Here is a 52,116-nt window from a genome sequence, read left to right as displayed (position 1 = left end):
AAGGCCGTCTGAAAACTTTTCAGACGGCCTTTAATCTGGTTAACGCCATTAAACGCAAGCATCCCTTATAATCCGCTTGTTTTTATCCTTCAAATGAAAGACGCGCCATGATCAAACCCCTTATCCTCAGCCTCGCTGCCGCAACTGCTTTGGCCGCCTGCTCCGCTTCTGAAAAACAAGAATCTCCTAAGGTCGGCGTGGCCAATCCGGCTTCTGAATTCTGCGTCAAACAAGGCGGAAAATCCGAAATCAAAAAAGACAAAGACGGTGGCGAATACGGCGTGTGCCACTTGCCTGACGGTAAAGTCGTTGAAGAATGGGAATATTTCCGTCAACACAACAAATAATTGCTAAACCATATAAAAGGCCGTCTGAACCCAAGTTTCAGACGGCCTTTTTCTTTTAAACAGCGATTATTTTACTTCCAGTTTGGTCACGCCACCCATATATGGTTGCAACGCAGCAGGAACATTAATGCTGCCGTCGGCGTTTTGATGGTTTTCCAATACTGCCACCAAAGTACGGCCGACTGCCAAGCCTGAGCCGTTCAAAGTATGCACCAAACGGTTTTTACCGTTTTCATCTTTGAAACGCGCTTTCATGCGGCGTGCTTGGAAATCTTCGCAGTTGGAGCAGCTGGAAATCTCACGGTAGGTGTTTTGCGCAGGAACCCAAACTTCCAAGTCGTAGGTTTTGGTTGCACCGAAACCCATATCGCCGGTGCACAAAGTAATCACGCGGTATGGCAGTTCCAACGCTTTCAAAATATTTTCAGCGTGTCCGACCATTTCTTCCAGCGCTTCGTATGATTTTTCCGGATGAACGATTTGCACCATTTCCACTTTGTCGAATTGATGCTGGCGAATCAAACCGCGCACGTCTTTGCCGTATGCGCCCGCTTCGGAACGGAAACATGGGGAATGCGCAGTCAATTTCAACGGCAAATCGCTGCCTGCCACGATGCTGTCGGCAACGGTATTGGTCAGCGTTACCTCGGCGGTCGGAATCAGATATTGCGTTTTCTTGCTCTCGTCGCCACCGCGGGTAACATGGAACAAATCTTCTGCAAATTTAGGCAGTTGGCCTGTGCCCTGCAAAGTGGTGTCATCCACAATATAAGGCGTGTAATGCTCGGTATAGCCGTGTTGCAGCGTGTGCGTGTCCAGCATGAACTGAGCCAAAGCGCGATGCAGACGGGCGATTTGGCCTTTCATCACGGTAAAGCGCGCGCCGGAAAGTTTCGCACCACCTTCAAAATCCAAACCCAAAGGCTCGCCCAAATCAACATGGTCTTTGATTTCAAAGTCAAATTCGCGCGGCGTGCCGACTTTGCGGACTTCAACGTTTTCAGTTTCATCTTTACCGGCAGGTACGCTTTCATGCGGCAGGTTCGGAATGGTCAACAACCATGCGTCCAATTCTTTCTGAACAGCATCCAAATCAGCGGCAGCCTGCTCCAAATCCACTTTGATTTGAGCAACCTGATCCATTGCAGCTTGAGCCTCTTCGTGTTTACCTTGGCCTTTCAACGCACCGATCTGTTTGGAAATACTGTTGCGCGAAGCCTGCAACTCTTCTGTTTTCACTTGAACGGCTTTGCGTTGCTCTTCCAAAGCGTTGAAACGCGCGATATCAAACTCGTAACCGCGGGCGGCCAAACGTTCGGCAACTGCGGCGGTATTGCTGCGGAGCAATTGGATGTCTAACATTGTTTTCTCTCGTTAAGATTCAGAATGGCATTATTGTAAACCAATTTAAAGATATTTTCACAGCGACAGGCGTCTGAAAACAAAAAACGCCCCTGCAAAAAGCAGGAGCGTTTTTTAAGAATTTTGGCACGCCCACGAGTATAACTATCGGCACACAAAATACTTACTGGTAATTCAAATGTTGTTTCAATTGAGCTTCCTCAAGCCATTGTAAAGCCTGATGACGGTCCAGTTCTTCTCGCTCTACATTGCTATCACTACCCGCCAGGCAATGCTGACAAACGATACTACAATCAGCTGGGCAATTCAAACGGTCTAAAGCGCGACTTATGATACCGTTGATGTCATCTACAGCAGATAAAACGAAACCGGCGCCCCCTTCGGCTTTGTCGTAAATCTGAATCAAACAGCGAACGGCACCTGTTTCCAAATCTCTATCTGCCCGCACGGCATAGCCCATTTCAGTAGTTTCTATACCCAAAAAAGTAGCAATTTCATCGCGTACAGCAACGGCAATTGTGCGGGCGGTAGTTTTATCCCCACTACCTAGCCATACCTTAGTTTGTGGATTTTTCAGGGCAATCTCCAATACATCGGTTGAGATCTGATGGCCCAGATGGATATTGATCTGAACATTACTATTAGGACAATCTTTACTGTTACTGCTAAGATCCAAACCGCCACCCAAGGTTTTATGATACTCACCCAAAAATACATTAGGCAGTTCACCTGTTTCAGTCATGGAATCAGCCCTACCACATCTCATGCAAACAGCAAAACCTTTTTCATGCTTGCCACTAGAGCGAAACAGTACTCTACCGTCACTACCATATTTAATTTCACCGCACTCATGTTTTAGAAAGGCTACAGTTTCACCATTCAATTGTACTCTAGGAGGCTGAATAGGAACGAATGTTTGGTAGGAAACATCGTTGCTACTGTCTTCAAAAAAGTCAGTCAGAAAACCTGTTGGGGTTAGTACCGTACATTGTTCATCAAAAGGAATACTTTCACCGCAGTAAGAACATTGGATATCACTACAGCTATATTTGTAACGCGTTACGCCAGATTTACCGCAGTTTTTACAGCGCCACGCAGTATCAAAGCGTTGGTCTTCGTTTTTACCTCGTTCATCCGATTTTACCCGTAGATTGATGCCAGCAGAATGGTATACGCGCCCATCTAATACAACATCCGAACCAGGTGCGTATTCACGCAGTGCAATATCCAAACTGCGGCTTGGGTTTTCTTTGCGGATGAACAGATTATCGTCTCGCTTCTCTCGTTCACGGCGTAAGTCTTCCATTTTACGGATCTTCATTTCTACTATGCCAGTAGGGAAACCATAACCAGGTAAAAATGCGTTTACCGCCAGATAGCCAAGCAGGTTCTCATTTTCATGTAGTTGTTTCTCGCGATTTAAGGCTTTCTTGTATAAATCGTTGTCAGTTTGCTTAATTTTATGGTTGATACTATGGAAATCAGCCTGCCAATTCCCTGCTAATTCCAGCAGCCGTTGTTTAGCACTTGCTTTGATACGTGTTAATGGTACTCCTTCCAAAGCAGTGCCTACCGCCAGCTCACCCAAAGTTTGGTTAATAGTAGAGCATTCTGGTGAGTTCATCCAGTCGCAAAACTGCTCCCAAACAGATTGGGTTGGGTTGAAAAACCATGCAGTATTCAGCTTAGTACAGTCTTTGCCTGTATCGCTTCGCTTGGCAAGGAATGCTGCCAACAAGAGCGAATGCATATGGCGGCTGACGATTTTTTTAGAACTTAACGATACTTTCGGCGCGGCAATGGCCGTAGTGAATGCCCATTTCGGATTGGCAAATACGCGGCGGTTGTGCGGATCGTTTTTACACAATGTATAAGCCACCGCCGCTGATTCGCTACGACGCCCTGCACGGCCGGCACGTTGCAGGTAATTGGCAGGATGTGGTGGTACATTATTCATTACCACTGCTGCCATACCGCCAATATCCACGCCCATTTCCATGGTAGTAGAGCAGCTCAATACATTAATTTTCCCTTCTTTGAACATCTGTTCGTATCTGTTTAATTGTGTAGATTCAATTTGTGCTGAATGTTCCGCCGCACGATAGTAGAAACCTCCTTCTACGATTTTATCGTTCAAATTGCTCCACAAACCTTCTTGGCGCAAGTGGCCTACATCTTTATCTTCCTTCAGCAAACGACGCATTTGGCTACGACGAGGTTCGGCAGTGGCATCCTGTTTGAAACGATAATAATCTGGAATCTCAGTTTTGCTGCAAAACAGTTTTTCAGACGGCATTTCCTGCCAGTTACCAGGCAAATAAGGAGACACACCGCGCAAAGTAGTGTCGATCAGGCGGTGACTTTGCGGACACAGCCACATTTCTTTTTCAGGTAACTTAAACGCTATTGCTGAAAGCGGCATTTTCCAAGCATCATTATCGGGATGTAGGATATTGCTATCAGTAGTCAATTGTTTCCACGCAGTTTGCAGCCACGAATTAATTTTGTGTTTAGCCAAAGGGTTTTGAATATCAAGACCTGTAACCGCCTGCAAAATTTTGACTGCTCGAGGTTGTCGGCCTTTATCTCGAACTTTCGGCCAAGCTCGTTTGCGCGAAGTTTGCTTTTCTCTGGTATCGGGCGGCAGCAGGGATTTTCCCGAAAAGCGTTTGCCTAACCATCGTTTTTTCTGCTCATCTAAATTGGTAAAGGAATTTTCACGGACATGAAAATCCAAAATCATTTTTAAAAATGCTTTCCAATCATCCAAATCCAGCGGTTTGCTTGGATTGTCTGCCTGATTTAAAACACGTGTCTCTACCCAACCATCAGGCACTGTGCTGATTTTATCCAGACTAGGATAACAAATCATTGTCAAACCTAAAGTTTCCAAACTATTGGCATTTCTTGGGCGGCGGATAAATTCGCGTGCCAGTAGCAACTCTGCCAGCTTTTCTGCTCCGTTGCCACTAGGATCATTAAACATGCTGGGATTGGTCTCTCGATTGTAAGGCAGTAAATCTTGCGTCATTTCATCTTTGTAGCGCAGTGTACGGTACATATCATCCCAAGTGAGGTAGGCTTTTTTGTCACTTTTTTGTGCTTTACTTTTTGCTGCTTCCAACAACATTTCCGCCAAAGTGGGGTCGGTTTGTTTCAATTGTTCAATTTTTGCTACCATTTCAGGCATTAGGACGTTATTAACAGGTTTTTCAGTTTCCTGCACCAATACATCAAACACCATACCACGCAATTTAGAATATTCCGCTTCCTGCTGCATTTTTACCGCCATTCTCGCTGTGCCTTGACGGCTGTCAGTAAAAGTAATTAATCGCCGTCCACGAGCGGGTAACGATTGCGGATCATTTTCAGCATCACTACAAAATTCTAATACAGTCGGAACAGCGTTAGTTACATAAAATGGTGCACCTAAATATTGTCCACGATAAAACGGCATTCTTCGGTTTTCTTTGCCGCAGGCGGAACAGCAGGCATGCGAGGAGCAATCCAAAGCCAACTCAAAAGTTTTACCTTGCTGCACACCTATTTGCGCAGTTTCTTTATCGATTTTTTGTACCATATAGTCTTCAGACTGCATACTGACTGGGGCTGCAAGCACTTTATTGCGGGATATGAATTGTAGACCATCTGAAATTGGGTTTACATCATCACCACTGTCTTCTTCATCATTAGCTGCAGGCTCAGGATTGAGTGCAAACTCATCGGTGATATAGGTATCGCACTGCTGCAAAATACCGTTATACTCCTGCGCCATCAAGTGCGGGGTACCGCAATCTTGGCACAACACTAATTCGTACACAGGAGCGCCACAATCACATTTAGTTCTGCGGTTAAGATAAACCTGCCCAAATAGCCAGTCTTTAAGGTAACCTTCTTTTTTGCTGCAATGACGGTCAGCACACGCCCATAACCCGTGCAGCATTGATTGAAATATATGCAAACGCAGTTTTAAAAATGGTTCAGCATTTTCAGACGGTTTTGTCTGAGTCATAACATCCAGCCAGCCTAAAACTTCACGCTGCTGTTTATCAAGGCTATCAGAAAGCAAATATGCTTGCGTTGCCTGTATCAATTGGTTCAGCGTGTAAGGTTGGGTATTGGCTGTCAGACAATTACGCAGGGTAGTGGCCATTACACTTTGACAAAGGGCTGCAAAGCGTTCTGCTTCGTCCTTAATAGATGTGATATCTGCGAGGCTCTGTCTACCATCGGCAACACTAATTGGCAGAAAGTCGCGGCTTCCAGAAACTACTAGAACCTGTTCCTTGGGTACCCCAGCTAAATCAGCAAGATAGCAGCGAAGTTCGTCTGCTGCTTTGTCGGAAGCAATGGTGGCAGATGTAGCAACAAAGCGTATATCCTCGGGCTTTTTGCCGAACGCGTGTACTACACGGCGTAATAACAGTGCAATTTCTGCCGCCTGCGATCCGATATAACTATGTGCCTCGTCTAATACTATCCAGCGCAATGAACCTGTTTGGCGAGATTTTTCCAAAATAGGGGCATCTACTTGGCGCACCAGCATATATTCCAACATAGTGGCATTAGTAAGTAGGATAGGCGGAGGTTCTTTGCGTAGCAATTCCCGCGACAAGATTTGGTTGGGCTGGTCTTTGTCACGTGGATCAGTACATGGTTTGGTGTTGCCGTTGTAGAGGCAAAAGCGGATTTTGTTACCGAAGGGCTTCGTCCATGCGTCCAAGCGTTCCTTTTGCGAATTGATTAAGGCGTTGAGCGGATAAAGAAACAGAGCCTGAACGCCAACCAGCGCTGTGTTTTCCTGCGTTTGTCGGCGTATCAGGTCTTCCAATATCGGAATCATGAAGCATTCGGTTTTGCCAGAACCCGTGCCGCTGGTAATGATGGCAGACTGGGGTGTATCGGCCAAAAGATGCCGCCATGCTTGCAATTGGTGGATGTAAGGGCGGGCAGTTTTGGGGAAATCATAATTGTCGGCTTTGGCTAACACATCGGTAAGTTTTGCAGAAAACAGGTTTTGCTCTACCAAATCGGCAAAGGTGCAGTCCGCACTTTCCCAGCCGAAAGTCTGTTCGACGACGGGATCGGCAAGAAAGCAGTTTTCGTTACCCAATTCGTTGTTGATCAGTTGGCGCAGGTGGCCGCGCAATTTATCATCCGTAATATCCAATACACCGATGGTGGCTTCCTTGATGCGGTTCAGGCTCTGCTCTATCAGGCCGGACAGGGTTTGCATGGGGTCGGTATTCATTGTTATTCACTCATCAAATGGCAGCTCAGGGTGGCGCAGACGTAATCGAACCATTCTGCGTCCAAAGCATAAATACGGTAAAAAGCATCGGCAAACTGCGCGGCTGTCATTTCAGACGGCCTGATGTCGTTAGGATGCGCCTTGCCGGTTTTAACACAGGCGGTAAAAACGGGGAGCCAGACGGCAGCACGGTCAAAATGAATTTTAGATAGGCGGCGTACTTGGTCGAAAAATGAGCCTTGTTGTTTGTCTAACCATTGTTGCAATCCGTCTGAAAGCGTTTCGGGAATCCGTAAGTTTTCATTTTGACGCAATGCATTGTAATGGCGGTTATAACGTGAATCGTGCTTCTTGTCGAAAATTTCCCCAAGCGTGTTTTCCACCACTATCATTTCTATTTCTGAAAGAAATCCTTTAAATACATGATTGCGTAAAATCTCGTCATGGCACAACACACTTGTAGGAATACAGTTTTCAGACAAGAGGAAATCATCGGGCTTCAAGCCTGTAGCTGCAATTTTGGTACGAATGTATGGTTTGTACGCACTTATGGCAGCAAACCAATCTTGTAGAGCCAACCACTCCCATACCACAGCCAATTCATTACGCATCCGCTCGCAAAATACACCATCCAACCTTAAGCGTAATACCGCTAAAGCTAAGGCTTTGGGCTGTTGTACCAAGGCTTTCCATGTTTCAAATACTGACAGTGGCAGATGAGAAAAATGCTGCTTCAGGCTCTCAAAATACAGCCAACCAGAATGCTCAGGATTACCCACCATTTCCGTAATGATACGGCTAATAGCTTCGGGATTGTGGTCCGGATGGAAAGCGCGTGCAGCAATATGCAGGGAATTATGTTGAAATGGTTCGATAAATTTTTCACTGCTATTGTCAAATATATCTGGACGGAATTGAACTGGTGATTCAGGCGCAGGGTAAATCAACCACAATCCTTCATCATATTGTTCGGACGACAGTTGATAATGCCCATTTATCCTCATTGCGCTTTCAAGCAGCCTTTGTGCACCTTTTTCAGGTGCATCCAAGCGCATGATGTTTACTACTGCTTCTCGGCAAGTTAATTCGTCTTCTGCCTGCCGTTTGATGACGAAACTTTTTCGTAATGCATCTGTCACTGCCAGAATACCGAAACGGTAAAACTGATTATTCCACATAACTAGACCATTATAACGAGACAGGATAAGCCGTATCAAAGGGTTCTCTGAGCCCACATGGCACACAGTAATTTCTACCTGGGCATCTTGACTACTGCTGCACGATAAGAGCTGCAAAAGTTGCGGTTTCCATTGATCTAAGAAAAACTGCTGCACCGAACCATCTGCTGACAAACGTTCGCTGATCGAAATGGGACGACCATGTACATTATCCGATAATTTGAATACCAGCCTCATATCGGTCGATGCGGAGGAATATACCATTATCCACTTGCCTAGCAGCTGATTGACATTCAGACGGTAATCATCAATTCTACCTTTTTCATCATATAGATACGCACCATCAAACGGTAGAGATAGTCTTAATCGTGCAGCTTGAAGAGGGTTACTTCCAACTGCAAGAATAATATGAGATGGATAATTACCGTCCTCAGCTTGGCAGATAAATCCAAATCGGGAATGGATTTGTGTGATATCTAGATGCTTGGCAAAGACATCTATGAAAACCTTTTTGGAAGTATCAACATTTAAAATAGCGGGATCTTTGCCGCTTGCTGCTTGCCAAGTATAGGAAAAATCTTCAGGCAGGACAGTAATTTTACGCCGCAACAAACAAATTGTGCCCTTATAGAAAGCCACCTGAAATGTACCATAATAGCTCGGGCAGATATTTGATTGAACCTCGCCGTTGATTTTGATGTGCGTCGGAGATAAGTCAGGAGGCGTTAGCAGAGTAGGAAAACCACGATACACAGGTAAACCATCAGTATTTTGGCAGTGATAAAACAGTCTCCCGTGCAAAATACTCTGTTCTGTCAGACTAGCTTGTACAACAACTATTTCTCGCCCATCCGCATGACAAGCAGTCAATCCGTCCGAACACTTAAACCACTGCTCGCCCAAACAGGAAACATTTTCATCTTCAGACAACCTAAAACCGTCTGGTAGATGAATCAAAATATCTCTATCTTTACTGCGCGTGTATTCATTAGTGGAGAACAGTTGCCAACGTTGATATTGATCAGGGCGAAACACTAGCGGTGCATCTTCATCAAATCCAGTATCTCCAAACAACTTGGTATAAATCAGCCGCCCGCTAGCAAACACTCGCACAGACAAAGGCAGACTAGGTTTCTCTCGGATAAAATCAAGCTGTTTCCCAAAAGGAAGTTTGAATGTTAGCTCTCCGCCTGTATCACTAAGAGAAGCAAATGCTGTTGCTCCCATTTGGGCAACTGGCTCTTCTCCTTCAAAAATTTGCCATTGTAAAACCGTTTTACCCTGATAATTCTGAATAGGGAAACTAAATTTTTCAGGTAACCCGATTTTAGCATGCAAGCACCAACTTTCCTCCTTTACATAATGCCGACAGGAGAACTCTTGCTTTTCCACTTTTTGACGTTCGTCTGCTGCATTACCCAACCAGCGGTTGATAACTGCATCCACCTGATTACCATCCAAAGCAAAAGGAAACTCACTGCGCCAACCACTATCTGCCTGATCCAGGTATTCGACCAAATTGCGTTTATTCTTCAAGTCAAACCGTTCAGTGAGCTTGACTAGCGCTCTGACTGTATCAGCAAATAGAACAACAGCCGCAGTATCACGAAATACTTGTGCCAGTCTATACACTCTTTCAGCAATATATCCTTCTAAAGGGCGGAAAGTTTCCATACTCTCCTGATATTTTTTCAAGCCATAATCAATAATATTACGAATAACATTATCATCAGCTGCAAGCATTTTCAGTGGTAATCCACCTTCAGCAACTAATGTACCAAGATAACGCGTACTTTTAGCAGCGTCATATTTCCATTCTCGCCGCCAATATGCCAACCCTTTTTTCAAATATTTGTAACGTTGCTGCTCATTATCAAATTGCGTACCTATTGCATTATCGAAAAATGCCCAACTCCATTCACCACCCGAATACTCGCGTCGATAAGTTTCACTAACTGCCAGACAGTAACAGGCACACCATTCGTCCTGATAAGAAGAACCCGATATCAAAAAAGGCTTACGATAAAACAGCGCACACAGTTCACGATATTCATTTTCATTAACTGCATAAGTATACAGTGGCCTACCATTCGGAATAGGATTAAGTGGATCACGATTAAAAAAGAAATGTGATAACCAACTCTTAAACGGGTTCGTAAGATTTTTCATAATAAAAATCGGCAGTTGACTTAAAACGAAATTATATCAGCATATAAAAACCATTTGGATTTTAAGTGCAGTACCTAGACTAATCTTACAAACCTAATATTGAAATAGCATATCATACGCCTACAACCTAAAAACTTCCAGATAGGCTTATTAAACACACACTTCCTCAATGGATTTCATAGAGGGGAAATTAATCTATTCTTTTTTCAGTGCTTTCAACATGATTTTCGTTTTCATGATTTCTTCCTCTATTCATCTTCTAAGTTTAATCATCAATGAGACACTCTTTTGCCTTTTCTGAATGATGGGACCCATCTACCAGTCACCGATACATTATTTTTAGTTAATGTAGAACACCCAAAAATGTCGAATAGGCCGAGTATTTTGCTTCTAGTCCACGTTTACAATAGAGTTTAAAGATGTACAAACAGTACCATAGTGGCAAAAAAATAAACCCTTACTATTTTTTAGTAAGGGTTTATTCAAAATATGGCACGCCCACGGGGATTCGAACCCCGGTTGCCGCCGTGAAAGGGCAGTGTCCTAGGCCTCTAGACGATGGGCGCGTAACCGAAGCGCGAACTATACAGAAACCCTTTTCTTCTGTCAACGCCTTTACTGCATTTTTAAAGATGCTGCCGATTTCCGTATGTTATTTTCCCTGTATAATGCCGGTTTTAATAAAAAGGAAAACTCACCATGTGGTTTAAGCAAATCAGTTTTTATCCGCTCAACAAAGACAAGTTGCCCGAATTGGAAGTCCTTGCCGACAAATTGGCGCAATCCGAATTTGCCCATTGTCAAGGTTTGGACTGGTTTAGCGAAGGCTTTGCCACGCCGGTTTCCTTTTTGCCCGAGCTGGTTTTCCCTGCCGATTACACTTGGCGCGTTGCTCTGAAAAAAGAAGAAAAAGTCCTGCCTGCCGGCGTGATCCGCGATATTTTGGATGAAAAGGTTTTGGAAATCCAAAACAACGAAGCGCGCAATGTCGGCCGCAAGGAAAAACAAGAGCTGAAAGAGCAGATTACCGACGACCTGCTGCCCCGTGCCTTTACGCGCAGCAGTCGCACACAGGCGATTTTCGACACGCGCCACGGGTATCTTTTGGTCAACAATGCCGCATCTGCCAAAGCGGAAAACATCCTGACCAAGCTGCGCGAAGCGTTGGGCGGTTTAGAAGCCTCGCTGCCCAACACCAAACAATCGCCCTCTTCCCTGATGACCAGCTGGCTGCTGCAAGGCCACTGCGAAGGCGGTTTTGAATTGGACAGCGATTGCGAACTCAAAGGCGTAGGCGATGTTGTTCCGGTCGTCAAAGTTTCCAAACAAGACCTGACCGCCGACGAAGTGGTACAACACGTCAAAAACGGCAAAACCGTTACCCAGCTGGGCTTGGTATGGCGCGAACAAATCGCGTTCATCCTCACCCAAGACTTTACCCTCAAACGCATCCAGTATCTGGACGTTTTGCAAGAAGAAGCCGAAAGCAACGGCGACGATGCCGCCAGCCTCGCCTTTGCCTCGCAAATCCTGATGACCGAAGCCATCAGCACCATGTTGGAAGAACTGGTTTCTTATTTGGGCGGTTGGCAAGAATAATTTTTCAGACGGCCTTTTGATTGGGAAATATCAAAGGCCGTCTGAAATATAAAGAGAAGTATCAGAAAGGATGTCATGATGTTGGGCGCAGTCATTGGCGATATTGCCGGATCACGATTCGAGTTTGACAACTACCGTCACACCAATTTTGATATTTTCAGCCCCGACAGCGACTTCACCGATGATACGATTTGCACTGCTGCCATTGCCGATTGGGTTTTACAAGGCTGCAACGATAATTTAGCCTCTATTTTACAAGGCTGGTGTAGGGCATATCCCTGCCCTAAAGGCGCATATGGCGGCCGCTTCTCACAATGGATAGAATGGAAAGATCCAGAACCTTATAATAGCTGGGGCAACGGCTCGGCCATGCGTGTTTCTGCCGTTGGCTGGGCATTTGCCACATTGGAAGAAACCCTGCATTTTGCCGAACAATCCGCCGCCGTAACGCACAACCACCCGGAAGGCATTAAAGGCGCGCAAGCCGTAGCCGCCGCCATCTTTTGGGCGCGTACCGGCATGGGCAAAGCGCAAATCAAAGAAAACATTACACGACAATTCGGCTACGACTTGAGCCAAAGTTGCGACCAAATCCGCCCGCATTATCATTTCAACGAAAGCTGTCAAGACACCGTACCTCAAGCAGTTACCGCCTTTCTTGAAAGCGATGATTTTGAACACGCCATCCGACTGGCGGTTTCCCTGGGCGGAGACAGCGATACCTTGGCGGCCATTACCGGCAGCATTGCCGAAGCCTACTACGGTATCCCTGCATCCATGCGCGAACACGCTTTAGCCATATTGCCACGCCGCATTGCTGAAACCCTGCTGACTTTTGAATCCCAATATCAGGCCATCTGAAACCGCCTGCAAAAAGGAATGAATAATGAAATACCTCGCCCTACTCCCTATCGCCTTCATGCTGGGTACGCCTGCCATTGCCGAAACCATCAATCCTTATCAGGAAAAAGGTTGCGTTTACGATGGCGATGTCGGCAAAGACAGCAAACCATCCGGCAAAGGCACATGGAAATGCCAAGACGGCCGCAGCTATGTCGGCACCTTTAAAAACGGCAAATTTGACGGCAAAGGCGTATATACCGTTTCCAGCAACAGCGAAACCTTTATCGAACCTTTCTCCTCCAACAGCGCCAAATTACGCAATATGACGCTGGAGGGTGTGTTCAAAAAAGGCAGGGCGCACGGAAACTTTACCGCCTCTCAAAACGGCACACCCGTCTTCATCATGAAATGCGAAGACGGTATGATTAAAGAAGTCAAACTGGCTAAGAAATCTGCTTCTAAAACCAAATAAACAGCCTTTCAGACGGCCTTATCCAGCTTTTAGGCCGTCTGAAACATCAATTGACAAGCCTGTCTAAAGGCTGTCGTGTTGATTTCAAAGAATTCCCAAACAACCCTTACCCCAGGACAACCACCATGAGCATTAAATCCGACAAATGGATACGCCGCATGGCCGAAGAACACGGCATGATTGAGCCGTTCGAGCCCAACCAAATCAAAGAGGCCAACGGCCAGCGCATCATTTCCTACGGCACATCCAGCTACGGCTACGACATCCGCTGTGCCAATGAATTTAAAATCTTTACCAATATCAACAGCACCATCGTCGATCCAAAAAACTTCGACCCGAAAAACTTCGTTACAGTCGAAGACGACTGTTGCATCATTCCGCCCAACTCCTTTGCCCTGGCGCGCACAGTCGAATATTTCCGCATCCCGCGCAACGTCCTGACCGTCTGCTTAGGTAAATCCACTTACGCACGCTGCGGCATCATCGTCAACGTTACTCCGTTCGAACCTGAGTGGGAAGGCTACGTTACGCTTGAGTTTTCCAACACCACCCCCCTGCCTGCCAAAATCTATGCAGGCGAAGGCGTGGCTCAAGTCTTGTTCTTTGAAAGCGATGAAGTCTGCGAAACTTCATACAAAGACCGCAACGGCAAATACATGGGGCAAACCGGTGTTACCCTGCCCAAGACCTAATATACAAAATAACAAAAGGCCGTCTGAAGTTTCAGACGGCCTTTTATCATTTTATTTAGAAACGGCGTTTCAACTTACAAGCCTGCAAGATATGAACGGCGAGTTCTTCCACAGATTTATCGGTTGTATTGGTAAACGGCACACCGTGGCGTTTGAACATATTTTGCGCATCGGCAATCTCGCTGCGGCAAGTATCGATTTTGGCATAAGTCGAATTAGGACGGCGCTCCTGACGGATTGCCTGCAAGCGTTCAGGCTGAATGGTCAAACCAAACAGCTTGTCTTTATAAGGCTTGACCATACGCGGCAAATCTGTGGATTCCAAATCATCAGGAATCAATGGATAGTTGGCGGCACGGATACCGTATTGCAAGGCCAGATAGAGACAAGTCGGCGTTTTGCCGGAACGGGACACGCCCATCAAAATCACATCCGCTTCCTGCAGGTTTTTATCGCTGACGCCGTCATCATGATTCAGTGAAAAATTGACCGCCTCCATACGCGCATCATAGCGTTGGGTATTGCCGATACTGTGGTGCCCCTGCTGGGCGGCAACCGCCTCCGTATTGAGTTCCTTTTCCAAAAGACCGAGAAAGGTTTCAAAGAAATTAATATGGAACGCATTGGCTTTCTTGATGATTTCACGGATTTCGTCATTGACCACACTGACAAAAGCAATCGGGCGCACGCCGAATTTTTCAGCTGACTGGTTGACTTTGTCTACAACAGCACGTGCTTTTTCAGGCGTATCGATAAACGGATAGGTATGGCGTTTGAACTCAACATTGCCAAATTGGTTCAGCAAGGCTTCACCGATATTTTCAGCGGTCAGGCCGGTTCGGTCGGAAATATAGAAGACTTGGCGTGGATCAGTCATAATGAATCCTCTTGAGGGTAACGTTTCAGACGGCAATCATAGCAGTTACAGCCTTTGCAATAAAGCGATTCCCGATAGATTACACAGGATTACAACAAATTTGAACAATTTTTAAATTGGCACAAAATTTTATTTTTTGCTATTTTGTAGAATTTTATTCTAAAATTACAAAATAAATCTTGTTTATCAAATTTATTAACTTATTTTGTTTTCCATATTTAACAAGAAGATAACACGTAAAAACATGAATCTGATATTCACATTTCAGAAGGCTACACGCCTGAAAAGCACAATATCACAGACGAATTTGTGATTTTTAAAAAGATAAAACACATGACAGCCATCAAACGAATGGCTACAATAAGCAGGCGGATTTGTTTCTTTTTTAACATTTTTTGGATTGGATTGGACACACAAATGGCCGAAAACTACGTTATTTGGTTTGAAAACCTGCGTATGACTGACGTTGAGCGAGTGGGCGGTAAAAATGCCTCTTTGGGCGAAATGATCAGCCAACTGACTGAAAAAGGCGTGCGCGTTCCCGGCGGTTTTGCAACCACAGCCGAAGCTTATCGTGCTTTCCTGGCTCATAATGGTCTGAGCGAGCGTATTTCCGAAGCCCTGAAACAACTGGATGTTGAAGACGTTGCCGAGTTGGCGCGCGTGGGTAAAGAAATCCGTCAATGGATTTTGGATACTCCGTTCCCTGAGCAGCTGGATGCTGAAATCGAAACAGCTTGGAACAAAATGGTTGCCGATGCCGGCGGTGCGGACATTTCCGTTGCCGTACGTTCTTCCGCAACAGCAGAAGACCTGCCGGATGCTTCTTTCGCCGGCCAACAAGAAACCTTCCTGAATATCAATGGCTTGGATAACGTTAAAGAAGCCATGCACCATGTATTCGCTTCCCTGTATAACGACCGTGCCATTTCTTACCGTGTCCACAAAGGCTTCGAACACGACATCGTTGCCCTTTCTGCCGGCGTACAACGCATGGTGCGCTCTGACAGCGGCGCGTCCGGTGTGATGTTCACCATCGATACCGAATCCGGTTACGACCAAGTCGTTTTCGTTACCTCTTCTTACGGCCTGGGCGAAAACGTCGTACAAGGTGCAGTAAACCCTGACGAATTCTATGTATTCAAACCTACTTTGAAAGCAGGCAAACCGGCTATCCTGCGCAAAACCATGGGTTCGAAACAAATCAAAATGATCTTTACCGACAAAGCCGAAGCCGGTAAATCTGTGACTAACGTCGATGTACCTGAAGAAGACCGTCAACGCTTCTCCATTACCGATGCCGAAGTTACCGAGTTGGCCCATTACGCGCTGACCATCGAAAAACACTACGGCCGCCCAATGGACATCGAATGGGGCCGCGACGGTTTGGACGGCAAACTCTACATCCTGCAAGCGCGTCCTGAAACCGTGAAATCTCAAGAAGACGGCAGCCGCAACCTGCGCCGCTTCTCTATCAACGGCGAAAAAGTTGTCTTGTGCGAAGGCCGAGCCATCGGTCAAAAAGTTGGTCAAGGTAAAGTTCGCTTGGTAAAAGATGCTTCCGAGATGGATTCCGTTGAAGCAGGCGACGTACTCGTTACCGACATGACCGACCCGGATTGGGAACCGGTAATGAAACGTGCTTCTGCCATCGTGACCAACCGTGGCGGCCGTACCTGCCACGCAGCGATTATCGCGCGTGAATTGGGTATTCCGGCTGTTGTAGGTTGTGGCGACGCTACCGATCTGCTGTCCGAAGGCCAAGAAGTTACCGTATCTTGTGCCGAAGGCGATACCGGCTTCATCTACTCCGGCTTGCTGGACGTACAAATTACCGATGTTGCTTTGGACAATATGCCTAAAGCGCCTGTAAAAGTAATGATGAACGTTGGTAACCCTGAATTGGCATTCAGCTTCACCAACCTGCCTAGCGAAGGTATCGGCTTGGCGCGTATGGAATTCATCATCAACCGTCAAATCGGTATCCACCCTAAAGCCTTGTTGGAATTTGACAAACAAGACGACGAGTTGAAAGCTGAAATTACCCGTCGCATCGCCGGCTACGCCTCTCCTGTTGACTTCTATGTCGATAAAATCGCAGAAGGTGTGGCAACTTTGGCTGCTTCGGTTTATCCACGCAAAACCATCGTCCGTATGTCTGACTTCAAATCCAACGAGTACGCTAACTTGGTGGGTGGCAGCATCTACGAACCACACGAAGAAAACCCAATGTTGGGCTTCCGTGGTGCAGCACGTTATGTGGCTGATAACTTCAAAGACTGCTTCGCACTCGAGTGCAAAGCCTTGAAACGCGTTCGCGATGAAATGGGTTTGACCAACGTCGAAATCATGATTCCATTCGTTCGCACTTTGGGTGAAGCAGAAGCTGTTGTTAAAGCCCTGAAAGAAAACGGTTTGGAACGCGGCAAAAACGGCCTGCGCCTGATCATGATGTGCGAGTTGCCAAGCAACGCTGTATTGGCAGAACAATTCCTGCAATACTTCGACGGCTTCTCCATCGGCTCTAACGACATGACCCAGCTGACCCTCGGCCTCGACCGTGACAGCGGTTTGGTATCCGACTCCTTCGACGAGCGCAACCCTGCCGTTAAAGTGATGTTGCACTTGGCAATCTCTGCCTGCCGCAAACAAAACAAATACATCGGTATTTGCGGTCAAGGTCCATCAGACCATCCGGACTTTGCCAAATGGCTGGTTGAAGAAGGTATCGAGAGCGTATCGCTCAACCCTGATACCGTCATTGAAACCTGGCTGTATCTGGCTAACGAATTGAACAAATAAGTTCGATGAGACAAAAATCCCCTGACCGTTTATCTCGGCAGGGGATTTTTATTGCCTTATTCAATGCCGTCTGAAAAAACTTTCACTTTCTTTTACCTTGTCAAAAAAGTCCCTTTTCATCAAAAAGATATAGAAATATTCAGCCATACCCACAAATTCTCAATGGTACTATATTGCCTTTCCGCATTTTATCCCATGCCTTTTGAGTGAACCTTTTTTCACTCTTCCTATCTATCATATACAGTATAACGATACATTTAGAAACAACTCATGAATACAAATTTTATTTCCACCTTTCAGACGGCCTTAAAACGTCTGGCACTCATCAGCACCATTGCCGTCTTAGCAGCCTGCGCCGGCAACAACACTTCTTCCAACCGCGCCGTACCCGACGGCTACTACAAAGTCCGCCCCGGCGATACCCTGACCCAAATCGCCAAACGCTACGGACAAAACGTCAATACACTGGTTGCATGGAACAATCTTCCCAACGCCTCACAAATCGAAGTCGGCCAAGTATTGCGCGTCCGCCGTCATGTTGCCTCCCGCAATACTGCTACGCAGCAACGCCAAGCAACCGCCGTTACCCCGATCAATCGGTTAAGTTTGCAATGGCCGACCGATAACGCCTCATCTTCCATTATCCAACGCTACAACGGCACAACCAGCAAAGGCATAGATATTGCAGGCACACAAGGCCAACAAATTCGTTCTGCCGCAGCCGGTACCGTCATCTACGTTGGTGAAGAAGTCCGCGGCTACGGCAAGCTGATTTTGATCAGCCACAATGACTACACCATTACCGCCTACGCCCACAACGACACGCTTTTGGTACAAAAAGATCAAAAAGTCCAAGCAGGTCAAGTTATCGCCACCATGGGCAGCAGCGATACAGACAGCGTCAAGCTTCATTTTGAAGTTCGTCTAAACGGCAAAGCAGTCGATCCCCTGCCTTATTTGACCAGAACAAATTAATACCTCAATCAAAAGGCCGTCTGAAATAACTTTATTTCAGACGGCCTTTTGATTTGTCTTACCATAACACCCATCTCAACAAAGTATTGACCAACTTAACTTATGTTGATTGAGTGTAAATGCCGTTATACAATAACAGCTCTTTTTAACATTCCATTTCAGGTACCCTACTATGTCTCCTAACCGTATCCTTGCAACCGCATTCTTGTTTGCATCTGCATTTGCCAGCGCGGATGTCCATATTGATGAAAGCATCCCTTACCGTGACAAAGAAGAAATCGATACCCGTATTGTTTCCGAGTGTTTAGAAGTGGGCAGCATCATGTCCAAATCTTTGCAAGAAACTGCAGCCAAAAGCGATGTAACGGTTGTCCGTGACGGTAAAAAACAAGGTACATACGCAGACATCGCCATTACTTCCGCCATGAGTGCAGCTAATGCCTTTATCGGCCATGCCAAAGGGATGGCTGTTTCTGCCACTTTGTATGTTGACGGTAAACAAGTCGGCAAAAAAACCTTTACCCGCAACTCTTCCGGCGGCATGTTTGGCGCTTATAAAAGCTCTTGCGCCGTCTTGAACCGCACTTCTAAAGTATTGGGTTCAGATATTGCCCAATGGGTGGTCCGCGAACAAAAAAATGCTCAAGACAAATAAAACCCCAATTTGATAAAGGCCGTCTGAAAAACCGTATTTCAGACGGCCTTTATATTTTCTATTTCTCTAGAAACAAAGAAATAAATTATCCATTAATCATTGTCAGAAATAGAGAATTTTATTTCCAAAGCCCTTGATTTTAGAATATCCACCCTCAATTATTAAAACTATAAGAATTTTGTATATGAGCAGTCAAAGGAATAACATGGCAGAAAAAAACTATTATGAAATACTGGGCGTTGCCAAAGATGCGGATGAGGCCGAAATCAAAAAAGCCTACCGAAAACTGGTGCGCAAATACCACCCTGATGTCAGCAAAGAACCTGATGCAGCCGAACGTACGGTAGAAATCAACCGTGCCTACGAAACGCTTTCCGACAAAGAAAAGCGGGCCGAATACGATGAAATGTTGGCTAATCCTTACGGACGCAGCGCCGGAGGCAATCCGTTCGGTCAAGGCGGCAATCCGTTTGGCAATGGATTTAACGGCGGCGGCTTCCGCTATGAACGTCATGAAGGCGAGCCGTTCGGAGCGGGAGACTTTAATTTTGAAGATCTGTTTTCATCATTCCGCCAATCCCACACTCGTTCCGAGCAACCCCGCGGCCCAATAAAAGGCGAGGATCAACATGCTGAATTGAGTATTGATATTTACGCAGCGTATGTTGGCGCAGAACGTAGCATGACTTTAAATGTGCCGACTCTAGACGAATACGGACGTGCGGTTTATCAAAATAAAACCCTCAACGTCAAAATCCCCAAAGGCATTGCAGAAGGCCAACAAATCCGTTTGGCCGGTCAAGGTTTGCCGGGATATAACGGCGGTGAAAACGGTGACTTGTACTTAAAAATCAAGTTCCACGACCAACCTGATTTATACGTCAAAAACAGGAAAGACGTATATCAAACAATAGATGTCAAACCTTGGGAAGCCGTATTGGGCGGCAAAATCATCATCCCTACCGCATCAGGCCGCTTACAGGTCAATCTGCCTGCCAACAGCCAAAGCGGTAAAAGCATCCGCCTTAAAGGCAAAGGTATTCCAGCAAAAGAAGCCGGAGACCTTTATCTCAATATCCGCATTAATGTTCCGCCAGTAGAGAGCGAAGCCGACCGTGCCGCATGGAAAAAATTGGCCGAACACTTTGCCGCGAAACAAGCATAAGAGAAAGGATAAATTATGATTCAGTCCTCCGATGTTACCCTTACTTTTGAAGAAATCGTTGCTGCCAGCCGCTGCCGTCGCGATTGGCTGTTGGAACTTATAGCAGAAGACATCATCAGCATCGATGGTGCGCCCGAAAAAAGCACCTTCAGTGGTTTTCATCTTGCCCGTATCCGTCGCGCACAACGCTTAAGCCGTGATTTTGAAGCCGGCATTCCCGCATTGGGGTTGATTATGCGACTGTTGGACGAGGTGGAAGAACTCAGAAAAATACAGCGTCCGCTGGTACTGCTCGAAGAAGAGTAAATATTGGCAAGTTGTTCGCTTAAATATTGATGACAAGACAAAGTTTTTGATTTTTATTGATATTCCATAATAAAAGGCCGTCTGAAAATATTTTCAGACGGCCTTTTTATGCCTTCATTAACAACAGCGTCCGCCGTTGCTACCACAACGGCGTTTGCGGCAGTAGTCTTGGAATTGCAGCTCGGTCATGACCGGCGCATTGGGATTATGTTTGCGCTGGCGGGCAACGTAGTTTTCATAATCTGGGACACCGGCCATCAAGTTTGCTGTCAACTTGATGGTTTTCCACCAAGATGCAAGCTTATGCTTCATGCTGAGCCTCCGGCTGTTTACCGTCGCGGTACACTGCTGGAATTTCTTTAGCAGTTGGCCAGCCGACTTTGCGGGCTTTCATGGCGGTACGGAAACCGTACACGGCGACAATCACGACAACTGCCAAGAACAAAGCGGTCAGGCCGGCATTGATTTGGTCGTTGAAGATGATTTGTGACATTTCGCCGATGTCTTTAGCAGGGGCAAGGACTTCGCCTGAAGCCAAGGCATCGCGGTATTTGCCTGCGTGAGCCAAGAAGCTGACGCGCGGGTCGCTGTGGAACAGTTTTTGCAAACCGGCATAGCAGGTTACAAACAATACGCCGACAGCAGGAACCAAAGTTACCCAAACATAGCGGTCGCGTTTCATTTTTACCAATACAACGGTACACATAATCAATGCTACGCCTGCAAGCATTTGGTTGGCGATACCGAACAGAGGCCAGAGCGAGTTGATACCGCCCAGAGGGTCGGTTACGCCGGTGTAGAGGAAGTAGCCCCACAATGCCACGGCCAAGAATGTTGCAACCAAGTTGGCAGGGATAGAGTCGGTATTACCGAATGGTTTGTAGAAGATACTGCCCAAGTCTTGAATCATGAAACGGGCAACGCGTGTACCGGCGTCAACCGCGGTCAAGATGAACAAGGCTTCAAACAGCAAGGCAAAGTGATACCAGAACGCCATCATGGCTTCGCCCGGAATCAGACGGCTCATGATGTGTGCCATACCGACTGCGAGGGTTGGCGCGCCGCCTGCACGAGACAGAATGGTGTTTTCGCCCACTTCTTTAGCAGTGTGCAACAGGGTTGCGGCATCAACAGGGAAGTTCAGTTTAGTGGTGATGACTTCGGCAGCAGTGTTGGCATCTGTACCAATCAGCGCAGCCGGGCTGTTCATCGCGAAGTACACGCCCGGATCAAGCGAAGCGGCGGCAGCCAGAGCCATAATGGCCACAAAGCTTTCCATAATCATGCCGCCGTAACCGATCATGCGGACGTGGGTTTCGTTTTCCAGCATTTTCGGCGTAGTACCGGAAGAAATCAGCGCATGGAAGCCTGAAACCGCACCACAAGCAATGGTAATGAACAAGAATGGGAACAATGCACCGGAGAATACCGGGCCGGAACCATCGATAAAGTGGGTAACTGCAGGCATTTGCAGAGTCGGGTTAACAATAACGATACCCAAAGCCAAAGCTGCAATCGTACCGATTTTCAGGAAGGTAGACAGATAGTCGCGCGGAGTCAGCAAGAGCCAAACCGGCAATACGGAAGCCACGAAACCGTAAATCATAATCGCCCAAGTCAGCTGAATGCCGTCAAGGTCGAACCAGTGACCAAAGGAGCTGTGGGCAACATCTTCACCGTAAATCACGGCCAACATCAGCAAAATAAAGCCGACGATGGAAATCTCACCAATTTTGCCCGGACGGATATAACGGGTGTAGATACCCATAAACAGAGCAATCGGCATAGTCGCTGCGATGGTGAACGTACCCCAAGGGCTGTGAACCAATGCTTTTACAACGATCAGCGCCAACACCGCCATGATGATGACCATAATCATCAAAATACCGATGGATGCAATCACGCCTGGGACGGTACCGAGTTCTTGTTTCACGATATCGCCCAAAGACTTACCGTCACGGCGCATAGAAACAAACAGTACCATCATATCCTGTACTGCACCGGCAAATACCACGCCGAAAATAATCCACAAAGTACCGGGCAGATAACCCATTTGCGCTGCCAATACAGGACCAACCAAAGGACCTGCGCCGGCAATAGCGGCAAAATGGTGGCCGAACAGTACGCCTTTATGTGTAGGAACATAGTCCAAGCCGTCGTTGTGGCGTTCTGCCGGAGTCAGACGGTTAGGATCAAGCTGCATCACACGATTGGCAATGTAAAGACTGTAGAAACGGTAGGCAATGCAGTATACAGAAATGGCGGCCGTAACCATCCAAATCGCACTGACTTGCTCGCCACGGCTGAGAGCTAAAGTAGTAAAGGAGGCCAAGCCTACCAAAACTACAATGCCCCAGATCAAAAATGATTTGAGCGATTTCATTGATTTATCCTTAAAACGTGATGCACAAAGGCTTGGTTTAGCGACAAACTGCCTTAATGCGCTTCAGAAAGACCAATCATTATAGTCTTCATGATTTTATGAGTAAAATGTCATTTCAACCCAAATTCGACTGAAAACAAAATGATTAGTTCGTCCGTAAGGTTAACACAAACAGACAATACACCCTTTAGTTTTTACTTTAAAACTAAAATTTTCTTAACATATCGCAAATGAAAGGCCGTCTGAAAACCCAAATCTTCAGTTTTCAGACGGCCTGACAAACGGTCAATGCTATAATCCGACATTCCCATTTCTCTATATTGCCATACCATGCAAAACAACGATTCCGAAACCATGCGCCTCTCCAAACGCATGGCGCAATTAGGCTTATGCTCGCGCCGCGAGGCAGACAGCTACATCGAGCAAGGCTGGGTCAAAGTAAACGGCCAAACCGCCGTACTCGGTCAAAAAGTCACCGAGCGCGACCGCATCGACCTCAACAAACAAGCCCACGAAAAACAAGCAGCGCGCGTAACCATCCTTCTGAACAAACCTGTCGGCTACGTCAGCGCTCAGGCAGAAAAAGGCTATAAATCCGCCGCCGAACTCATTACCGCCGACAACCATTGGGAAGGCGACGACAACCGTATCCCTTTCAGCGAAAAGCATAAATTCGGCTTAGCCCCTGCCGGCCGCTTGGACATTGACTCTGTCGGATTATTGGTACTCACGCAGGACGGCCGCATTGCCAAACAGCTGATTGGCGAAAACAGCAGCAGCGAAAAAGAATACCTCGTCCGCGTCCGCGGCAAACTGGACGACAAAGGCCTCGCCCTGCTCAACCACGGCTTGAGTTTGGACGGAGAAAAATTACGCCCCGCCAAAGTCGAATGGCAAAACGAAGACCAGTTGCGCTTTATTTTGCGACAAGGCAAAAAACGCCAAATCCGCCGCATGTGCGAACTGGTCGGCCTGCGCGTCATCGGTTTGAAACGCATCCGCATGGGCAAAGTCAAACTCGGCAGACTGCCGCCGGGCAAATGGCGTTATTTACGCGCTGACGAATCGTTTTAATTGCAGATAACAAAAAGGCCGTCTGAAAACACATTTCAGACGGCCTTATCTTTGACTGCTTACTCAATATAAGTAAACTTCGCACGTTTAATATTGCAAAGGATTTCGTACGGAATCATACCGGCAACTTCGGAAACTTCATTGATATTAATCACATCGCCCCAAAGCTCGACTTCCGCACCCAAGCCTTCTTTAGAGGCTTCCAGCTCAACCGTAATCATATCCATAGATACCCTGCCGATAATACGGCTGCGTTTGCCATCCACCGCCACAGGGGAATTAGTAGAAGCGCGACGCGGATAACCGTCGGCATAGCCGCAGGCAATCAAACCGACACGGGTAGATTTGCTGGTGTAGAACGTTGCGCCGTAGCCAATCGGTGAATGTGGCTGCAACACACGCTCGCCGAAAACGCGGGAAGTCAGACGCATAACAGGTTTCAAACGCTCATCCACGCCGCCGAAAGGCGAAATACCATACAAGGCCAGACCGGCACGGCCCCAATCGCGGCGCGCTTCAGGCACGTTCAAAATCGCGGCGGAATTGGCCAGGCTCTCCTCGCCTTCCAAACCCTCGCAGGCCAAATCAAATGCTTCAAGTTGCATTTCGGTCATGCCGTTTTCCGGCTCGTCCGCACAGGCAAAATGGCTGAATTTCACAATGTTTTCAACCGATTCGGATTGTTTCAATGCCGTATAGGCGGCGGCATAGTTATGCGGAAAGAAACCGGCACGGTGCATACCAGAGTCCATTTTCAGCCATACGGTTGTCGGACGTTGCCACTCATGATGTGCAAACGCCTCCAGCTGCCACTGACTGCCGATTGCCGGCCACAAATCATAACGGTCAACATCCGCATACTCCGCAGCATCAAATACGCCTTCCAACAAAACAATCGGATTTTTAATGCCGTTTTGACGCAATTCCACGCCTTCATCTACCGTTGCCACTGCAAAGCCGTCGGCAATATCCGCCAACGCGTGTGCACATCTGACCGCGCCATGCCCGTAAGCATCGGCCTTAATTACAGCCAACAATTTATTGCCATGCAACTCTTTGAGAAAACGATAATTTTGACGTAAATTATCCAAACGGATTTGCGCATTGAGCGGACGCATAATGTATTCCTCTTATCGACATTCCGTTTCAGACGGCCTGCCCTATTACTTTGAAGCAAATATTATAGGTCAAAAACTACACAGGATTCCATGAAATACACAAGAATAATCTATTCATAATTTGGACCTCATGCGCGCCTTTAGGCATTTATGCTTCTTCTCAGGCTGTTTTAAGGTTATGATTCAATCCAAATGAAAACGACAGACATCAAGACCATGAAAGAACTCGACAAAACTGACTTAAAAATTCTCAAGCTCCTACAACAAAACGCACGTATCCCCATGACCGAATTGGCTGAAAAAGTCGGCCTCTCTACCACGCCGGTAACCGAACGCGTCCGCCGCTTGGAACGCGACAACCTTATTACCGGCTATCACGCCCATCTGAATCCTCATGCTTTAGGTCAAAGCCTCTTGGTCTTTGTCGAGCTGAAACTGCGTTCCAAATCCGGCAATATTTTTGAAGACTTCAAACGCGAAGTGCTAAAGATTCCGCAAATTTTGGAATGCCACTTGGTCTCCGGCGAATACGATTACCTCATCAAAGTCCGCCTGCCCAATATGTCCGCCTATCGCGATATGCTCGGCAATATCCTGCTGCAACTGCCGGCTGCAGCCGAAAGCCGCAGCTATGTTGTGATGGAAGAAGTCAAAGAAGAAGTAGTATTAGACATCTAATTCTATTCAACAAACAAAGGCCGTCTGAAAGATTACAACATTCAGACGGCCTTTATTTTAAATAGGCAAAAAAAATGCACACATCCGACAGAATGTGTGCCAAGTCTACAAAGGAGAAATAGAGGAGAAACTATTAACTGACTACTCGAACCAGCTAACGAAACGAATTATGCAACAAGAGCTTCAACTGTGCAAGTATTTTTCTTGTAAAGTTTCTTAATTATCCAATTTACAGAACTTAAATGTAATCATGTTTCAATACAGATAAAAAAATGCGCATACCGTTTCGATATGCGCCAAGTCTACAAAGGAGAAATAGAGGAGAAAAATCAAGCTGCATCAAGCAACTCAACGGCGCGAATTATCCTAGCCTTCTACCCGACTGTCAACTGTTTTCCTACCTATTTTCAAGCATTTTGCCAAAAAACAACAAATCCGCTATTCCCCTCTTTTTCTGGCTATTTTCGCCCATATATAAAGGGAACTTAGGGCCGTCTGAAACACATATTGCCACTACAGGCAAACAGCCCCATACTCACACATTCATAGCCCATATCCGTCCCAACCCACAACCATGACCACCCCACTTTCCCTTGCCGTCGTCGGCCATACCAACACAGGCAAAACCTCACTCTTACGCACGCTTTTGCGCGACAGCACCTTCGGCGAAGTAAAAAATGCGCCCTCAACCACACGCCATGTCGAAGAAGCCCTCATCAACGACGGTGACGACAGCTTGGTTTATCTCTACGACACCCCCGGCCTAGAAGATGCCGGCGGCGTGTTGGACTGGCTGGAAACCCACACATCTGCACGCGATGACGGCATCGAACGCATCCAGCAATTCCTCAACAATCATGAAGCGCATCACGAGTTCAACCAAGAGGCCAAAGTGCTGCGCCAAGTCATGCAAAGCGATATGGCCATGTACGTCATCGACGCGCGGGAACCCGTCCTTAACAAATACAAAGACGAGCTGACCATTTTGTCTTGGTGCGCCAAGCCCATCATGCCCGTGTTCAACTTCACCCAAAATCAAGACCTGACCGCTTGGACCAATATGCTCGCCCGCAGAAACCTGCATGTTTACGCTGGTTTCGATACCGTTGCCTTCGACTTTGAAGGCGAAATCCGATTATGGGACAACCTTGCCACCATGTTACCTAAGCGCGACATCCTCGACCGCCTCATCAATATGCGCCGTCGCGAGTGGCAGCGGCTGGATACGGAAGCGCGCCGTGAAATTGCCGATTTTCTGCTGGATGCCGCAGCATTCACCCAAGAAATTGCCGAAAACGACGACCCTGCACCAACTTTGGAAGTCATGCAATCGGAAATCCGACAACTTGAGCGGCAAATGCAACAACGCCTGTTCACACTTTACCGCTTCTATCACGACGAAGTCGGCAGCGACAGCACATGGATGCCCAAAGCCTTCAAACAAGATCCGTTTGACAGCGAATTGCTCAAACATTACGGCATCCGTACCGGTACCGGCGCAACCGCAGGCGCACTCATCGGCTTAGGCTTGGATATTGCCACGCTTGGCGGATCGCTTGGTTTGGGCACAGCCATCGGCGGACTGTTGGGCGGCATTTTGCCCAATGCCCAAGACATCACCGACAAAATCAACGGCCGACAAACCCTGCATACTGATCCTGAGACCCTTACCCTGCTCGCCGCACGCGCACTGGACTTGTTGCACGTCTTGCAAACACGAGGCCATGCGGCTCAATCTCATATTGAACTAAAAGAACGCAAAGCGCCATGGAATGCGGCCAAATTGCCAAGCGAACTCAATAAAGCACGCAGCAACCGCAAATGGTCTTCGCTCAACACACACCAGCCCGAAGCCAGCCGTAACGAACGCGCAGCCTATGTCGCCACTTTAAGCAAGAAATTAAAAGCTTAGAATTGCCGCATAACAAAAAGGCCGTCTGAAACCCAAATGTTTCAGACGGCCTTTTAATCTTAGCAGGCAAATACTTATTCAGCAGCTTTGGTTTCTCGTTTCAAACCGCCGCCAAGTGCTTTATACAAGTCGGCAAGGTTTTCCAAACGGGTCAGCTGATTAGCCAAAAGAGCAGTTTCTGCGCTGTAACTGCTGCGCTCGGCATCCAGTAAATCCAATGCGCTGGATACGCCATGTTTGTAGCGCAGGCTGATGAGGCGCAGGCTGTCGTTGTAGGCACGGCTTTGTTTGCTCAAAGCGGCATAGCTTTTATCCAACTGTTCACGCGCAACCAAAGCATTAGAAACGTCTTTAAATGCGGATTGAACAGCAGCTTCATAAGCAACGATTTGTGCCTGTTGGCGCAGTTTGGCTACGTCAAGATTGGCTTTGTTTGTGCCCCAGTCAAAGATAGGCAATGTGATGGACGGTGCAAAAGCCCAAATACCTGTGCCGCTCTTAAACAGGCCGCTCAACTCGCCGGAAGCGGTACCAACCGAACCGGTCAGGCTGATGCGTGGGAAAAACGCCGCACGTGCCGCACCGATATTGGCATTGGCTTGTTTGAGCGCGTGTTCGGCCGCACGGATATCCGGACGGTTGAGCAACACGTCCGAACTCAAACCGGCAGGCAGTTTGGTCAATTTGAACTGCTTGCTCAAAGGCAAACCGGCAGGCAAATCTTCGGGCAAAGGTTGATTAATCAACATAGCCAAGGAATTGCGCGCTTGCTCGCGGTTTTTTACCGCGGATGCGTAATCGGCTTTGGCTGATTCAATCAATGCTTCCTGTTGGCGCAAATCAACGGCGGAAATCACACCGGCCTTATGGCGTAATTGTGAAAGCTTGTAAGTCGCTTCACGGGTTTGCAATACGCGTTGTGCCAATGCCATGGTTTCTTCAGCGTAGCGTTCGTTAAAGTAGGCTTTGGCAACGGTAGAAATCAAGGTCAGATGGGCGGCATCGCGGTTGGCGGCCACATTGAAATAACCTTGCAACGCGGCTTCGCTAGTACTGCGGACACGGCCGAAAAGGTCAAGTTCATAAGAGGCTGCGCCCAAACCCACGCTGTATTGGCTGCTGACGCTGCCGCCGCTCAAGCTGCCTTGACGCGAACCTGTACCGCTGGCATTGACGGTTGGCAACAAGTTATTACGCGCAATCATATATTGCTTGCGGTAGATTTCCGCATTCAGTGCGGCTGTACGCAAATCGGTATTGCGTTCTAATGCGATGTCGATCAGGCGGTGAAGGCGCGGATCGGCAAAGTAATCTTGCCAACCCAATTCAGCGGCACGGATACCGTCGTCAACAGTGTCGTATTTAAACGTATCGGCCACGGCAACTTGAGGCTGCTCATATTTCGGCATCATGGTACAGGCCGACAAAGCCACGGCGGCGGCAACGGCGGTCAGTACAGGTTTGAATGTAATCTTCTTCATTTTAGAATCCTTTAGCATTTTGAGGCCGTCTGAAAATTTTTCAGACGGCCTTTGCTTTAGTGCTTGTCTGAATCTTGTTTACCGTCTTCAATCATGCCGGCTTCAGCGGCGTGTTTGGCGGCCATCTCATGCTCGTGTGCGGTTTCTTTAAAGAATTTGCGCACAACCACATAGAACAAAGGCACAAGGAACACAGACAGAATCGTACCGATCAACATACCCCAGACCACGGTCGTACCAATCGCACGTTGGCTGGCGGAGCTGGCACCGCTGGCAACATAGAGCGGTACCACACCCAAGATGAAGGCGAACGAAGTCATGATAATCGGACGGAAACGCAGGTGTGCGGCGGCAAGCGCAGCTTCAAGCGCGCTCTTGCCTTGCGCTTGCAGGTCTTTGGCAAACTCGATAATCAAAATCGCGTTTTTCGCACTCAAACCCATCACCGTAACGAAACCGACTTGGAAGTAGATATCGTTGGCGTATGCCGGAATACTGCCCAGTAATGCTTCAAACATGTTACGGCCAGTCACACCCAATGCCGCGCCAATCAAGCCCAACGGAATCACAAGGATAACCGCCAACGGGATAGACCAGCTTTCGTACAAAGCAGCCAATACCAAGAATACAGCGGCAGCGGCCAATGCGTACAATACGACAGTTTGCGAGCCGCCTTTAGCCTCTTCACGAGACTGACCACCCCATTCCAGACTGTAACCGCCGCCCATTTCATCCACCATTTGCTGTACCGCAGCCATGGCCTGACCGGAAGATACGCCATTAACAGGCGAGCCGGAAAGCTCCATTGCCGGATAACCATTGAAGCGGACGCTTTGTTCCATACCGTTTTCCCAAGAAACAGTAGCAATGGTAGAAAGCGGTACGGCCACGCCGGATTTGTTCGGTACGGTCAGGTTCAGAATATCGGCAGGCTGCATACGGGCACTCGCATCAGCTTGTACCATCACGCGTTGCAGACGGCCTTGATTCGGGAAGTCATTGACATAAGACGAACCCAAAGAAGAAGCCAAAGCAGTACGGATATCAGAGAACGAAATACCTTGTGCGGCTGCGGCGGAACGGTTGATGTCGATTTTCAACTGCGGCGCATCTTCCAAACCGCTCGCACGAACGGTACTTGGGTTAAACAAACCGCTTTTGCGCATTTTGTCAATCAACTCATTGCGCTTGGCCAATAATGCGGCATGGCCGCTGTTGTTACGGTCTTGCAGGTAAATCGTCAAGCCGGAGCCTGTACCCAATTCCATAATGGCAGGAGGCACAATCGCCAAACCGAAACCGTCTTTCAGCGTAGCCATCATCATGCCGGTCAACTTACCGGAAATAGAAGTCGCATCGCTGCCCGGAGCAGTACGTTCGCTCCAGTCTTTCAGAATGACAAAGCCCAAAGCCATGTTTTGGCCGGAACCGCTAAAACTAAAGCCGGAAACGGTAATAATGTTCTCGATCTCAGGTACAGATTTCGCCAGTTGAGTGATTTGAGCCAAAGTTGCATCGGTACGCTCTTTGGTCGCGCCGGCAGGCAGCTGTACGCTCAACATCAAGTTACCTTGGTCTTCAGTCGGCAAGAAGGAAGTCGGCAGACGCATAAACAGGAATACGCCCACAACAGTCAAACCAATATAGACAACCATCATGCGTAAAGTCTTGCGCAAGACTTTGGCAACCCAGCCTTCGTAGCCGTGCGTCCAGTTGTCGAATTTTTTGTTAAACCAACCGAAGAAACCTTTTTTCTCTTCGTGATGACCCTTCTGAATCGGTTTGAGCATGGTGGCACATAATGCCGGAGTCAGCGTCAAGGCAAGGAATGCGGAGAATGCAATCGATGCCGCCATGGTCAAGGCAAATTGTTTGTAAATGTTACCGGTTGCACCGCTAAACATTGCCAGCGGAACAAATACGGACATCAACACGGCAGTAATACCAATCACCGCGCCGGAAATCCGACCCATCGCTTTTTTGGTTGCAGCCTTAGGCGACAGACCTTCGCTCGCCATAATACGCTCAACGTTTTCAACGACCACAATCGCATCATCGACCACAATACCAATTACCAATACCATCGCAAACATGGTCAATACGTTAATCGACATACCCATATATGAGATAAAGGCAAAACCGCCCAACAGGGAAATCGGTACAACAATGGTCGGAATCAGCGTATAGCGGATGTTTTGCAGGAAGAGATACATCACTAAGAATACCAATACGATGGCTTCCAAAAGCGTATGGATCACTTTCTCAATCGAAATTTCCACAAATTTGGAAGTATCGTAAGGAACTTTCCAGCTCATGCCGTCTGGAAAATACTTCTGCAAAACTGCCATTTTTTCTTTCACGGCAGTCGCCGTTGCCAAAGCGTTACCGCTGTTGGACAGCATCACTGCCATACCGGTGGTATTCACGCCGTTCAAACGTGTGGAAGTAGAATAGTCCTGCATACCCAAGCTGACTTTGGCAACGTCTTTCAGATAGACATTAGAACCATCGGTATTGGATACCAAAATGATGTTGCCAAACTCTTCAGCAGTGCTCAGCTGACCTTGCGCCGTCACAGTTGCCGAAATAGTCTGGCCTGCAGCCGCCGGCAAAGAGCCGATAGAGCCTGCAGAAATTTGGATATTTTGAGTAGCCAGTGCGTTGGTTACCGTTGCAAAAGACAGGTTGTAGTTTTGCAGTTTTTTCGGGTCAACCCAAATACGCATGGCGCGTTGCGCACCAAACAATTGTACCTGCCCTACGCCGTCGATACGCTGCAGTTCAGGAATGATATTGCGCTGGGCGTAATCGTTCATTTCCTCAATGGATTGCTTTTCAGAAGAAAGCATGACCACTTGCAAGAAGTTGGAACGCGCCTTAGATACGGTTACACCATATTGTTGTACGGTAGAGGGCAATGTGGACAACACTTCCGACAATTTGTTCTGCACGTCTACCTGCGCCAAATCTTCATTGGTTTCCGGTGTAAACGTCAGACTGACGCTGCCGCTGCCGCTGGAATTGGCAGAAGTCGTCATATAGTCCAAACCTTCCACACCATACATATTACGTTCGATAACGGCCAGTACGCTGTCTTCCATTACCTGAGCAGAAGCGCCCGGATAAGTAGCGCGCAAAGTAATGGTCGGTGCAGCAACGGACGGATATTGGGAAATCGGCAGTTTTTGAATGCCGAAAATACCCGCTGCGATGATAAAAATCGCAATAACCCATGCAAAGATGGGGCGGTCAATAAAAAACTTAGACATTCACGCGTTCCTTATTTGGCTTCAGATGCAGCTTTAGCTTCAGGCTTGGCCTCGGATGCAGCTTGGCCGTCTGAAACTGCCGGTGTTGCTGCCGCAGCGCTTGCAGGCGGCGTCCATTCTTTCGGCGTTACCTGTTTAGCACCCGACATAGCGGCAATGCTGATGCCTTCAACAATCACTTTGTCGCCGTCTTTAAGGCCGTCTGTAATAACCCAATTGCTACCTTGCTGTTGGGCAATGGTCACGACACGCGCTTCCATTTCGCTCTTGTCATTCACTACCATCACAGTATCTTGCGAACCGCGGGTAACTGCTTGTTGCGGCACTACAAATGCATTATCTACTGCCACTTGCTCCATCAACACGCGCACATACAAGCCCGGCATCAAGATATTTCTGTCGTTAGGAATGGCGGCGCGCAAGGTAATTTGACCGGTTGTTTCGTTGACAGTCGGATCTGCAAACAGCAGACGGCCTTTTTCAGGGTAAACCGTACCGTCGTCAAATTTGATATCCACTGCAATCGCGCCGTTTGCCGCCAACAATTTGCCTTCGGCAACCTGTTGACGCAGTTTCATGACCTCACTCGCAGACTGGGTAACGTTGACATACATCGGATTGGTTTGTTGGATAGTGGCCAAAACAGTGGTATCGCCGGAATTCAGCAGCGTACCTTCAGAAACTTTAGATTGACCGATAAAGCCGGAAATCGGCGCAGTAATGCGGGAGCGGTTCAGGCTGATACCGGCAGATTTGATGGCTGCTTGAGCGGATTTGACGCCTGCTTCGGCTGAGCGCTTGGCGGTTACGGCCGCATCGTATTCTTGTTGGCTGATGGCATCGGCGGCAACCAGCGGTTTGTAGCGGGCCAAGTCGGCATTCGCTTTGGCCAAAGTAGCTTGCGCACTCGCCAACTGGGCGCGTGCGCTTTCTAAGTTTGCTTCATAAGTTGAGCTGTCGATTTGGTACAAAGGCTGACCGGCTTGCACATAGCTGCCTTCTTGGAACAGGCGTTTTTGCAAAATACCGCCGACTTGGGCGCGAACTTCGGCAGTACGCAACGATTCCAGACGGCCCGGCAACTCGGTTGTCAATGCAACGGTTTCCGGATGCACGGTAACCACGCGGACTTCAGGCGCAGGTTGATTTTGCTGTTGCTGACTGCCTTGCGCCTGTTGGCCGGCTGCCTTCTCATCGCCTTTGCCGCAAGCAGAAAGCGCCAATGCAGTAGCCGCCGCAATCGCCGCGACACGCATCATTTTAGAAGCATAAAGAGCCATAATTTTCCTATCTCTATGATAAATAAGGGTTTGACTAATTAAAAATTGATTACTTTAATTTCATATTTCATAAGCAGAAATTGCCTGCTTTTGTGAAAAACAGGCTGATTATATAGTGTTGAGAAACACTATATAATATTAAATTGAATTATACATACATTCTTGCATGTTCAGAAGTAATTTTTTATAATCCGAACCATAAATTTACATTTCCTACAAAACAACTATGAGAAGAACCAAAACCGAAGCCTTAAAAACCAAAGAATATCTCATGCTTGCCACATTGGATACGTTTTATCAGAAAGGCATTGCCCGCACCTCGCTTAACGAAATTGCCCAAGCCGCAGGCGTAACGCGCGGCGCGCTGTATTGGCATTTCAAAAACAAAGAAGATTTGTTTGACGCCTTGTTCCAACGGATTTGCGACGACATCGAAAGCTGCATAAAAGAAGACTCGAACAACAATAACGAACAGGCTTGGTCAAGCTTCCGACTGACCCTGACCCGTTTTTTCGAGCGCCTGCAACACAACGAGCTTCACTATAAATTCCACAGCATTTTGTTTTTAAAATGCGAACACACCGAGCAAAACGAGGCGGTCATTGCCATCGCTAAAAAACACCAATCACTATGGCGTGAAAAAATCGTTGCTGTCCTGACTGATGCGGTACAACAAAAAGCGTTGGCGGATAATTTGGATATCGATATGGCAGTCATCTTCATCAAGTCTTCATTAGACGGCTTTATTTGGCGCTGGCTTTCTTCAGGTCAAGGCTTCGATTTAGCTCAAACTGCCCCACGCATGATTGAAATCATCATTGATACATTGGAAAACCATCCGCAATTAAGAAAACAATCATAAACATCAAAAATAAAAGGCCGTCTGAAACATTAAAAGTTTCAGACGGCCTTTTGGTTCAAACCTGCTTAACGTGTTACCGGTTTGTAACGGATACGTTTCGGTTTCGCGCCCTCTTCGCCCAAACGGCGTTTCTTGTCGGCTTCGTATTCCTGATAGTTACCGTCGAAGAACACCCATTTAGAGTCGCCTTCACAAGCCAAGATATGCGTAGCGATACGGTCGAGGAACCAGCGGTCGTGCGAAATCACCATCACGCTACCGGCAAATTCCAACAATGCGTCTTCCAGCGCGCGCAGGGTTTCTACGTCGAGGTCGTTGGACGGTTCGTCCAGCAGTAAGACATTACCGCCGCTCAACAAAGTTTTTGCCAAGTGCAGACGGCCGCGTTCGCCGCCGGAAAGTTGCCCCGCAATTTTGCTTTGGTCGCTGCCTTTGAAGTTAAAGCGTCCCAAATATTGGCGGGCTGGAATTTCAAACTGACCAACCTGCAAAATATCGCGGCCTTCGGCGATGTTGTCGAACACGGTTTTGTCGTTTTGCAAACCTTCGCGGCTTTGGTCGATCAAGCTCATTTTCACGGTTTGACCGATTTTCACTTCGCCGGAATCAGGCTGCTCTTTGCCTGAAATCATTTTAAACAGCGTAGATTTACCCGCGCCGTTCGGACCGATGATGCCGACAATCGCGCCCGCAGGTACTTTAAAGCTCAAATCGTCAATCAGCACTTTATCGCCGAACGATTTGGAAACGTTCACAAATTCAATTACTTCGTTACCCAAACGCTCGGCAACAGGAATAAAGATTTCCTGAGTTTCGTTGCGTTTTTGGTATTCGTAGTTGCTCATTTCCTCAAAACGCGCCAAACGCGCTTTAGACTTGGCTTGGCGGCCTTTGGCATTTTGGCGCACCCATTCCAATTCCTGCTTCATCGCCTTCACGCGCGCAGCTTCTGATTTCGCCTCGTTTTCCAAGCGTTTTTCTTTCTGCTCCAGCCAAGACGAGTAATTGCCTTTCCACGGAATACCATGGCCGCGGTCGAGTTCCAAAATCCATTCGGCGGCGTTGTCCAAGAAGTAGCGGTCATGCGTTACCGCAACCACGGTACCAGGGAAGCGTACCAAGAATTGCTCCAGCCATTCGACAGATTCCGCGTCCAAGTGGTTGGTCGGCTCGTCCAGCAGCAGCATATCGGGTTTGCTCAACAAGAGTTTGCACAAAGCAACGCGGCGTTTTTCACCGCCGGACAGATTGCCGATTTTGGCATCCCAATCAGGCAGGCGCAGCGCGTCGGCAGCGATTTCTAATTCATGCTCTGCACCTCCGCCGGTAGATGAACCCGCCGCAATAATCGCTTCCAGACGGCCTTGTTCTTCCGCCAACGCGTCAAAATCCGCATCAGGATTGGCATACTCGGCATACACTTCTTCCAAGCGTTTCTGCGCGGCAGCCACTTCGCCCAAACCGCTTTCCACTTCCTCTCGTACGGTTTTCTCAGGATCAAGCTCCGGTTCTTGCGGCAGATAGCCGATTTTGATGCCGCCCATCGGCACGGCCTCGCCCTCAAATTCTTTATCCACGCCCGCCATAATCCGCAGTACAGTAGATTTACCCGCACCGTTCAAACCGAGCAAACCGATTTTTGCACCGGGGAAAAATGAAAGGGAAATGTCTTTAATAATGGTTTTTTGTGGCGGCACAACCTTGCTCACGCGCAGCATAGAATAGACGTATTGTTGGGACATAGTTTTCTCGTTTCCGTCAAACAAATTTCAGACGGCCCATTTTAACCTATTGCCCAAATACTTGCTTGTTCAAATGCCGTCTGAAAATAGAAATAAGCATCAAAATATACACCGAGCCGAACCAATACCCTCATTGCCCGACGGTATCAATGCCAAACCGCAGAAAATTTGATTTAAGCCAGTTTATCCTTGAACTGGCATTGCCAATATCTGGCGCGCTTCATAAAATGCACCTATATCCTTGAAAGTACGTACACAAACAATAACGACAGAGAACACCACACCAAGGAACATTTCAGATTTCTCAATAAAAATACTTTTCAAAAAAAGGATTTACCTCATGTCGGAACATACGCAAAAAACAGCAAAACAAGGTTTGCCGTCACTGGCAAAAAGTACGATTTGGATGCTGAGCTTCGGCTATCTCGGCGTTCAGACGGCCTTTACCCTGCAAAGCTCACAAATGAGCCGAATTTTTCAAACTTTAGGCGCCGACCCGCACAATTTGGGCTGGTTTTTCATTCTGCCGCCGCTGGCCGGTATGTTGGTTCAGCCGATTGTGGGCTACTACTCAGACCGCACCTGGATGCCGCGCCTGGGCGGCCGCCGTCTGCCCTATCTGCTTTACGGTACGCTGATTGCGGTTATCGTCATGATTCTGATGCCGAACTCGGGCAGCTTCGGTTTTGGCTACGCTTCCTTGGCGGCTTTGTCGTTTGGTGCGCTGATGATTGCGCTGTTGGACGTATCCTCCAATATGGCAATGCAGCCGTTTAAAATGATGGTCGGCGACATGGTCAACGAGGAGCAGAAAAGCTACGCCTACGGGATTCAAAGTTTCTTAGCGAATACGGGCGCGGTTGTGGCGGCGATTCTGCCGTTTGTGTTTGCGTATATCGGTTTGGCGAACACGGCCGAAAAAGGCGTCGTGCCGCAGACCGTGGTCGTAGCATTCTATGTGGGCGCAGCGTTGCTGATTATTACCAGTGCGTTCACCATCTTCAAAGTCAAAGAGTATGATCCGGAAACCTACGCCCGCTACCACGGCATCGACGTAGCCGCAAATCAGGAAAAAGCCAACTGGTTCGAACTCTTAAAAACCGCACCTAAAGCGTTTTGGACGGTGACTTTGGTGCAATTCTTCTGCTGGTTCGCCTTCCAATATATGTGGACTTACTCGGCAGGCGCGATTGCAGAAAACGTTTGGCAGACAACTGATGCCTCCTCCGTAGGCTATCAGGAAGCGGGCAACTGGTACGGCGTTTTGGCGGCGGTACAATCCATTGCTGCCGTTATCTGCTCGTTTATTCTGGCAAAAGTACCGAATCAATACCATAAAGTCGGTTATTTCGGTTGCTTGGCTTTGGGTGCACTCGGTTTCTTCTCCGTTTTCTTCATCAGCAATCAATACGCACTGGTGTTGTCTTATACCTTAATCGGTATTGCGTGGGCCGGTATCATTACCTATCCTTTGACGATTGTGACCAATGCCCTCTCAGGCAAACACATGGGTACTTATTTGGGCCTATTCAACGGCTCTATCTGTATGCCTCAAATCGTCGCCTCCCTGCTGAGCTTTATCCTCTTCCCTATGCTGGGCAGCCATCAGGCAACCATGTTCTTGGTTGCAGGCGCAGTCTTGCTGCTGGGAGCCTTCTCAGTCTGTCTGATTAAAGAAACCCACGGCGAATAATCCATCCATACCATCGGCAAAGGCCGTCTGAAACCTTTGCCGAACTTACAATTTTAATAACAGGAGCTTCATAAATGTATACAAGAATCATGGAAATCAGCCCTTGGACGCTGCGTTCGGCAAAACTGGAAAAAGAACACAAACGGCTGCAAGAGAGCCTGACCAGTTTGGGCAACGGCTATATGGGCATGCGCGGCAGCTTTGAAGAAACCTACTCCGCCGACAGCCACTTGGGCACCTACATCGCCGGTGTGTGGTTCCCCGACAAAACCCGCGTCGGCTGGTGGAAAAACGGCTATCCTAAATATTTCGGCAAAGCCATCAATGCGCTCAATTTCAGCAAAGTCAAAATCTTTGTCGACGAGCAGGAAGTGGACTTGGCGAAAAACGACGTTGCCGACTTCTCCGTCGAACTCGATATGCAACACGGCGTGTTGCGCCGCTCGTTCACCGTATTCGGCGTGCGTTTCGATGTGTGCAAATTCCTATCCGTCGCGCAAAAAGAACTGGCTCTCATCCGCTGGGAAGCCGTATCCGTTGACGGCAAAACCCACCAAGTCCGCATCGATTCCATCATCGATGCCGACGTGAAAAACGAAGACTCCAACTACGAAGAAAAATTCTGGCAGGTATTGGACAAAGGCGTTTCAGACGACCACTCATACATTGCCACCCAAACCGTCGCCAATCCTTTCGGCGTGGAACAATTCATCGTCAACGCCGAGCAAACCTTCGCCGGCAGCTTCAAAGCCCTCGGCGGCAGCCAAACCGACTGGCAAGTTTCTAATTCTTTCGAAGCCGAAGTCGGCGGCACACCCGAAACCTTTGAAAAACGCGTGATTGTTACCACCAGCCGCGATTATCAGGGCTTGGAAGCGGTGAAAGCTGCAGGCCGCGCCTTGTCGGAAAAAATTGCAGGCGTTGCGTTTGAAACCTTGCTGGAGGCGCACAAAGCAGGCTGGTTGCACCGTTGGGAAATCGCCGACGTGGTCATCGAAGGCAGCGACGAAGCGCAGCAGGGTATCCGCTTCAATCTGTTCCAACTGTTCTCCACCTACTACGGCGAAGACGCGCGCCTGAACATCGGCCCCAAAGGCTTTACCGGCGAAAAATACGGCGGCGCGACCTATTGGGATACCGAAGCCTACGCCGTACCGCTCTACCTCGCACTGGCGGAGCCCGAAGTTACCCGCAACCTGCTGCAATACCGCCGCAACCAACTGCCGCAGGCGCAGCACAACGCGCGCGAACAGGGTTTGGCGGGCGCGCTCTATCCGATGGTAACGTTTACGGGTATCGAGTGCCATAACGAATGGGAAATCACCTTCGAGGAAATCCACCGCAACGGCGCAATCCCTTACGCCATCTACAACTACACCAACTACACCGGCGATGAAAGCTATCTTGCCAAAGAAGGCTTGGAAGTCTTGGTCGAAGTGTCCCGCTTCTGGGCGGACCGCGTCCACTTCTCCAAACGCAACGGCAAATACATGATTCACGGCGTAACCGGCCCGAACGAATACGAAAACAACATCAACAACAACTGGTACACCAACACCCTCGCCGCATGGGTATTGGACTACACCCGCGAAGCCCTGGCGAAATACCCGCGTCCGGATTTGAACGTGAGTGCCACCGAGCTGGAAAAATGGGCGGACATCAGCGCGAATATGTACCGTCCGCATGACGAAGAACTCGGCGTATTCGTTCAGCACGACGGCTTCCTCGACAAAGACATCCGCCCCGTGTCCGCGCTTTCGCCCGACGATTTGCCGCTCAACCAGAAATGGTCGTGGGACAAAATCTTGCGTTCGCCCTTCATCAAACAGGCGGACGTCTTGCAAGGCATCTATTTCTTCGGCGACCGTTTCAATATCGACGAAAAACGCCGCAACTTCGACTTCTACGAACCGATGACCGTGCACGAAAGCTCGTTGTCGCCGTGTATCCACGCCATTCTCGCCGCCGAACTGGGCAAAGAAGAAAAAGCCGTGGAAATGTACCAGCGCACCGCCCGCTTGGACTTGGACAACTACAACAACGACACCGAAGACGGCCTGCACATCACCTCCATGACCGGCTCGTGGCTTGCCATCGTCCAAGGTTTCGCCCAAATGAAAACCTGGGGCGGCAAACTCAGCTTCGCACCGTTCCTGCCGAGTGCGTGGACAGGCTATGCCTTCCACATCAACTACCGCGGCCGTCTAATTAAAGTTGCCGTCGGCAAAGAAAACGTCGTCTTCACCCTGCTCAAAGGCGAGCCGCTCGATTTGCAGGTGTACGGCAAAGACATCACGCTCAACGGCAGCCACACTGTCGCGTTGGAAAAATAAGGAGGGCGCAAAATGACTTTCACCGCAGTCCTGTTTGACCTCGACGGTGTCATCACCGACACCGCCGAATACCACTACCGCGCATGGAAAAAGCTCGCCGAAGAACTGGGCATCAGTATTGACCGCAAGTTTAACGAGCAGCTCAAAGGCGTATCGCGAGACGATTCGCTCAAACGCATCCTCGCGCACGGCGACAAAACCGTCGGCGAAGCCGAGTTCGCCGAACTGACCCGCCGCAAAAACGACAACTACTTGGAGATGATTCAGGCAGTCAAACCCGAAGACGTGTATCCCGGCATTTTGCCCCTGCTGGAAGCATTGAAAGCAAACGGCAAAAAAATCGCCCTCGCGTCCGCCAGTAAAAACGGCCCGTTCCTGCTCGAACGCATGGGGCTGACCCACTTCTTCGACGCCATTGCCGACCCTGCCGCCGTCGCGCATTCCAAACCTGCCCCCGACATCTTCCTCGCCGCCGCCGAGGGCGTGGGCGCGGACATCCGCCGCTGCATCGGCATCGAAGACGCCGCCGCCGGCGTCGCCGCCATCAAAGCCGCCGGCGCCTTGCCTATTGGCGTGGGCAAAGCCGAAGACTTGGGCAGCGACATCGCGCTGGTGTCCGGCACCTCTGAGCTGACCTACGCCTACCTGCAAAACGTGTGGGAACAGTCAGGCAGGTAAAATACTAAGGAAGTAAAAAGGCCGTCTGAAAACCTGATTCAGGTTTTCAGACGGCCTTTAATATTTCCAATCAACCCAACGTTACCATCTCAATCTGTTCCATACTCCTACCCAAGAAACGTTCGCCGATGGTGCGGAAGCGCAGGGGGATGTCGCTGACGTAGAAGCGGTAATCCGGATTGTCGTTTTCTGTATTCAGCAAACCTGCTTGCGCCAAGGCTTTGGCGGTGGCTTCGGCGGTGGTAATGGCGGAATCGACCAAGGTAACGTTTTGTGCTTCGCGGCCGATAAGCGGTTTGAGCAGTGGGAAGTGGGTACAACCCAACACCAGCGTATCGATGTCGTCAGCCAAAAGCGGCTTCAGGTATTCGCGCACGGTCAGGCGGGTGACTTCGTGATCGAGCCAGCCCTCTTCCACCAATGGCACAAGCAGGGGCGCGGCTTGCGTGCGCACCAGCGTGTCGTTGTTTTGCGAATGGATGGCGCGTGCGTAGGCATTGCTGTTGACGGTAGTGTTGGTTGCGATAATGCCGATTCGGTTGTTTTTGGTGGTTTGCAAAGCGGCTTCAGCACCGGCGGAGATGACGTCCAATACGGGCATATTGCCTGCTTTTTGACGGATTTTCTGTCCGGCAACGGCGGCGATGGTGTTGCACGCGATGACGAGTGCTTTGACATCGTTTTCCAGCAGGAAATCGACAATCTGCATGGCGAAGGTTTCGATGGTGGCGCGGGATTTGGTGCCGTAGGGAACGCGTGCGGTGTCGCCGAAATAGATGATGTTTTCCATTGGCAGGCGTTCCATCAGGGCGCGGACGTTGGTCAAACCGCCGACGCCGGAATCGAATACGCCGATGGGGCGTTGTTTGCTGGTACTCATGGTTAATTTCTTCAATATAGCGTTGAGGCCGTCTGAAACCGTTTTTCAGACGGCCTGAAGGTTAAACATATTCTTTTTTATCGTTTTCTACCCAAGCCTGATGCGAGCAAATCCACAACAGTACGATACCGCACACAGTCGAGCTCAACATCATACCGGCCATCACTAAGGCAGAACCATTGTGCAGCCAAGTCGTTGCCATGCCGACCGATGCGCCGATGAGGGATTGGAACACGCCTAAAACCGCATTTGCACTGCCGCCCTCTGCGCTGAAATAGCTCATAAAGCAGGCTTGAGTGTTCGCACCGACCAAGCCTTGCGTACCGACTGAAAACATCACGCACAGTACCAAAGCCCACAAAGGCGGCAGAGACAGCGACAATACCAAAACCGTCATCAGCAGATTGGCGGCAAATTGGACGATAATGCCCCATTTGAGGATGTTTTGCGGATGCGTACCGGTTTTCAAACGCCATGCAGTAACGCGGTTAAACGACATCATGGTAATGATATTAAGCGCAAATATCCAAGCATATTGGTTTGGTGAAACATGATACAGTTGTTGGTACACGAACGACGATTCGGTCAAAAAGGCAAACATCGAACCAAAACTGAAAGCTTGGAAAAACAAATAGCCCATCGCGGCCCGCGTTCTCAAAACGCGTTTAAACCTGCCGGCCACCACGCCGAACACGTCCATGCTGATTTTGCCTTTTTGGTGCGGCTTGGGCAGGAAATACCACATCAATCCCCAAAGCAGCAGCGAATAGCAGGCCAGAAAACCGAAAATCATGCGCCAGCCGCCCAAATTCTGCAAGCCCGCACCAATCATCGGCGCCATCAGCGGCACAATCATCAAAATAATGCCGATTAAGGCAAACATCTGCGCGGCTTTGCGTCCGGAATAATAATCGCGCACCATCGCGCCGGAAATCACCACGGTCATCCCCGCGCCAAACGCCTGCACGGCACGCAAGTTCAACAGCTGCTCGACATTATTCACCATCGTCAAACCGATAACGGCGGCAAAGTAAATGCTCAAGCCCACCAAGGCGACAGGTTTGCGGCCTTTAATATCCGAAATCGAACCGCCGACTACCTGACCAAACGCCACGCCAAACATAAAAAAGCTCAGGCTTTGCTCAATACGGTGGATGTCCGAACCCAGCGACTTCGCCATTTCGGGAATCGCAGGCAGATAAGCATCGACAGAAAACGGCATCAGCGCGACCAACATCGCCATCAGCACGGCCATGGTTTTTTCGCCCAAAGGGGCTTGTTGTGCAGTCATCCCGACTTTCGCTTTCGTAAAAAATATTCAAAAAACAAAGAAAACAACCGCCTTGTCAGACGGTTGCGGATTAGATGGAATTATAGCAGATTTCAACTCTGTCCAATCACTGCAAAAAAACCTTTGCAAAACTTAAGGCCGTCTGAAACTTTGCTTGGTTGAATCCCCTCGCCGCAAACGTTAAAATGCTTGTTTTTAAGACAACAAATTGTTTCACATCACGGATTCTAAGGAATAATCATGACTACATTTCAAATTGCGCGTGCCGACGGGAAAACGCTCAAAATCCAAGGCAAAATGGCCAACCGCCACGGCTTGATCGCCGGTGCGACCGGTACGGGTAAAACCGTTACCCTGCGCCGTATGGCGGAAGCCTTCAGCAGCGAAGGCGTCCCTTTATTCTTGGTCGATGTCAAAGGCGATTTGTCGGGCATCGCGCAGGCCGGTGCCAACAGCGGCAAAGTGGGCGAACGCATCGCCGAGTTTGGTTTGGGCGAACAATGGCTGCAAAATTTCCCCGTGCGCTTTTGGGATGTTTACGGCGAAACCGGTATTCCCGTACGCGTAACCGTTTCAGAAATGGGCCCTATGCTTTTGGCGCGCCTAATGAATCTGAACGACACGCAAGAAGGCCTGCTCAACCTCGTGTTCAAAGTTGCCGATGACAGAGGCTGGCACATTCTGGACTTGAAAGACCTGCGCAGCATGCTGAAACACGTTTCCGACCATGCTTCGGAATACCGCACGCAATACGGCAACGTTTCTGCCGCCAGTATCGGCGCGATTCAACGCCAACTGCTGACCTTGGAAAACGAAGGCGCAGAAAAATTCTTCGGCGAACCTTCCCTCAACCTGCAAGACTGGATGCAAACCGACAACGGCAAAGGCATCATCAACATCCTCAACTCCGAAAAACTGATGCGCTCGCCGCGTATGTACAGCGCGTTTTTGCTGTGGATGCTGGCAGAATTGTTTGAAACTCTGCCCGAAGTCGGCGACTTGGACAAACCAAAATTCGTGATGTTCTTCGACGAAGCGCATTTAATGTTCGACAATGCTGCCAATGCGTTGGTCGAACAAATCGAACAAGTCGTGCGCCTGATCCGTTCCAAAGGCGTGGGCGTATATTTCGTCACCCAAAACCCGCTTGACTTGCCCGATACCATTCTCGGCCAACTGGGTAACCGTGTACAACACGCCCTGCGCGCCTTCACACCGCGCGACCAAAAAGCAGTCAAAGCCGCTGCCGAAACCTTCCGTAGCAACCCCAACATCAAAGTTGCTGAAGCGATTGCCGAACTCGGCGTCGGCGAAGCCCTCGTTTCCTTCCTTGATGAAAAAGGTATGCCCGAGCCGGTAGAACGCGCCCTCATACTGCCGCCGCAATCTTCCTTAACCCCGCTTACCGCAGAGGAATGCAACCGCCTGTTCCAAAACGACGATTTATATCCAACCTATAAAGACATGGTGGACAACTACTCCGCTTTTGAAGCATTGGCCGAAGCAGACAGCCAGGCTGCCGCTGAAAAAGAAGCCGCAAATGCTGCCAAAGAGCAGGAAAAAGCGCAAAAAACCGCAGAAAAAGAGGCTGCCAATGCCGATCCCGGCATCCTCGGCGGACTGATCGGCGGTTTGAGCGGCGGACGTAAAAAATCCGGCCAAGGTTTGGGCTACAACGTTGCCGACGCCATCGGCAGCCAAATCAACCGCCAAGTAACCAACGCCATTTCACGCAGCGTAATGGGCATTATTAAAAATATGTTCAAATAATCAGCCTGCAAACATAAAAGGCCGTCTGAAAATCAATTTCAGACGGCCTTTTATATTCATCAATCCAATCAGTTTTTCATCGATTGAACCGGAGCCGGGATTCTGCCGCCTCGGTTGACAAATACTTCGCACGAACCTTCTTTAACCGGCATTACAGGCGCGTAGCCCAACAGGCCGCCGAACTCGACGCTATCGCCGACGGTTTTACCGGTTACCGGAATAATGCGCACGGCGGTGGTTTTGCTGTTGATCATGCCGATGGCGGCTTCGTCGGCGATGATACCGGAAATCGTGTGCGCGGGCGTATCGCCGGGCACGGCAATCATGTCCAAACCAACGGAGCAGACGGCAGTCATGGCTTCGAGTTTATCCAGCGTCAGCACACCGGCTTCGGCAGCCGCAATCATGCCCTCGTCTTCTGAAACGGGGATAAATGCGCCGCTCAAACCGCCGACCGCACTGGAAGCCATCATGCCGCCTTTTTTCACAGCATCGTTCAGCAATGCCAAAGCAGCCGTCGTGCCGTGCGTACCGCAGACGCTCAAACCCATTTCTTCAAGAATGCGTGCCACTGAGTCGCCGACGGCAGGAGTTGGTGCCAACGACAAATCAAGAATACCAAACGGGATATTCAACATTTTTGAGGCTTCGCGGCCGATAAGTTCGCCCACGCGAGTAATTTTGAAAGCAGTTTTCTTCACTACTTCCGCAACTTCGGTCAATGTCGTTGCATCTGAGTTTTCCAACGCGGCTTTTACGACACCCGGGCCGGATACGCCGACATTGATAACGGCATCCGCTTCGCCCGAACCATGAAACGCACCCGCCATAAACGGGTTGTCTTCCACCGCATTGCAGAACACGACGATTTTGGCGCAGCCGAAACCTTCGGGCGTGATTTCAGCCGTACGTTTGATGGTTTCACCTGCCAGCTTGACCGCATCCATATTGATACCGGCGCGCGTGCTGCCAATATTGATGGAGCTACACACGATATCGGTGGTTTTCATCGCTTCGGGAATGGAACGGATCAGCACTTCATCCGAAGGCGACATGCCTTTTTGCACCAACGCGGAAAAGCCGCCGATAAAAGACACACCTATCGCTTTGGCAGCCTTATCCAAAGTTTGCGCCACGCTGACATAGGAGTCTGCATGGGTGGCTGCGGCGATTTGGGCAATTGGCGTAACGGAAATGCGCTGATTTACAATCGGCACGCCGTATTTGGCAGACAGATATTTTGCCGTCTCCACCAAGTCTTTACCGACTGTGGTAATTTTGTTGTAAATATTTTGGTTCAACACATTGATATCGCTGCTGATACAGTCGTGCAAATCAATGCCGATGGTAATGGTGCGCACATCAAAATTCTGGTCGGCAACCATTTTGACGGTTTCAAGTATCTCATTACTGTGGAAGTTATTCATGGGGTTCGGCCTTTCTTGTAGGTCGTCTGAAAAATATTTTCAGACGACCTTCGATTAGACTTTAAGCTTGACATACATATGCTCTTGCGTGCCTTCAGCAGTTTTTCGCATTTCGTAATCAAACACATCAGAATATTTTTTTACTAAATCGGTAAATTTCTTACACCCGTAATTACGTGGGTCAAAATCTACCTGCAAGCGTTTCCAAGTGGCACCGAATGCAGTCATAGCCATCCATTCACTTTCCGCATGTTCGAAAATTTTATGTATAGTCTCTAATGGTAATTTGTTCTCAAGTTGTTCGGCAATTTTCGGTTGAGCTTGAGCATTTTCGGGAGAGGCTGTTTGAATCTGTTTCTCTGTTGGTTTCTGTGGTTTATCAGTTACTGTTTCTTTTTGTGTGGGTTCAGGCATCAAGTTTTCTACATAGATAAATTGGCTGCACGCATTACGGAAAGCTTCAGGCGTTTGCTTTTTGCCGAAACCGTAAACTGTTACACCTTGTTCTTTCAACCGAATAGCTAATGCAGTAAAGTCACTATCACTAGATACCAAACAAAAACCATCAAAACGGCCAGTATAAAGTAAATCCATCGCATCAATAATCATAAAACCGTCAGTGGCATTTTTACCTGTGGTGTAAGCGAATTGCTGCATAGGTTTGATAGCATGCTCATTAATGACGGCTTTCCATTTGCCGTTGTTACCAACAAAGTTGCCATAGATGCGTTTTGCCATTGCTTCACCGAATTTAGTTGTTTCTTCTAAAATCGCATCAATGGTTTGCGCTGACGCATTATCAGCATCAATTAAAACTGCCAACCGTGCAGATTTCTCTTCAGCTACATTAAAACTAATTTTATTTTTTGACATAATTTTAGAGTTCCTAAAATCAAATACGGTGCATGGCTTGGAAAATTTCTTCGTTTTGCATACGGATATCAAGCGCGAGTTTTTTGCTCTCTTCCGCAAACAAATCCAAAACTTCTTGACGCGATTTGGTGCATTTTGAAGTGTCTACCAAAATAATCATGGTAAAAAAATCGTCCATCAGCTGTTGGCTGATGTTGAGAATATTGATTTGGTTTTCCGCTAAAATTTTGGAAACGTCGTACACAATGCCCACACGGTCTTTACCGATGACGGTGATGACTGAATTGTTCATAACGCTGTTTCTCCTTATAGGATATTTGAAAAGTGTTGACAATTATAACACTCAGGCCGTCTGAAAAACTGTTTCAGACGGCCTGAGTATTCAAATTTCAATTTTAATTATCGCCCTGCTTTCAAAGCCTGCCACAGGCGAACGCTGAGTTTGCTCGCATCGGTTGACTTAGGGGAGACAATGAAGCTTTTTTCCATCAATTCTTTACTTGGGAAAATCGATTCGTCAGAAGTGTATTTTTCATCCATCAAATCCCGCGCCGGACGGCTGGCCGGAGCATAAGTCACATAGTTGCCGTTTTTGGCCGCCGTTTCCGGATTGAGCGTGTGATTGATGTATTTGTGTGCATTGGCCACGTTTTGCGCATCACGCGGAATCATCAGCGAATCCACCCAAATACCGACGCCGTTTTTCGGTGTCAATACTTCGATTTCTACGCCGTTTCCGGCTTCTTTGGCACGGGTTTTGGCAATATTGAGGTCACCGCCATAGCCTACTGATACGCAAAGGTTGCCGGCAGCCATATCGTCGATATAGCCCGATGAGGTAAAGCGTTTGATGTCGGGACGCACTTTTTTCATCATATCGACGGCGGCTTTGATGTCCTCAGGGTTTTCGCTGTTCGGATCTTTGCCCAAATAATGCAAAGCCAAAGGAATCTGCTCGATGGCGCTGTCGAAATAGCTGATACCGCAGGATTTCAGTTTTCGGGTGTATTCAGGGTTGAACACCAAATCCCATTCATTTTCAGGCAGCTTGTCCGTTCCCAAAGCCTTTTGAACCTGCTGCTTGTTAATCGCCAGCGTATTGATGCCCCAGAAATAAGGGACGGCATATTCGTTGCCCGGATCGACGGTTTCCATCATTTTCAACAAATCGGGATCGATATTGGCGTAATCGGGAATTTGCGATTTATCGATTTTTTGATACGCGCCGGCTTTAATCTGACGGCCGACATTGGAAATAGAAGGCGCAACCAGGTCATAACCCGACTTGCCGGTCAGCAGCTTGGCTTCCAGCGCTTCGTTGCTGTCGTAGTAATCGTAGCGGACGTTGATATGCGTATTTTTTTCAAACGCAGACAGCGTGGCCGGATCGACATAATCCGACCAGTTGTAGATATTGAGTTTATCCGTTTGAGAGGAAGAAGTTTGAGTTTGAGATGCGGAAGATTCTGCGGCGGTTTCTTTTCCACCGCTACACGCAGTCAAGACGAGGCTCAAGATTGCCGCCGCCATCAAAGATTTTTTCATGGTTTCAGACCTTTTGTTCGGGGGGTAAAAATATTGCAGCGGTGGCAGATGCCACTTACAAAAGGGAAACTGTGGGGGCGGCCGGCATGTGTCCTTTGCCCTTGATTCAGCAAGGTTTGCATTAAACGGCAAAAAGCTTTTGAATGCAAGACCTTAAAGCAGAAAAAAATTTCATTTTTCAGACGGTCTGAAGCTATGGTTTTATTCATAAACAACATTTTTTCAGAAACGGTTTCATGCCGTCTGGAAAAAACTGTGGGCTTATTCAGACGGCCTCAAGATTTGTCAAAACCGCCCAATTTGTGGGAAAATTGCACGATTGAATTTAATGAAGGGCGACACCGTGTTAGACAGAGAAGGCTATCGCCCCAATGTCGGTATTATCCTGATTAACGAACGTAACGAAGTCTTTTGGGGCAAACGCGTACGCGAACATTCTTGGCAGTTTCCGCAAGGCGGCATCAAGCCGGGCGAAAGTCCTGAGACCGCTATGTACCGCGAGTTGTACGAAGAAGTCGGCCTGTTGCCGCAACACATCAAAATCGTTGGCCGTACGCGCGACTGGTTGCGTTATGACGTTCCCAGTCACTGGGTGCGCCGCGAATGGCGCGGTTCGTATCGCGGACAAAAACAGATTTGGTATCTTTTGCGTTTGGTCGGCCGCGACAGCGACGTCAACCTCCGCGCCTGCCATCATCCTGAATTTGACGGCTGGCGCTGGCACCAATACTGGGCGCCGGTTGACGAAGTCATCGACTTCAAGCGCGGCGTGTATTTGGGCGCATTGACCGAACTTTCTCGTTTCTTGCGCGGTATAGAAAGCTATGAAGAATTTATCCGTCGCAATCCAATAGAAAACCTATAACCCCAACGCTTTCAGGCCGTCTGAAAGCGTTGTTTTTCTTCCTTTCAGACGGCCTTTACATTATTCCTATGGCTAAAAACAATCAATACAGCGAATCCAGCATTACCGTCCTCAAAGGTTTGGAGCCGGTCAAAGAACGTCCCGGCATGTACACCCGTACCGACAGCCCGACCCATATCTGTCAGGAAGTGATTGATAACGCGGCGGACGAAGCGTTGGGCGGTTTCGCGACTGCAATCGACGTGCAAATTCATGAAGACGGTTCGCTTTCCGTCCGTGATAACGGCCGCGGTATTCCCGTCGGCCTGCACCCTGAAGAAGGCGTACCCGTAGTCGAACTTGTATTCACCCGTCTGCACGCAGGCGGCAAGTTCAACAAAAAAGACGGCGGCAGTGCCTATGCCTTTTCAGGCGGTCTGCACGGTGTCGGCGTATCCGTCACCAACGCCCTCTCCACCCGCCTCGAGGTCACCGTCAAACGCGAAGGCAAAATCCACCGCATCGTCTTTTCCGGCGGCGACGTCATCGAGCCTTTGACTGAAGTGGGCAAATGCGCCGTCAAAGACAGCGGCACCGAAGTGCGCGTGTGGCCGGACGGCAAATATTTTGAAAGCCCGAATTACAGCATTCCCGAACTCGAACGCCTGCTGCGCGCCAAAGCCGTGCTGCTGCCGGGCGTGCGCGTTTCCCTGACCCGTCCGGTTAAAGGCGAAGGCGAAGCATACACCCAAACTTGGCACTACCCGGACGGCCTGAAAAGCTATCTGACCGACCTGATTGCCGATGCGCAAGAAGCTGTGCCTATCTTTTCCTGCGAAAACTACATTTCAGACGGCCACAATGGCGATTTCAGCATCGGCGAAGGTGCCGCGTTTGCCCTGACTTGGCTGGAAGAAGGCTCATGTGCCAACGAAAGCTACGTCAACCTCATCCCCACCCCGCTGGGCGGCACGCACGAAGCAGGCTTGAAACAAGCCGTGTTCAACGCCGTCAACAACTTTATCAATCTGCACAACCTCCTACCGCGCGGCGTGAAAGTACAAAGTGACGACGTGTTCGGCAAAACCGCCTTCGTCCTCTCCGCCCGCGTCCTTGACCCGCAATTCCAAGGTCAGACCAAAGACAAACTGACCAACCGCGACGCGTTGAAACTCGTTGCCGCCGTATCGGGCGACCCTTTGGAATTATGGCTGAACCAAAACGTGGACTACGGCAAAAAAATTGCCGAACTCGCTATCCGTCAGGCACAAGCGCGGATGCGTTCGGTTAAAAAAATTGAAAAGAAAAAAGGCAGCGGCGTCGCCGTCCTGCCCGGCAAACTGACCGACTGCGAAAGCGAAGACATCCGCGAAAACGAACTCTTCCTCGTTGAAGGCGATTCCGCCGGCGGCTCCGCCAAACTTGCCCGCGACAAAGCCACACAGGCCATCCTGCCCCTGCGCGGCAAAGTGCTCAACAGCTTCGAAGTCCACCCCGACCAGCTCTTCGGCAATGCCGAAATCCACGACATTTCTGTTGCCATCGGCGTTGATCCGCACGGCATCAACGACCATCCCGACTTAAGTGGCCTGCGTTACGGCAAAATCGCCATCCTGTCCGATGCCGACGTGGACGGCTCGCATATTCAAGTTTTGCTGCTGACCCTGTTCTACCGCCACTTCCCGAAACTGGTCGCCGACGGACACATCTACGTCGCCCAGCCGCCACTGTTCCGCGTCGATGTCAACGCACAAGGCAAAAGCAAACCCGCCCGCAAATTCTATGCCCTCGACCAAAACGAACTCGACAGCATTTTAGAGCGGCTGCAAAAAGAAGGCGTCAAAGAAACCGCCTATTCCATCAGCCGTTTCAAAGGCTTGGGCGAGATGAACCCCGACCAGCTCAAAGACACCACCATGCACCCCGACACCCGCCGCCTGTTGCAGGTACAAATCCCCGAAGGCGCGGATGACGAAACACGCGACATCTTCGTCAAACTGATGGGCAAAGGCGAAGCCACCGCCCGCCGAGCATGGATGGAAAAAGAAGGCGATACGGCCGAATTGGATATTTAATCCATTGTTTTAATAGACTAAAGGCCGTCTGAAACTTTAAAAGTTTCAGACGGCCTTTTTTAAAATCATCAGAATTTAAGGTTAAACAGTATTTCAATACCCCGTTACTTACCTGTCTCTATTTTTGCAGCTTAATTGTATCTTTAAGACAAATAAAAAAGCACTGACATAATCAGTACTTTTTAAATAATGGCGCGGCGGACGGGGCTCGAACC

Annotated in this window: 37 protein-coding genes and 2 tRNA genes (1 of these 39 cut by a window edge); 20 read left to right on the top strand and 19 right to left on the bottom strand. The window is 48.7% G+C overall.

Features of this window, described 5'->3' with window-relative positions:
- Positions 1–107 precede the first annotated feature (107 nt).
- On the top strand, positions 108–347 hold the full coding sequence (locus HMPREF2675_RS01420; protein ID WP_070813810.1) for a putative hemolysin: 240 nt from the start codon (positions 108–110) through the stop codon (positions 345–347).
- A gap of 66 nt (positions 348–413) precedes the next feature.
- Here HMPREF2675_RS01420 and serS read toward each other — a convergent pair whose 3' ends face one another.
- The 4 genes from serS to HMPREF2675_RS01400 form a co-directional block, all read right to left on the bottom strand.
- A complete protein-coding gene (gene serS, locus HMPREF2675_RS01415) occupies positions 414–1,709 on the bottom strand; it encodes a serine--tRNA ligase (protein ID WP_070813809.1) in 1,296 nt (431 codons plus the stop codon).
- Positions 1,710–1,872: 163 nt separating this feature from the next.
- On the bottom strand, positions 1,873–6,960 hold the full coding sequence (locus HMPREF2675_RS01410; RefSeq protein ID WP_070813808.1) for a DEAD/DEAH box helicase: 5,088 nt from the start codon (positions 6,958–6,960) through the stop codon (positions 1,873–1,875).
- Positions 6,961–6,962: 2 nt separating this feature from the next.
- A complete protein-coding gene (locus HMPREF2675_RS01405; RefSeq protein ID WP_070813807.1) occupies positions 6,963–10,307 on the bottom strand; it encodes an STY4851/ECs_5259 family protein in 3,345 nt (1,114 codons plus the stop codon).
- Between the two features lie 490 nt (positions 10,308–10,797).
- Positions 10,798–10,873 (bottom strand) — tRNA-Glu (locus HMPREF2675_RS01400).
- A 133-nt stretch (positions 10,874–11,006) separates the two neighbouring features.
- Here HMPREF2675_RS01400 and rdgC point away from each other — a divergent pair.
- The 4 genes from rdgC (at position 11,007) to dcd (ending at position 13,913) form a co-directional block, all read left to right on the top strand.
- Positions 11,007–11,906 carry a recombination-associated protein RdgC gene (gene rdgC, locus HMPREF2675_RS01395; RefSeq protein WP_070813806.1) on the top strand — a complete coding sequence of 300 codons (900 nt, stop codon included), beginning with the start codon at positions 11,007–11,009 and terminating at the stop codon, positions 11,904–11,906.
- Between the two features lie 78 nt (positions 11,907–11,984).
- Complete coding sequence (locus HMPREF2675_RS01390; RefSeq protein ID WP_070813805.1) at positions 11,985–12,767, top strand: ADP-ribosylglycohydrolase family protein; 783 nt, start codon at positions 11,985–11,987, stop codon at positions 12,765–12,767.
- Between the two features lie 58 nt (positions 12,768–12,825).
- Positions 12,826–13,221: an MORN repeat-containing protein gene (locus tag HMPREF2675_RS01385; RefSeq protein WP_283127786.1), complete on the top strand. Its 396-nt coding sequence runs from the start codon at positions 12,826–12,828 to the stop codon at positions 13,219–13,221.
- A gap of 125 nt (positions 13,222–13,346) precedes the next feature.
- Entirely contained in the window at positions 13,347–13,913 is a 567-nt protein-coding gene (gene dcd, locus HMPREF2675_RS01380) for a dCTP deaminase (protein ID WP_003680541.1), read from the top strand.
- A gap of 55 nt (positions 13,914–13,968) precedes the next feature.
- Here the strand turns inward: dcd and HMPREF2675_RS01375 are convergent, their stop codons facing one another.
- Positions 13,969–14,790, bottom strand: a complete 822-nt coding sequence (locus HMPREF2675_RS01375; RefSeq protein ID WP_004520520.1) for a posphoenolpyruvate synthetase regulatory kinase/phosphorylase PpsR — start codon at positions 14,788–14,790, stop codon at positions 13,969–13,971.
- 417 nt (positions 14,791–15,207) lie between these two features.
- Here HMPREF2675_RS01375 and ppsA point away from each other — a divergent pair, with 417 nt between their 5' ends.
- The 5 genes from ppsA to HMPREF2675_RS01350 all read left to right on the top strand — a co-directional run bounded on the left by ppsA (position 15,208) and on the right by HMPREF2675_RS01350 (position 20,693).
- The gene (gene ppsA, locus HMPREF2675_RS01370) at positions 15,208–17,592 is read left to right on the top strand and encodes a phosphoenolpyruvate synthase (protein ID WP_070813803.1); all 2,385 of its coding nucleotides are present in this window, start codon (positions 15,208–15,210) and stop codon (positions 17,590–17,592) included.
- A gap of 270 nt (positions 17,593–17,862) precedes the next feature.
- Positions 17,863–18,567, top strand: coding sequence for a peptidoglycan DD-metalloendopeptidase family protein (locus HMPREF2675_RS01365; RefSeq protein ID WP_004520516.1), 705 nt, complete (start codon positions 17,863–17,865; stop codon positions 18,565–18,567).
- Between the two features lie 172 nt (positions 18,568–18,739).
- Positions 18,740–19,222, top strand: coding sequence for a hypothetical protein (locus HMPREF2675_RS01360; protein ID WP_070813802.1), 483 nt, complete (start codon positions 18,740–18,742; stop codon positions 19,220–19,222).
- Positions 19,223–19,427: 205 nt separating this feature from the next.
- Positions 19,428–20,387 carry a DnaJ C-terminal domain-containing protein gene (locus HMPREF2675_RS01355; protein WP_070813801.1) on the top strand — a complete coding sequence of 320 codons (960 nt, stop codon included), beginning with the start codon at positions 19,428–19,430 and terminating at the stop codon, positions 20,385–20,387.
- Between the two features lie 15 nt (positions 20,388–20,402).
- Positions 20,403–20,693 carry a chaperone modulator CbpM gene (locus HMPREF2675_RS01350; protein WP_003747441.1) on the top strand — a complete coding sequence of 97 codons (291 nt, stop codon included), beginning with the start codon at positions 20,403–20,405 and terminating at the stop codon, positions 20,691–20,693.
- Positions 20,694–20,810: 117 nt separating this feature from the next.
- Here HMPREF2675_RS01350 and HMPREF2675_RS01345 read toward each other — a convergent pair whose 3' ends face one another.
- A complete protein-coding gene (locus tag HMPREF2675_RS01345) occupies positions 20,811–21,005 on the bottom strand; it encodes a YbdD/YjiX family protein (protein ID WP_049343946.1) in 195 nt (64 codons plus the stop codon).
- Entirely contained in the window at positions 20,995–23,076 is a 2,082-nt protein-coding gene (locus HMPREF2675_RS01340; RefSeq protein ID WP_070813800.1) for a carbon starvation CstA family protein, read from the bottom strand. Before HMPREF2675_RS01340 ends, HMPREF2675_RS01345 begins: the two co-directional genes overlap by 11 nt.
- 330 nt (positions 23,077–23,406) lie before the next feature.
- Here HMPREF2675_RS01340 and HMPREF2675_RS01335 point away from each other — a divergent pair, with 330 nt between their 5' ends.
- Positions 23,407–24,150 carry a pseudouridine synthase gene (locus HMPREF2675_RS01335; protein WP_070813799.1) on the top strand — a complete coding sequence of 248 codons (744 nt, stop codon included), beginning with the start codon at positions 23,407–23,409 and terminating at the stop codon, positions 24,148–24,150.
- 59 nt (positions 24,151–24,209) lie between these two features.
- Here the strand turns inward: HMPREF2675_RS01335 and alr are convergent, their stop codons facing one another.
- Positions 24,210–25,268, bottom strand: coding sequence for an alanine racemase (alr, locus tag HMPREF2675_RS01330; RefSeq protein WP_070813798.1), 1,059 nt, complete (start codon positions 25,266–25,268; stop codon positions 24,210–24,212).
- Between the two features lie 216 nt (positions 25,269–25,484).
- Between alr and HMPREF2675_RS01325 the strand changes: the two genes are divergently transcribed.
- Together HMPREF2675_RS01325 and HMPREF2675_RS01320 are read left to right on the top strand one after the other, a co-directional pair.
- Complete coding sequence (locus tag HMPREF2675_RS01325; protein ID WP_003747450.1) at positions 25,485–25,946, top strand: winged helix-turn-helix transcriptional regulator; 462 nt, start codon at positions 25,485–25,487, stop codon at positions 25,944–25,946.
- Between the two features lie 574 nt (positions 25,947–26,520).
- On the top strand, positions 26,521–27,858 hold the full coding sequence (locus HMPREF2675_RS01320; protein ID WP_070813796.1) for a GTPase/DUF3482 domain-containing protein: 1,338 nt from the start codon (positions 26,521–26,523) through the stop codon (positions 27,856–27,858).
- 74 nt (positions 27,859–27,932) lie between these two features.
- Here HMPREF2675_RS01320 and HMPREF2675_RS01315 read toward each other — a convergent pair whose 3' ends face one another.
- The 3 genes from HMPREF2675_RS01315 to HMPREF2675_RS01305 are packed head-to-tail and all read right to left on the bottom strand — an operon-like array spanning position 27,933 to position 33,888.
- Positions 27,933–29,339, bottom strand: coding sequence for an efflux transporter outer membrane subunit (locus tag HMPREF2675_RS01315; protein WP_141759934.1), 1,407 nt, complete (start codon positions 29,337–29,339; stop codon positions 27,933–27,935).
- Positions 29,340–29,395: 56 nt separating this feature from the next.
- Positions 29,396–32,608 carry an efflux RND transporter permease subunit gene (locus HMPREF2675_RS01310; RefSeq protein ID WP_070813794.1) on the bottom strand — a complete coding sequence of 1,071 codons (3,213 nt, stop codon included), beginning with the start codon at positions 32,606–32,608 and terminating at the stop codon, positions 29,396–29,398.
- Positions 32,609–32,619: 11 nt separating this feature from the next.
- Positions 32,620–33,888, bottom strand: coding sequence for an efflux RND transporter periplasmic adaptor subunit (locus HMPREF2675_RS01305; protein WP_070813793.1), 1,269 nt, complete (start codon positions 33,886–33,888; stop codon positions 32,620–32,622).
- 226 nt (positions 33,889–34,114) lie between these two features.
- On the opposite strand from HMPREF2675_RS01305, the gene HMPREF2675_RS01300 reads away from it, so the two are divergent.
- On the top strand, positions 34,115–34,750 hold the full coding sequence (locus HMPREF2675_RS01300) for a multidrug efflux system transcriptional repressor MtrR (RefSeq protein WP_070462000.1): 636 nt from the start codon (positions 34,115–34,117) through the stop codon (positions 34,748–34,750).
- A gap of 65 nt (positions 34,751–34,815) precedes the next feature.
- On the opposite strand, the gene ettA is transcribed toward HMPREF2675_RS01300, so the two are convergent.
- Complete coding sequence (gene ettA, locus HMPREF2675_RS01295; RefSeq protein ID WP_003747462.1) at positions 34,816–36,492, bottom strand: energy-dependent translational throttle protein EttA; 1,677 nt, start codon at positions 36,490–36,492, stop codon at positions 34,816–34,818.
- 340 nt (positions 36,493–36,832) lie between these two features.
- On the opposite strand from ettA, the gene HMPREF2675_RS01290 reads away from it, so the two are divergent.
- The 3 genes from HMPREF2675_RS01290 to pgmB all read left to right on the top strand — a co-directional run bounded on the left by HMPREF2675_RS01290 (position 36,833) and on the right by pgmB (position 41,196).
- The gene (locus HMPREF2675_RS01290) at positions 36,833–38,185 is read left to right on the top strand and encodes an SLC45 family MFS transporter (protein ID WP_070813792.1); all 1,353 of its coding nucleotides are present in this window, start codon (positions 36,833–36,835) and stop codon (positions 38,183–38,185) included.
- A gap of 74 nt (positions 38,186–38,259) precedes the next feature.
- A complete protein-coding gene (locus HMPREF2675_RS01285; RefSeq protein WP_070813791.1) occupies positions 38,260–40,518 on the top strand; it encodes a glycoside hydrolase family 65 protein in 2,259 nt (752 codons plus the stop codon).
- 12 nt (positions 40,519–40,530) lie between these two features.
- Positions 40,531–41,196 (top strand): beta-phosphoglucomutase, encoded by a 666-nt coding sequence (gene pgmB, locus HMPREF2675_RS01280; RefSeq protein ID WP_070813790.1) that lies wholly within the window; start codon positions 40,531–40,533, stop codon positions 41,194–41,196.
- A 70-nt stretch (positions 41,197–41,266) separates the two neighbouring features.
- Here pgmB and murI read toward each other — a convergent pair whose 3' ends face one another.
- On the bottom strand, positions 41,267–42,076 hold the full coding sequence (gene murI, locus HMPREF2675_RS01275; protein WP_003747483.1) for a glutamate racemase: 810 nt from the start codon (positions 42,074–42,076) through the stop codon (positions 41,267–41,269).
- A 61-nt stretch (positions 42,077–42,137) separates the two neighbouring features.
- On the bottom strand, positions 42,138–43,367 hold the full coding sequence (locus tag HMPREF2675_RS01270; RefSeq protein WP_070813789.1) for a multidrug effflux MFS transporter: 1,230 nt from the start codon (positions 43,365–43,367) through the stop codon (positions 42,138–42,140).
- A gap of 240 nt (positions 43,368–43,607) precedes the next feature.
- On the opposite strand from HMPREF2675_RS01270, the gene HMPREF2675_RS01265 reads away from it, so the two are divergent.
- A complete protein-coding gene (locus HMPREF2675_RS01265) occupies positions 43,608–45,137 on the top strand; it encodes a helicase HerA-like domain-containing protein (protein WP_070813788.1) in 1,530 nt (509 codons plus the stop codon).
- Positions 45,138–45,205: 68 nt separating this feature from the next.
- Here HMPREF2675_RS01265 and HMPREF2675_RS01260 read toward each other — a convergent pair whose 3' ends face one another.
- The 4 genes from HMPREF2675_RS01260 to HMPREF2675_RS01245 all read right to left on the bottom strand — a co-directional run bounded on the left by HMPREF2675_RS01260 (position 45,206) and on the right by HMPREF2675_RS01245 (position 48,982).
- Positions 45,206–46,564: a PFL family protein gene (locus HMPREF2675_RS01260; protein ID WP_070813787.1), complete on the bottom strand. Its 1,359-nt coding sequence runs from the start codon at positions 46,562–46,564 to the stop codon at positions 45,206–45,208.
- 54 nt (positions 46,565–46,618) lie between these two features.
- On the bottom strand, positions 46,619–47,437 hold the full coding sequence (locus HMPREF2675_RS01255; protein WP_049336231.1) for an NYN domain-containing protein: 819 nt from the start codon (positions 47,435–47,437) through the stop codon (positions 46,619–46,621).
- 19 nt (positions 47,438–47,456) lie between these two features.
- On the bottom strand, positions 47,457–47,729 hold the full coding sequence (locus HMPREF2675_RS01250) for an ACT domain-containing protein (RefSeq protein WP_003680574.1): 273 nt from the start codon (positions 47,727–47,729) through the stop codon (positions 47,457–47,459).
- Between the two features lie 107 nt (positions 47,730–47,836).
- Complete coding sequence (locus tag HMPREF2675_RS01245; RefSeq protein ID WP_070813786.1) at positions 47,837–48,982, bottom strand: polyamine ABC transporter substrate-binding protein; 1,146 nt, start codon at positions 48,980–48,982, stop codon at positions 47,837–47,839.
- Between the two features lie 328 nt (positions 48,983–49,310).
- Between HMPREF2675_RS01245 and HMPREF2675_RS01235 the strand changes: the two genes are divergently transcribed.
- Together HMPREF2675_RS01235 and parE are read left to right on the top strand one after the other, a co-directional pair.
- Complete coding sequence (locus tag HMPREF2675_RS01235; protein WP_070591394.1) at positions 49,311–49,847, top strand: RNA pyrophosphohydrolase; 537 nt, start codon at positions 49,311–49,313, stop codon at positions 49,845–49,847.
- Between the two features lie 68 nt (positions 49,848–49,915).
- Positions 49,916–51,901 carry a DNA topoisomerase IV subunit B gene (parE, locus tag HMPREF2675_RS01230; protein ID WP_070813784.1) on the top strand — a complete coding sequence of 662 codons (1,986 nt, stop codon included), beginning with the start codon at positions 49,916–49,918 and terminating at the stop codon, positions 51,899–51,901.
- 190 nt (positions 51,902–52,091) lie between these two features.
- Here the strand turns inward: parE and HMPREF2675_RS01225 are convergent.
- Positions 52,092–52,116, bottom strand: a tRNA-Asp gene (locus HMPREF2675_RS01225) (it continues 52 nt past the right edge of the window).

It is taken from the genome of Neisseria sp. HMSC061H08, assembly GCF_001836795.1.
Taxonomy (GTDB): Bacteria; Pseudomonadota; Gammaproteobacteria; order Burkholderiales; family Neisseriaceae; genus Neisseria; species Neisseria subflava_A.
Note: the sequence above shows the minus strand (reverse complement) of the source record. Positions and strands in the feature narration are given on the sequence as shown.

What these genes read in the sequence shown, in the direction of transcription:
- serS (WP_070813809.1), bottom strand. Translation starts at nt 1,709, where the DNA reads ATGTTAGACATCCAATTGCTCCGCAGCAATACCGCCGCAGTTGCCGAA.
- HMPREF2675_RS01350 (WP_003747441.1), top strand. Translation starts at nt 20,403, where the DNA reads ATGATTCAGTCCTCCGATGTTACCCTTACTTTTGAAGAAATCGTTGCT.
- HMPREF2675_RS01290 (WP_070813792.1), top strand. Translation starts at nt 36,833, where the DNA reads ATGTCGGAACATACGCAAAAAACAGCAAAACAAGGTTTGCCGTCACTG.
- HMPREF2675_RS01285 (WP_070813791.1), top strand. Translation starts at nt 38,260, where the DNA reads ATGTATACAAGAATCATGGAAATCAGCCCTTGGACGCTGCGTTCGGCA.
- ppsA (WP_070813803.1), top strand. Translation starts at nt 15,208, where the DNA reads ATGGCCGAAAACTACGTTATTTGGTTTGAAAACCTGCGTATGACTGAC.
- HMPREF2675_RS01365 (WP_004520516.1), top strand. Translation starts at nt 17,863, where the DNA reads ATGAATACAAATTTTATTTCCACCTTTCAGACGGCCTTAAAACGTCTG.
- HMPREF2675_RS01385 (WP_283127786.1), top strand. Translation starts at nt 12,826, where the DNA reads ATGCTGGGTACGCCTGCCATTGCCGAAACCATCAATCCTTATCAGGAA.
- HMPREF2675_RS01410 (WP_070813808.1), bottom strand. Translation starts at nt 6,960, where the DNA reads ATGAATACCGACCCCATGCAAACCCTGTCCGGCCTGATAGAGCAGAGC.
- HMPREF2675_RS01305 (WP_070813793.1), bottom strand. Translation starts at nt 33,888, where the DNA reads ATGGCTCTTTATGCTTCTAAAATGATGCGTGTCGCGGCGATTGCGGCG.
- HMPREF2675_RS01320 (WP_070813796.1), top strand. Translation starts at nt 26,521, where the DNA reads ATGACCACCCCACTTTCCCTTGCCGTCGTCGGCCATACCAACACAGGC.
- HMPREF2675_RS01270 (WP_070813789.1), bottom strand. Translation starts at nt 43,367, where the DNA reads ATGACTGCACAACAAGCCCCTTTGGGCGAAAAAACCATGGCCGTGCTG.
- HMPREF2675_RS01345 (WP_049343946.1), bottom strand. Translation starts at nt 21,005, where the DNA reads ATGAAGCATAAGCTTGCATCTTGGTGGAAAACCATCAAGTTGACAGCA.
- HMPREF2675_RS01245 (WP_070813786.1), bottom strand. Translation starts at nt 48,982, where the DNA reads ATGAAAAAATCTTTGATGGCGGCGGCAATCTTGAGCCTCGTCTTGACT.
- HMPREF2675_RS01390 (WP_070813805.1), top strand. Translation starts at nt 11,985, where the DNA reads ATGTTGGGCGCAGTCATTGGCGATATTGCCGGATCACGATTCGAGTTT.
- dcd (WP_003680541.1), top strand. Translation starts at nt 13,347, where the DNA reads ATGAGCATTAAATCCGACAAATGGATACGCCGCATGGCCGAAGAACAC.
- HMPREF2675_RS01310 (WP_070813794.1), bottom strand. Translation starts at nt 32,608, where the DNA reads ATGTCTAAGTTTTTTATTGACCGCCCCATCTTTGCATGGGTTATTGCG.
- HMPREF2675_RS01405 (WP_070813807.1), bottom strand. Translation starts at nt 10,307, where the DNA reads ATGAAAAATCTTACGAACCCGTTTAAGAGTTGGTTATCACATTTCTTT.
- HMPREF2675_RS01340 (WP_070813800.1), bottom strand. Translation starts at nt 23,076, where the DNA reads ATGAAATCGCTCAAATCATTTTTGATCTGGGGCATTGTAGTTTTGGTA.
- HMPREF2675_RS01375 (WP_004520520.1), bottom strand. Translation starts at nt 14,790, where the DNA reads ATGACTGATCCACGCCAAGTCTTCTATATTTCCGACCGAACCGGCCTG.
- HMPREF2675_RS01360 (WP_070813802.1), top strand. Translation starts at nt 18,740, where the DNA reads ATGTCTCCTAACCGTATCCTTGCAACCGCATTCTTGTTTGCATCTGCA.
- HMPREF2675_RS01335 (WP_070813799.1), top strand. Translation starts at nt 23,407, where the DNA reads ATGCAAAACAACGATTCCGAAACCATGCGCCTCTCCAAACGCATGGCG.
- HMPREF2675_RS01260 (WP_070813787.1), bottom strand. Translation starts at nt 46,564, where the DNA reads ATGAATAACTTCCACAGTAATGAGATACTTGAAACCGTCAAAATGGTT.
- parE (WP_070813784.1), top strand. Translation starts at nt 49,916, where the DNA reads ATGGCTAAAAACAATCAATACAGCGAATCCAGCATTACCGTCCTCAAA.
- ettA (WP_003747462.1), bottom strand. Translation starts at nt 36,492, where the DNA reads ATGTCCCAACAATACGTCTATTCTATGCTGCGCGTGAGCAAGGTTGTG.
- HMPREF2675_RS01325 (WP_003747450.1), top strand. Translation starts at nt 25,485, where the DNA reads ATGAAAGAACTCGACAAAACTGACTTAAAAATTCTCAAGCTCCTACAA.
- HMPREF2675_RS01355 (WP_070813801.1), top strand. Translation starts at nt 19,428, where the DNA reads ATGGCAGAAAAAAACTATTATGAAATACTGGGCGTTGCCAAAGATGCG.
- HMPREF2675_RS01255 (WP_049336231.1), bottom strand. Translation starts at nt 47,437, where the DNA reads ATGTCAAAAAATAAAATTAGTTTTAATGTAGCTGAAGAGAAATCTGCA.
- murI (WP_003747483.1), bottom strand. Translation starts at nt 42,076, where the DNA reads ATGAGTACCAGCAAACAACGCCCCATCGGCGTATTCGATTCCGGCGTC.
- rdgC (WP_070813806.1), top strand. Translation starts at nt 11,007, where the DNA reads ATGTGGTTTAAGCAAATCAGTTTTTATCCGCTCAACAAAGACAAGTTG.
- alr (WP_070813798.1), bottom strand. Translation starts at nt 25,268, where the DNA reads ATGCGTCCGCTCAATGCGCAAATCCGTTTGGATAATTTACGTCAAAAT.
- pgmB (WP_070813790.1), top strand. Translation starts at nt 40,531, where the DNA reads ATGACTTTCACCGCAGTCCTGTTTGACCTCGACGGTGTCATCACCGAC.
- HMPREF2675_RS01420 (WP_070813810.1), top strand. Translation starts at nt 108, where the DNA reads ATGATCAAACCCCTTATCCTCAGCCTCGCTGCCGCAACTGCTTTGGCC.
- HMPREF2675_RS01250 (WP_003680574.1), bottom strand. Translation starts at nt 47,729, where the DNA reads ATGAACAATTCAGTCATCACCGTCATCGGTAAAGACCGTGTGGGCATT.
- HMPREF2675_RS01235 (WP_070591394.1), top strand. Translation starts at nt 49,311, where the DNA reads ATGAAGGGCGACACCGTGTTAGACAGAGAAGGCTATCGCCCCAATGTC.
- HMPREF2675_RS01315 (WP_141759934.1), bottom strand. Translation starts at nt 29,339, where the DNA reads ATGAAGAAGATTACATTCAAACCTGTACTGACCGCCGTTGCCGCCGCC.
- HMPREF2675_RS01265 (WP_070813788.1), top strand. Translation starts at nt 43,608, where the DNA reads ATGACTACATTTCAAATTGCGCGTGCCGACGGGAAAACGCTCAAAATC.
- HMPREF2675_RS01300 (WP_070462000.1), top strand. Translation starts at nt 34,115, where the DNA reads ATGAGAAGAACCAAAACCGAAGCCTTAAAAACCAAAGAATATCTCATG.